This window comes from Colwellia psychrerythraea (assembly GCF_000764185.1).
Classification (GTDB): domain Bacteria; phylum Pseudomonadota; class Gammaproteobacteria; order Enterobacterales; family Alteromonadaceae; genus Colwellia; species Colwellia psychrerythraea_B.
This window is the reverse complement of the sequence record NZ_JQEC01000014.1, coordinates 1-57,671: the sequence shown is the minus strand read 5'-3', so window position 1 is coordinate 57,671 and position 57,671 is coordinate 1. Positions and strand designations below refer to the sequence as shown.

Here is a 57,671-nt window from a genome sequence, read left to right as displayed (position 1 = left end):
TTCATACCCACACTGGCTCTCAAGGCTGTGAATTAACTTTAATGGCACATGGCATCAATATTATCACCGAACTAGCTGAAGAAATAAACGCTGTGATTGGTAATCAACAAATAACCCGCTTAGATATTGGTGGCGGTTTGCCGGTTAACTTTAGCTCGGAAGTAATTAAACCAAGCTTTAAAGATTATGCAGACTTATTAAAAGCTGAAGTACCGTTATTGTTCACTGGCAAGTATCAAGTAAAAACTGAATTTGGTCGTGCTATTGTTGCTAAAAATGGTGTTATTATTACCCGTGTTGAATATACTAAAAATTCGGGTGGTCGACATATTGCCACCACCCATGCCGGTGCACAAATCCTTACCCGTACAGCATTTTTACCTAAATCATGGCCAATTAGAGTTACAGGTTTTACCTCTGAAGGCGTAGAAAAAAATGCACAAACATCAGAAATAGTTACTACAGATGTTGCTGGCCCCTGCTGCTTTGCCGGTGATTTGATTTGTAGTAATCAACAGTTACCGAAATTAGAAAGTAACGATTATGTCATGGTACATGATACTGGTGGTTACTACTTCACTAATCACTTTGATTACAATAGCTTACCTCGTGTAGCTATTTATACAGTGAGCGGCGCTGATGATGTCTTATCAATGAAGTGCATACGTGAACCAGAATCCCTAGAAGATGTATTAAACAAGATGTAAGTGCTTCTAACTTTAGCAAAACACATCGTCAGCAAAAATCCTCATACTAAATCAGCCTAATGCAAGTCACTCGTTAACGATAAGTTATTGAGCGGACTTAGCGTAGGCACATAACTATAAAGTGAGTTTAATCATGGACATAAATATAGGCATTTTAGAAACGTTAGTGGTTGCGCTAATTATTCTTTTTTCAGGTTATTTTTGTAATAGCAAGGTAGCTTTCTTACGAAACAATAACATTCCAGAGCCCGTTGTTGGCGGTATACTCTTTTCAATATTAGCCGCCATCGCCCATAGCTTTTTTGATATTCACTTTAACTTTGAAATGAGTTTTAAAAACCCGTTAATGACGGTGTTTTTTACTACCGTTGGTTTAGGGGCAAGTTACTCTTTATTACTTAAAGGTGGCCCAAAAGTTATCTTGTTTCTAGGGGTTGCAACCTTATATTTACTCGTACAAAACGCGGTAGGTGTTTCATTAGCCATTGGTGCAGGTATGGACCCATTAATGGGCCTGATTGGTGGTTCAGTTACGCTTTCTGGCGGCCATGGTAATGGCGCTACTTATGCAGATTTATTCATTAGTGAATACAACATGCCTTCCAGCGTATTCGAACTGGCAATGGCAGCAGCGACATTGGGTTTGGTGTTAGGTGGCTTAGTTGGCGGTCCAGTCAGTAAAAGACTCATTACTCGTTATAATCTTAAAGCAGATGAATTTCATGAAGAGCTTGATGATACCATAACCTTTAACCCTGAAGATCATGATTTGGTTACCCCGAAAAAAATGATGGAAACCTTGTTCATTATTTTACTATGTATGACGGTTGGCCATGTAGTGTACTTAGAGTTAAAAAGTAATGATGTCATTTTACCTGCTTTTTTGATGCCACTTTTATTTGGTGTCTTAGCAACCAATTTAACCGAGTTATCTAAACGCTACACCATTAGTAGAGCTTGCATTGATTTATGGGGCACCATGGCGTTGTCGATATTTTTGGCTTTGGCGCTGATGTCATTAAAAGTATGGGAATTAGCAAACCTTGCCCTGCCGATGATCCTCATTATTTTAGTGCAAACCATTATGTTAATGATGTTTGCGTACTTTATTACCTTTAGAGTTATGGGTAAAAATTATAATGCCGCCATTATCGCCGGTGGTCATTGTGGCTTTGGTTTAGGTGCAACACCTACCGCAGTTGCCAATATGGAATCATTGGTAGCAAGGCACGGACCCTCTCCACAAGCTTTCTTAGTGGTGCCGCTAGTTGGCGCTTTCTTTATAGATATTACCAATGCGCTTGTTATTCAACTGTATTTGAGCCTACCTTTTGTAACACCTTAATTTTACTGATGTTAATTCTGCTCGTTGAAAAATATAAAATAATATCCTTATCAGCTTTATCTAGATAAGTTTATCCTATAACCTTAGGTTATACCTTAGAACAAAGAGTCCATTATAGGTGTACATAAAGCGTGTACCTAAGACAACTTATTAAAATATTGTCGACTCTTGGTTTCTATTTTACTTTTATTATTTTCACCGAGTCTGCCAAGGGCATTGCTAATGATTAAACACCGACAGAACTTTACAAAAAGAACCTTAAAGCTATGCTTGACTAAAAAGGGAGCTATTAATGAGCAAAAATAATTTCCTAGCGTTGGTTGTTATTAGCTTAGGGTTGTTTTTTGCTATTTATGTCGATAGTTCGGTTAAAAAAACCTGGCTAGAGCAATCTTATACTTTTGATACCTACCAAACAGACTCTGGTATCGCCGCGTATAAATATAAAGGTAAAGAGGTTGTTATTACGGATGTGGTGCCCTACCAACAATCATCACTGAGACAAGAAAATTTAAATAATTCGAGCAATGACCCACAGTTATCTCAGCAATGGATCGAAAATAGCGACCAGCAATTAAAACTACTAAAACCTGCCTTTCACTTTGGTCTTTGGTCCTTATTACCAGCTTTTATTACTATCGCTTTATGTTTACTTACCCGAGAGCCACTTACCTCACTTTTAGCTGGCATAGTTGTTGGATCAATTATGCTAGGGCAATATAATTTAACCGATGCTGTTATCATTCCTAACCTTGCTAAAGAAGGTACTGCCGGCCTGTTGCTGCTTTATCTGTGGTTATTAGGTGGTTTGTTAGGTGTTTGGTCTAAAACCGGTGCTGCCCAAGCCTTTGCCACCTATATGACGGAGCACTATGTTAAAGGTCCGCGCTCAGCAAAAACTATTTCATGGCTGTTAGGAATATTGTTCTTTCAAGGTGGCACTATGAGTACTGTTTTAGTGGGCACCACCGTTAGGCCCCTCGCCGATAAGGCTAACGTAAGCCACGAAGAAATGAGTTATATAGTCGACTCAACAGCCTCACCAATCGCCTTAGTCATAGCTTTTAATGCCTGGCCAGCGTATGTACAAGCATTAATATTTGTACCTGGTGTATCCTTTTTGGCTACCGAAGCAGATCGACTAAGCTTCTTTTTTAGCAGTATCCCTTTTAGTTTTTATGGCATTATTGCCGTAACAGGCACCTTATTATTATGTTTAAACATCACTCGATTTTCAGGTAAAAGAATTCGTGATGCGCGTCAAAGAGCCATATCAACAGGTCAATTAGACGCGAAAGGCGCAAGACCATTAAGTGCTAAGGAACTACAAAGCTGTGATGTTCCTTCGGGATATAATCCCCACGTATTAGAGTTTATCCTGCCCTTATTCACCTTGATTTTCATTGCCGTTATTACCTTTATCTATTTAGGCTCACCTAAAATCAACTGGGCATTTGGCGCAGCATTAATACTCTCCGCTGTCATTGCACTAATAAAAGGCATGTCCTTGACTAACGTTGTTGACGGCTTTGGTAATGGCTTGAAAGGTGTGGTACTCGCTTCGGTGATATTAATGTTAGCGGTAATCATTGGTAGTATCAGCAAAGAAATAGGTGGCGGTTTGTACTTAGTGTCATTACTTGGTGAGCAGCTACCCTTTTGGCTGTTACCGCTAATATTACAGTTAATTACTATGGTGATCGCCTTTTCTACCGGTACTAGTTGGGGCACTTATGCAATCGCCTTTCCATTAGCTATGCCTTTGGCGTGGGCTGTTTGTCAATCTCAAGGCCTTGTTAATCCAGAATTATTTATGATGGTATGTTTTGCTACCGTACTTAACGGTAGCGTCTTTGGTGACCAATGTTCACCTATATCTGATACCACGATACTTAGCGCCATGACCACAGGTTGTGATTTAATGGATCATGTTAAATCTCAATTAGTTCCGGCAACATTTGCAGCAGCTATCGCTGCATGTTTATGGACATTAACGGTTTACTTTTTTGCTTAGAATTTAAGATTATGCAACTCACTTAGGAGATAAAAATGCGCTTAAGACATATTGAGATTTTTCACGCCATTTACACCACGGGCTCAATAACTAATGCTGCAAAAATTTTGCATGTTTCACAGCCATCAGTCAGTAAGGTATTGTCTCATGCAGAGATGCAACTTGGTTTTGACTTGTTTAAACGAGTTAAAGGTCGTTTGATACCTACCGATGAAGCTGAAATGCTTTTTGATGAGGTTGATAAAATATATCAACAGATGCGTTCGATAAAAAATACTGCAGAGAATATAAAAAAATCAGAGTACGGCCAAATCAGCATCGCCGGTAGTCCCGCGTTAGGTTTTGATGTTATTCCAAGCGCTATTGCTAAATACCACCAAATACATCATCAAGTTAACTTTAATGTACAAACTGTGCATAACGATGCGGTAATGCAAACATTGTTAGAGCATAAATGCGACTTAGCCATATTATTTGCGCCAAATATTATGCCTGGCGTAACCTCTATTGAGTTGGCACAATCAGAAATGGTCATTGTTTATCCCAAAGAAAGCTTTCCTGATTGCCCTAAAGAGTTAACCTTGAGCCAACTCAAAGAGTTTGAATATATCGATATAAGTGATAGCGGTCCATTAGCCGATTTGTTATGGAAAAGAATGAGGCAAGAGAACATCACGCTAGAAGCGTTAATAAAAGTACAAACCTATTTTATTGCCGCTAGACTTGTTGCTCAAGGTACTGGGATTTGCGTGGTAGACCGCTTTACCGCTGAAGGTAACTTATCAGATAATACCGCCATCGCTTCTTTCAACCCGCCGCTGACCTTTTCGGTCAACGCTTTGTATCTTGAAAATAAAAGTCTGTCTAAAGTATCAGAAGAATTCCTACCCTTTTTAACCGCTGAGTTCTAGGCTGTAAATTTTAGACCGATACTGAGCGTGTATCTATTAATAGCCTCTCGTTGTTATAAATTAATAAACGAGAGGATTTATGCATTTGAACAAATAAACTTAACCTAATAGGCTTCTTCGACGGCCTCTTCAACTAAATTAACCAGCTGGTCATAACCAAAAACTAGCAAAGGTTTACCATTAACAAAAAATTGTGGCGTCGCTCGTACTTTTAAGGTTTGTCCGTCTTGGATATCTTGTGCGATTATTTTTGCTACTTTTTCGCTGTGCCAATCTCTATCAAGTTTTTCATGGTCAAGGGTTAGCGTTTTAATACCCGCTAAAGCACTTGTCGGATTAGATACGTGATGTTCAACCCAACGTGCTTGATTAGCAAACAAAACCTCCACCGCTGGCCAAAACTTACCTTGTAAATGGGCAGCTTCAAGCATTTTAACCACATCTTCAGAGCCTTGGTGTAATGGCGCATAACGCATAACAACTTTTACTTTACCTTGATACTTTTTAACTAAGTTATTAAGTAATGGGTAAAACTGGCTACAAGTACCACAAGCGGGATCGAAAAATTCAACTATAGTTACCTTGGCTTGTTTACCGCCTTTTTCTGGCGCACCAATACGCTCCAAGGCTGGTAATAGGCCATTAGCTATGGTTGATGACTGTTGGCTTTTATACATGGAAACCGCAGCAATAAATATAATGCCGATAAACGCCGCAACGCTAATAAAAAGAGTTTTATTGTTCATGGTTATTCCTAATAAGTGTCCGAGTAAATTGTTTTTTAGAGATAAAAAGTAAAAGGCCAATAAGGCTAAATGTTAATAAAGACATTACCGGAATATTGATAAAACCGAGCAAATTAAAGTGTGTTTCTGAGCAAGGTATTCCAAGCACACAAGGTTGCGCCGCTTCTGGAATTATTTTAGCAACAACTAACACATGAAATAGTGCTACAAACCAACCAAAGATAACTAACGGCTGCGCATAACGTATAACATTAATGTCCAAGGGAAATAATGCGAAAGGCATCATAATCACTAAAGGGTATAACGCTATACGTTGATACCAACACAATACACATACGGGTAACTGTACAATCTCGCTGAAAAACAAGCTGATTAACGTACCACTTGTAGCCAATATCCAGGCCAGAAAAAGTAAATTCCAGCTTTGACTACTCGCAACTGTTACTGCTTTTATATTTATCATGCGCCTTTATTATTCCAATATAGAGATAAACTAATTATTATCACCGCGCAATAATAACAATTTTATTAACAGTTATCTGTAGGTTTCATTCCAGTTTGTTGATTATTAGCATTTAATTTGATTTAGGAGAGGGTAAATCTAAATGTTAATCGCTATCAAGTTACTATTAAAGCTAATAGCAATGCCGTTTATCCGTAGGGGCTATCAAAGGATTATATTAATGGGAATATTGTGAGGTATTATCAGAAATAACACCATCCAAAAAGCTTAGTTGTTGAAAAATCACATCTACTGCAGATAAATAGAAATCATGGTTTATGTTGGCGTAATCATCACGCTCACTGTGATAGTTTTTATGCACACCAACGCCAAAATATATAAATGGTATGCCCGCTTTATTAAACACGCCATGATCGCTCGCCATAAGCCAATTAGTTCTATTTATACTTGACCCCACCCCCCTAGAGCGTTTAAAACCAGCGGTCAAATTTACGTTAGAATTTTCTTTCAAGTAACTCTGAAAATTAATAAATTGAGCCAAGTTATGACTAGGTAAGATTTTATCCATATTCTTGCTAATGAAGCGTAACCTCTTAGTGCGTTTACTACCCGCTATCATATCTAGGTTTATATTGAGCTTGAAATTAGTCAGTAAACTTTCTTGATCATTAATAAAAGCTTTAGCGCCTAATAAATTAACTTCCTCACCATCGGTAAATAATAAAATAATACTGTGTTTTAACGGCGCCTGTTTTAGCAATTTTGCGTAATGCAACAATGCTGCAGTACCCGAAGCATTGTCATCGGCACCATTATAAATTTTATTTCGTTTGATACCTAAGTGATCGTAATGGGCACTAAGCACAATATATCGATCCCGATATAGAGTACCTGGCACATAGCCAATAATATTAGTGCCCTGTTTATTTTGAAACAATCCAGATTGTTGGAAGCTATGACGGTAATTGTTTTTAAAAGCAGAGACCCCCAGTTCTTCAAGGGTAGCTACCAAATAAGATTGACTATGAATAATAGTCTTACTCGAAAATTTTCGACCTGAAAATTCATCTGAAGATAAAGTTTTTAAATGTTCGAGTACCGATTGATTAGCTTCATCATTAAATACCGTAGCATAGGCGGTATCTGCGCCCCACGCCGATGAGAGGTAAAGGCAGCTTGTCAATATAAGTATCGCGTTACCAACTAGAGGGCTCAATTATTTGCTGTCTGTTCGAATTTAAGAAAATTAAGTTTAGCAATATATTGTCTTTGTGTATCTTTTGCTTTGGTTAAAGCAATCGCTTTTGTCATAGCTCTTTTCGCTAAATTCAGTTCATTTTGCATGTAATATGTTTTAGCTAGGCCAAAATAAAATTCATGTTGCTCATCATTAAGCTGAATGGCTTTTTTGAAATGTATTAATGCTTGTGTATATGACTTGTTAAAATAAGCTTCACTAGCCAATAATGCATGGTAATAAGGGTTTTTCACCCTAGCCTTATGGATTAACTCCTCTATTGGCTCAGCTTCATCAAAACGTCCTTGTTTGTTGAGTAGTAAAGCGAGATTACCCAATGAAGTCAAATTATTACTATCTAAACGAAAAGCATGACGATAAGCACTTTCGGCCATACCATATTCACCGGTGAGTTTATATAAAATACCTAAGTTGCCCCAACTTGAAGAAAATTGATTATCTGTTAATGTCGCTTGTTTGAGATATTGATAAGCCAGCACATAGCTATCATTTACCATTGCCTCCGCACCTTTATTATTATAAAACATGGCTAATAAAGTGTGTTTTTCGATCTTATGAGAGGGGAAGTGCTTTTTAGCAACAAAGGGGTCAAAGTCTATTCGTGTGGCACTTTCTCCCCAAACGGTTCGATGAGTCACATTTTCACTTGCTTTTACCAATAAGTTAACGTGTCCAGTTACCAAGCTGTACTGTCCATTACGTACCCAGTATTCTGGTACTTCGACCTGTTGAAAGCTGATATTCATGCCTGCTTCATCGGCCAATGCATAGGCTAAAATAGTGAGCGACATGCAATTTGCTACTTTGCTGTGATAGGCCTGACTGGCGGTAACGTTAGCATTACCGGCATAACTTAATGCTATATTTTCTTCATTAAATAAATGCTTAAGTAAGATACGGGCCTTTTGGTTGGCTGGAAAATTATTAACTAGTTTAGTTTGCACCATGGCGCGCATTTCATCATCGAGTTGAAACACTTCTTGCTCTGTTTCAATGATGATAGGGGTATTGGATTGAAACTGACTATCTAAATATAAATTTACTGGCGAAGTGTATTGATTAGCTTGGGGTATTTCATTGCTTTGACAAGCAAGCAACAGCGGTAAACATAAGAATAAACCATAACATGAGCTTTTCATAAACACTCCACTACACATAATGTCAGGAATGTATTCAGCCTATTACAAATGGTATAAAGTTGCTACTTGAGCAACCAACTATTCATATTTGATTACAATTTACATAGTAATCCGCTCCGGTTTTCAGCGGCTATCGCTCACCATTACCAAGTAAATATATTAGACGTAAACTGGTATTATGATCAGAGGTATTGGCATTAGTGCTGTGATAAAAGCGCCAATCTAACTGCAAAGCAAAGTTGTTATTAATTTTGTAATGGGCACCAACACCAGCATTTACTTGGAACCTTTTAGTGTCAATTTCTCTTCTCCATAAAGTTTCACCAAAACCAGCGGTTAAGTAGGGTCTGATATCATTTTCGGCATTAAAGTAGAACTGGCTATCTAAGCTATAATTTTCATAATTATCGTCCGCAGCACTGACGTTATTCGTTAATTTACCTTTAGAATAGGTTAATCTGCTTGAGAATTGACGAGTAAAATATAAACCTAAACTGTATTCAGTGGTAGTGCCACCGTCAACACCCCATAAATCATCCAATGTGACATTGCCAACACCATAACTAACGCCAATGATACCCGTATCAATAGGATCTCTTTTATGTGATGACCTTTTATACGACTTTTGAGAATAACTTCCTCCGTCACCCAGTTGCAAAGAAACATTAAAGTTTATTTGCGTATCTGTTTGGCCTGTATCACCGTAAGGGATCTCGTTAAAGCTGACAAAACCTGTGCCCGCTTTTATAATTTCTTTACCAAAAAGGTTATTAATACCAACACTCATACTATCAACGGGGTCTAGGAAAAATAAGGCTGTGCTTCCTAACATGTCTGAGCCCCACACTGCTCCGCCCTCTTCTCTGATATCCATTTCAGTATTATATGCCCATTCACCATATGCCCAACCAAGCACAGGGGTAATAACTAAATCTTGAATAGATGGAACTTCAGCAAAAGCCTCAATACCGTATTCCCAATAGAAGGTCGACATAATAGTCGCGTACATAAAGGCATCCCATTGACGGTAACCTGATTTACGCGCGACTTGATAATACACACCACCAAAATATGGATGTCCTATCAGGTTTAACATGCCTGTGTCTCTGTCCCAGACAGGGCCGCCTTTTACATTGTCAGACCACTTACTGAAAATACCTTCTTCTTTATCCCAATTAGATATGTCTTCGGGTAATAATGCGATTAAACCGATAACACCAAAACCATAAGCGAAAATTGAGTTGGTTTGTGACCAAAGCCTATCGCTGTCTTCACCATTTGCATCGGAAAATATTGACACTTGAAAAGGGGAATTATAAAAGTCAGCGGGCTGTGGTGTATTTTCCCAAATCGTATTGGTTGCCATTTCTCGATAAATTTCATCAAGGTTTTCAACGGTAATATCAGGGTTGAGTTTAATATCACTTTCAGTGTTTTTGACTATTTCAGAAGCTTGAGGTTTTTCATCATCGGATACTTCAGCTTGCGCTAAAGCTTGACTCGAGAATAAAGCCGCGCTGGCCAGTGATACGGCTAAAGCAATACGCTTAATAGTGTATGATTTTGCTTTATTTGAATTTCTATCCGTAATGGTCACACGCGGTTCCTTAATTATTTACAATACTCAATCACTTTATAAGCAGTGATAAATACTATTTTTTTATAGCAAAAAAGCCGCTAACTTTTCAGTTAGCGGCTTTTTCTAAATGTGGCGGTGAGATAGAGATTTGAACTCTAGAAGGGCTACAAACCCTTGCCGGTTTTCAAGACCGGTGCTTTCGACCACTCAGCCATCTCACCAAGTTACTTTTAAGAAACGTTTTACTATTCCTCTAAAGTGCGCGCATTTTAAGTATTGCGGCTCTACTTGTAAAGCGTTAAATGAAAAAATTGTTAAATAAACTCATACATGTATATTTATAAAGCAGCAACTGTTGCTGATTGTATTAAAAAGCATCAACTTATGCTTTTTATTATTCCCTAGCCATTATTTACGCCAACTAAAGTTTGCTCAAGTTATAAATTACCAAGCTTCGGTAAGGGTATTAACCCAATACCCTTTTGTAAAGCTTCACTACTCTAATTTACTAATGCAACTCATTGGTTAAATTTTACTGCTCGTCAGGTCTTAAATAAGCGATATCATCTTCATCGTCGGCATGAAAATCATAACCTCCTTCAAAGTCACCATGTAATTCGGCAGCTAGGGTAATAGGAATTTCTAAGATTTCTTGAATAAGAGTAGCGGTATCAGATTGTTGATTAATGATGCTTTTAAATTCAGTAAAATCTAATAACTTTATTTCTTGTAGATAACTTCTAGTCGGTATCGACAGTTGCTCAGTAAGCTTTTTAATACAAGCGGCCAACTTATCAAGTAGTACCTCTTTGCTTGTGCTAATAAGGTAAGTATTAAATTCTTGGTATAAAGAGCTGGTAAACATCTTCTTATCCGAATCTATAAGTAATAATGCAATGGCGCTATTAAGAAACCTTTGCAATTCAAACATTAATATATCTTCATCATCTTCAATCAGTAATGTGTTAGCGCAATAACTTGCTGCTACACTTTTATAAACATCTAATAACTTGGCACTTTGGTAGCTTTCCTTCAATAAACTAGCATGCATTACTCTGATATCAGAGGTATCATTAATCCCAAGCGCATAGCTGCTGATCGAAACACCTTCAAAGTACGAGGCAGATACTTTTTTCAGTTGTGCATATTTAGCCCAACCGGCTCGAAAACAATAAACAATACCTTGGGTTTTAATCAGCTCTTTTGCTTTATCAGCATCGTTATCACACAACTCTAATAAACCTAAGTTGGTAATGCCTAGAACAATTTCACAGCCCTTTCTAATTTGATCCGCATAAATTATCGATAAATTATCAGAAGCTATTCGCAAAGACATATCGACTAATTGGTGTTTGATTTTATGGACTAACTCGGGAGAAAAATAACCTTCGTTTTCTCCATCCTTTAATGCCAAAAGTAGAAACGGATGGTTTCTTAACTCTGCAATTTTCATTAATGAATCCTATCTATATAAAACAATCAATAAACTATTGATAAAGCTGTATTATTTTCTTTGAAACGTTAAAGTGGCGCAAACATGTCATCGGTATCAATCTCGACCGAAGTAACTCTTTGCTTATTGGCATTATCTTTTAATGCTTTTTCAACATTTTCTAGGCTTCCATTAGTACTAACCACCATGACTTCACGGTAGGCCTCTTCATCGAGTGTTTTAATTTTCATTAACAGCTCTTCAATACTGCCAGATGTTTGCTCTTCGTCTTCTTCCATTTCAGAAAAATCATGACCAACAAATGGTAGCGATAAATACAATAGGCCAAAGTCATCTTCAACAATAGCTTTTAATACTTCGAGTTGCTTTTCTTCATCATCAGAGGAAAGAAAAATTTGTGACAATAAACTGTGTGCTTCTGTTTGTGCACAAAACACATGGTCTTCATCTATATTCTGCCAGTAAGACGGTTCAACATTTAATAACTGCTTAATAGACTCTGCATCCATTAACCAGGTAGCGATAGAAGGAATAGTGGCATCATGTTCTCTAACAATTTTAGCAACGGTTAATATATCCATCTCGGTTAACACAGCCAACATTGCTTCATCACCTTGCTCAGAAGCAATAGCCTCTAGAGAAGTACCTGCGCGTCTACCACTTTGTTGTGCTATTTCGATAATGTCGGTTGCCAAAATTAATGCATTTGTTGTCACGGTTATTCCTTAAAAGGTATTTATACTGTTCATTAGATGAACTAATTTAATCCATTAGGGCATCTAAATCGTTCAAGCCTGGTTTACAAGCAAGCGTACTTTAAAAAGTTATTGTTCAAAGGTGATACTTATAAACTAACGTTTATAGACTAGTAATTCTCATCGTAGTCTTCTGAAGCATAATCATCGACTTGTTCAAAGTCATCAACTTCGGCTTTTAATGGGGTTGCATCATAACCATTATAGAAATGAATGAGTAAAACAGCCGTTTTTAAATCCTGCTCCCCATGGTTCATCAATTCAGTTATGCAAGCTCTGGCATCCGCATGAACGCCAACAAATGTTTTGACTTCAGCCCAAGTAGGTTCGATGCTCAAGTCGAGCAAGGCTAAATTTTTACTATCTATTCTAATTTTTGTGGTTATTGCCATGGCTAATTGGTCAACCATGCCCGCAAATAACAACGGGGTAGCATTTAACGGGGCAAATAAATTATCTAAATACGTTGATAGTAAGTCAGGATTTTCGGGATCAGCTAACGAGGTCATATTCTCTAAATACATAGAAAAGTCATCGGTTAAGTAATCGGGTATTTTTTTATCAATTTGCAAGAATATTTCCCTAATAGCGTGTTTTCGAATTCAGTGTTTTTGTCTTATTTCGATATTAAAATATTAAGTGACACCTAAGTTTTGGTATCACTCATTACTTAGCCCAATGCTTGGTGCCAAAAAGAATCAGCTACTTCTCGAGGATCAGTGATCACTGTATAGTTACTTTTCAAATACAAAGCACGCTTTTTAGGATCTGAAATGGCATCGTAAGCCGTCTTAATTAATTGAAATTTTTCTTCAACTTCACTACCACTATTTTTATCGGGGTGATATTTATTAGCGAGTTTACGGTAGGCTTTTTTAATTTCTATGGTCGTTGCATTTCGGCTTAAACCTAACTGTTCAAAATAATCCATAGTTTTACTATTACCTCTTGTTGAAGTGTTAACAACATATTGAAATTTAGAAGTTTGCCCTTTAGATACTGCAGAGCTTCATCAACAATGCTCATTAAAGAGCTTGATGTCAGCTGTTAAATAAATAATTGTAACCATTTTTAATGGTGAAGATAAGTCAATTAACAGAAAGTAAACTTAGCGGGTAAACGTTAACAGTATTTTAATCTAATCAATACCTTCTTGCTAACATTATTTCAATTAGGAAAATATATAAAACGGGGCAAACTCTTAGCCCTACTCTATATTGTTAATCAAATTACAAACAAGTATTCAATCCCTTTGATTGGGACTGTAATGTTATTTACCCTGAACTCTGGATAATGAGTACTTGATGTTTAGATAAAACTTACCGGAATAAATAGCGATTACGCTATCAATGTTTCAATTTATTCGATTATCAAGGTAAAACGTTTATAAATAACGGGTTATTTATAAACGTTTTAACGCTGAGAATTGGATAAGGGGAATGTTGAGCAAATGCTACTTATCCAGAGTCCAGGTTATTTAACTTACTTCTTTTATTGCTCGCCCTATACCATCGACGGTTAATGGAAACATTTTACTGTCAATCAATTCATTGATCAGCCCTATAGAGTGATAATAAGACCATTGGGTTTCAGGCTGTGGGTTTAACCAAGCTATTTTACTAAAGTGATTGGTTAATCTAGTCATATAGTCAGCTCCTGGTTTTTCATTCCAGTGTTCAACACTACCGCCAGGGTATGTGATTTCATAGGGTCCCATAGTGGCATCACCGACAAAAATCACTTTATAATCTGCGCCAAAAGTTCTGATGATTTCTTCTATATCGATGGTTTCGGTGCGACGTCTTTGGTTGTCTCGCCAAACCTTTTCGTAAACGCAGTTATGAAAATAAAAGAATTCTAAATGTTTAAATTCACTGTGCGCAGCTGAAAACAACTCTTCGCAGGTATGAATGTATTCATCCATAGAGCCACCAATATCAAAGAACATCAATACTTTTACCGCGTTATGGCGTTCTGGCTCCATATGTACATCGAGCATTCCGCCATTTTTCGCCGTTGCGCTTATCGTGGTATTAATATCAAGTTTTTCACTAGCACCAGTACGCGCAAATTTACGTAATTTCTTAAGTGCTAATTTAATATTTCTAGAGCCCAGATCTTGGTCTTGGTCGAAGTTTTTAAACTCTCGTTTATCCCAAACTTTTACTGCGCTATTGTTACGGTTTTTATCCTGCCCTACTCTAATACCTTCGGGGTTGTAACCATAAGCGCCAAATGGCGATGTGCCGCCGGTACCAACCCATTTACTGCCGCCAGCGTGACGTTTTTTCTGTTCTTCAAGTCGCTCTTTTAACGCCTTCATTAATTCGTCAAGGCCACCTAAAGATTTAAGCTTTTCTTTTTCTTCAATGCTGAGCTGCTTTTCAAATTCTTTTCTTAACCAATCTTCTGGTAAAAGCTTGTCAAATACATCTATTTGCTCAATACCTTTAAAATATTCAGCAAAGGCACGATCATACTTATCATAATGTATTTCATCTTTAACCATGACAATTTTGGCGAGATTATAAAACTCATCTACATCAGCAAAAACAACTCCCTTTTTTAATACTGCGATTAAATCTAACAGTTCACGTAAACTACAGGGAACTTTGTGCTTTTGTAGTGCGAGAAAAAAATCAATAAACACGGCTATATTACCTGTTTCTTCTGCTCATAAAGGCGAGACGATCTATTAACGAAACGTCTTGTTCATTTTTTAACAAGGCGCCAAATAACGGAATAATATCAGATTTATTATCCATCAAGACTTCTTGCGAAATATCGTCAGCCATGAGCAGTTTTAGCCAATCGATTAATTCAGAAGTAGAAGGTTTTTTCTTAATGCCTTTTAATTCTCTTAATTCAAAAAAAACTTCTAAGGTTTGTTTTAACAGATCTTGCTTAACATGAGGATGATGCACATCGATAATTTGCTGCATTTCAGCTTTTGTTGGGAATTTGATGTAATGGAAAAAGCAGCGTCTTAAAAAGGCATCGGGTAATTCTTTTTCATTGTTTGAGGTGATAATGATGATCGGTCTTTGTTTTGCTTTAATAACCTGTTGGGTTTCATAGACAAAAAACTCCATTTTATCGAGTTCTTGTAATAAATCATTGGGAAATTCAATATCCGCTTTATCAATTTCATCGATAAGCAATATAGGTCTTTGTTCTTCTTCAAACGCCTGCCATAACTTACCTTTAACAATATAGTTACCTATATCGTTTACCTTCTCATCACCTAACTGACTGTCACGTAAACGTGATACCGCATCGTATTCGTATAAACCTTGCTGCGCTTTGGTGGTCGATTTAATGTGCCATTGAAACAGTTTGCAATTAAGGGATTTAGCCAACTCTTCAGCTAATTGTGTTTTACCTGTGCCGGGCTCACCTTTAATCAATAAAGGTTTTTCTAAGGTGATTGCAGCGTTTACGGCTAAACGTAGATCGTCTGATGCGATATAATTTTCGGTACTATTAAACATATGATTTACCTATAAATAATCCATGAAGAGCCTGTAAATAACCGGTTAGTACCTATTTGACTGCAACTTATCCCAAGATTTAATGTTTTGGAATAAGTTCATCGAAAGGTCATTGAAAGTTTAACAGGCAATTTAGTATGGCTTTAAAAACAACACATCATACCAGTTTAATTAACTAAGCTGAACTGTGGATAATGAGTGCTTGGTATTTAGATAAAAACAATGAGTTAGATTATTAAGAACAAAATTAACAAACTTAACTAGATAAACAATCGCCCCTTTATAAGCTCGACATCCGCTTTTTCAATCTTGCTAAGTCAATCGCATTTGAGCGAACAGTAAGCTTGATATGCTCACTTTCATACTCTTCCTTGGTGACACTCATTTTTGAGCGAATTTCACCTATGATGCCGTTAGCCGTGTAAGGGACAATAATCTCTTCTTCGATCATCTCGTCTTGCGCAATACTAACGATATATTTATGTAATTTACTGACGTCAGCCTTATTCCGAGCAGATGTCATCATTGCCTCTGGAAATTCTTCCATCAGGGCTTGTTGTTGTTCAGCACTCAGTAGATCTGATTTATTCAGTATCAATAGTTTTTTGCTATTCTCAACACCAACTTCTTCCAGTACGCCATGCACCACATCAAGTTGTGCACGAAAAGAAGGATCGGAAGCATCCACTACATATAACAATAATGATGCATCATGTGCTTCAGCTAAAGTGGAATGGAATGAGGCGACTAAATCGTGCGGTAATTTTTTAATAAAACCTACAGTATCAGACACTAGTATTCTAGGCTGAGTGATTGGAAACAAGGCGCGTACCGTGGTATCAAGGGTGGCAAAAAGTTTGTTTTCACCTTCAACATCACTACCGGTAATCGAGCGCATTAATGATGACTTGCCCGCATTGGTATAACCAACCAAAGCGACACAAAAAAGCTCAGAACGTTGGCTACGTCGGCCTTTCATTTCATTTTGAACACTGACCAATTCGCGTTTAAGCTCTGCTAATTGGTCGCGAACAGCACGGCGATTTAGCTCAAGGGTAGTTTCGCCAGCACCTTTACCCATTTGACGTTCTTTATCACCACATGATGATTCACGAAGTCGCGGCGCTACATAATTAAGACGCGCAATTTCAACTTGTAATTTCGCTGTTTTGGTACGAGCATGGCGACTAAATATTTCAATAATAATGCCGGTGCGGTCAAACACTTCTACACCTAACTGATTCTCGACATTACGTAGTTGTGATGGGCTTAAATCACAATCAAATACCACCACATCAGCACAAGCAAACGGTAAGTTGTCTGACGGAATCTCAGCAAATGCTGTTTCATCCATGAGTTCTTCAGCTGTTTCTTCAAATATGTCCTCACCATCGTCTACACTAACTTCACCTTTATTACCGGTGAGGTGCGCTATTTCAGCCAATTTCCCTAAACCGAGTACATTAACTTTTTTAGTCGAACTCTGTTTTTGTGACTGGGTGCCAACCACTTTAAAGCCTAGTGTAGTCACTAAACGCCCCAGCTCTGCCAGTGATTCTGTTGCCTCATCACCTTTAAAGTCCGGTGTGCAAATAGAAATAAGTAAAGCGTGATTAAGTGATGGTTTTGCAGTTAGTTGCATATTTTTATGTATACCATTTTGATTAAGTTGGTATTAGTGCACCTAAACCCTATTGGTAAAAGTGCAAAGCTAATTATTATCTGAAGTATGTTGATCCTACGCTGTTATAGCTGAGCTTGACAGCGCAATAACAGACAAATACCGATATTAATTTAATCACCGATAATAAAGCAGAATTATTGGCATGTTAGCAAATTGATTTTGAAGGTGCATTTAGCGGGTAATCGCACCATAAACAACAAAATCTATTGTTCATCAAGGCAACATTCATCTTGAAAAAATGCAATTACCGATAGCAATTTTTCATATTCAACAACGCAATACAGCACTCGCCCTTCACGACGCTGTTTAATCAGCCCAGCAGAAGCCAAGCTGGAGATGTGGTGCGATAATGTTGAACCCGGTATCTTTAATTCTTCTTGAACAACACCGACTGCAATGCCCTGCTCTCCTGACTTTACTAAACGTTTAAATATGGTTAACCGAGTTGGGTGGCCTAATTCTTTTAGGGCTTTGGCAATAACTTCTATGTCCATAACTGACTCTCTAGATTGGTTGATAATACCTATAATTCGATATTACTAGAAATAAATTGACACCGATACTTTTATCTTTATAATTCGACAAATCCAGTAATACAGAATCAATCGAGTAATATAATGAATATTAGCCAACAAATGGTATTTGATACCTTAAACATGTTTGCCTTTTTAGCAGTAGAGTTAACGATACTTTTTTTAGTTATCAGTTATATGGTTGGTGTGCTTCAGGAATACATTCCACCCAATAAAATCCAAAGTATATTAAGTAGTAAAAATGGCAAAGGTTATATCATTGCTGGTTTTCTTGGCGCCATTACCCCCTTTTGCTCTTGTTCAACTATTCCATTTTTAAAAGGCTTACTTAGAGCTAAAGCAGGTTTTGGTACCATGATGGTTTTCTTATTTGCTAGCCCATTGCTTAACCCTATTATCATTGGCTTATTTGCCGTTACCTTTGGTTTAAAAGTTACCGCCTTCTATTTTGCTATTGCCATGGGTGTTTCCATTGCAGCAGGTTATTTATTAGAGAAGTTAGGCTTTGAAAAATATATAAAAGCTGAAGCCTACATTACCCCTGACAATAAAGGCTGTGCAAAAAACTGCGATAAAAATGCTAAGCCGGTGAGTAAATGGATGAGAATTTGGCGCACTACCTGGTCAGACTTTAAAAAAGTATTACCTTATTTAGTAGGCGGTATCGCATTAGGCTCTATGATTTATGGATTTATGCCAACAGAGTTCGTTGCTAGTGTCGCGAGTGAGAGCAATCCATTTGCGATTCCTATTGCAGCAGTGATTGGAGTTCCACTATATATTCGAGCTGAAGCGGTAATACCATTAAGCGCGGCATTAGCTGCAAAAGGTATGGGATTAGGCGCTGTGATGGCCTTAATTATTGGCAGTGCTGGCGCTAGTTTAACAGAGGTTGTATTGCTTAAATCTATATTCAAAAACCAAATGATAATTGCATTTTTAACCGTAATTTTATCAATGGCGATAGGCGCAGGTTACTTATATTCATATATTTTCTAAACATTTTACCGTCACACAAAAAAGTTTCTGATTTATGTTGATAGTCAGAAACTTTTTAAAATCAATATGGCTAATATAACTAAACCCATTAATAATGCTTTGTAGTACAAAACCTAACAGTAATGTGATGTACTAATTATACGGCTGATGAGGTCGCTTTTTTCATATTCGCTTTAATTTCCTTGATATCACAATTATCATGTAATAATAGAACATCAGCTAAAGCGCTACGAAGTTCGGTACTTTCTTTAAGCGTTTTTTTGTTTTGAATGTGTGATATTGACTCTCGGTTCATCACTGTATTAAGTAGTTTTTTTAACTCCTCTTCATCATCAACATTTAATGGTTTAAGCGGACTTTCTGCTACATCATTATAAGCATTATAAATAAGAGTTAACGCTTCTTGAGATTCTTTTAATCTTTGCATTTTTTCTTCTTATTACATTGAGTTGTTATTTTAGACTACATCAATAAAACACTTTGTCTACAAGATATTACGCTAAATTGCTACTTTTAAAATTTATACTCACTACTTTAAGGTTTAGCAAACACAAGTATGTTACGTTTAGTAACTCAGTAAGTGGGTTATTAAATGGAAATATATTCCTTCAATAAACAAGCAAGGTTCACAAACAGTTTGAAAAGATGACATGCCTGTGACTTCTACTATGATTATAAAAGGCATAACCGTTGTTTGTAGTCGATTATTTTTCTTAACTAAAGTTTGTCAGTAGCAATTTATGTTCAATATATTATGAGTATTATTTTATGACCCAAAAACCTGAATGCTCTACACAGAAAATAACAGTCAATCAGCTTGAGCCAGGCATGTATGTATTGTCTGTGCGTACGAAGGGGAAAGCTGTCAGCGTAAAATCTGAAGGTTACATAAGTTCTAAAGAAAATGTCCAAAAACTAATTAAAGCTGGTATTACCCATTTAACCGTTGATCCCAGCAGACAAAAACAAGCAGATACAATTGATAGAATCCTACCTGAAATAAAAGACAAAGTTGTACCAACAACTTCGAAAAATACTATTGGGAGTATTTCATTAGATCAAGAGATGGCAAAAGCCAGTAAACTCTATAACGATGCAAAAATTTTACAACATAAAATACTTAGAAGCCTTACGGTGCACAAGACCATCAATGTCTTAGAAACTAAGGAGTCTACAGATGCTATTGTTGAGTCCATCTTTCGAAATCAAGATGCGTTAGCTTGTATGACACGACTACGGATTAAAGATGAGTATTTAGTTGAACATTCCCTCAATGTCTCCATCTTGATGAGCATATTTGCTAAACACTTGGCCTTTGACCGTGAAATTATTGAACAACTGGCACTCGGTGCATTTTTACATGATATTGGTAAGGTATTAGTCTCGCCAGTAATACTACACAAACCGGGTAAACTCACTAGCCAAGAGTTTGAAGTGATGAAAACTCATGTTGATTTAGGTGTTGAAGTGTTGAAAGAAAGTCCTGATTTACCTAAGATCGTGATTGAATTAGTACAACAACATCATGAACGCCTTGATGGTAACGGCTACCCAAAACAGCTGAACGAACAACAAATTAGTCAATTTGGTCGTATGATAGCTATCGTTGATAGTTATGATGCGATGACTGCAGAGCGAGTTTATAAAGCAGGTATGCACCCAATCAAAGCCTTTAAAATTCTAATTAAAGATGCTCCGGGTAGCTTTGACAGTGATTTGGTTGAACAGTTTGTAAACTGCCTTGGTATTTATCCAGTAGGTACATTAATCAAACTTACTAGCGGCAAGCTTGGCCTGATTAGCCGCTTAAATAAAAGCCAGCCGTTATTGCCTTTTGTGCGAGTGTTTTACAATACTCGGCTTAATCAAGCTATTGCAATGGAAGAGCTTGATCTTAGTCAGGCTAAACATAAAGATCAGATTGAATGCTGTATCAAACCCCAAGATTTCAATATTAATTTACTTCGATTTTTCAAGGCTGCTTTTCATAGTTAATACACTCAATACTGGTAGCTCCCCGCTATTTGTTTAAAAGGTTCTAGGGTAGTCAAACCACAAGCCCCTCCTCACATAAAAGTGTTGAGAAAACTAAAAATTGCGACTAGTTTAAGTTACGATTTATTAAAGTATGGCGGGCCTAATGGGATAAACACATGTAAAAGTAAATGCAATTAAATGATCATTAGCTCATATGCTGTTGTTGGCGTTTTAATGCTTTATTTTTACTTACCGTTTCCACCTGAGCAACGCCATAGAGATTGAGTCCACTGAAGAGGCTTTTCAATTTTGCTGCTTTATAGTCAATTTCAATTTTTTCAATAACAAGTTGATGTTTTTCAGGAAATAGCGCTTCTACAGCTTGCGAGATTAGTTCAAAAAGCTTTTTCAGGTTAATTTTATGTATTTGACCTGTTTTGTTAAAAATCCACTCGGTGATTGCCATAAAATCATCAAACGGTTCATCAGACAACATATGGGGTAATGAGTATTTAAAACGGCCTGAATTACCAATCATATCCCAGTAACGTGCAAAGCGGTTAATACGTTGCATGGTGGTAAAGCTAACCCTGTCGGTACTTAAAATATCAAATGGTGGTAATGGATTAAACCGTAAGTCGAATGCTTCGGTATGGCGAATAATTGGACTACCTTTTAGCCGTTTCAAAATACCCATTTGAATCTCATGAGGACGACAATGATATAGTTGATTGAAGCTATCTTTAAAGGTGTCAAAAGTTTCACCGGGTAAACCAAAAATAAGATCAGCATGAATATGGGCGGAAGTATTATCTCTTAACCACAGTAAATTTTCTTTTGATTTTTCGTTATTTTGTTTGCGGCTAATATTCTTTTGCACTTCGACATTAAAGGTTTGAATACCTATCTCAAACTGTAAACTTCCCTCAGGAAACTGAGCCAACAACTCTTTTAATTTTCTCGGTAAATGGTCAGGTACCACTTCAAAATGCAAATAGAGGTCGTCAGTCATTTTGTCTAAGAAAAACTGCATAATTTGCATGGTGGTTTTAATATTTAAATTAAAGGTTCTATCGATAAACTTAAAGTTTCTCGCACCACGCTGATAGAGAATTTCCATTTCGTCAAGAAAAGCTGTTAACTCAAACGGCATAGATGACTTGTCTAAAGAAGATAAACAAAATTCACACTTAAAGGGACAACCACGCGACGCTTCAACATAAAGCAGACGGTGCTTTAAATCTTCATCAGTATAATACTCATAAGGTAATGCTAAATCTTCTAACGCAACGGGTTTAGAGTTTAGAATTTTTTTATTGGGTGGCGTTTTATTGAGTATGTCTTTACACAGTTGATAAAAACTTAACTCTGCTGCACCCGTTAATACATAATCGGCACAGTCAACAATCGGTTGCTGTTCTGTTTCATAACTGACTTCTGGCCCGCCTAGAACAATCTTTATGTCTGGTGCGATCACTTTTAATAAATTAACAACATTGGTTGTTTCAACGATATTCCAGATATAAACACCAAAACCAATAATATCGGGATTTGACGCTAATATTTGCTCTGCTATATCCAGGGCACGCGTTTGGATAATAAACTCTTGAATTTCACAATATTGCTGTAATTCTTTTAAATTTGCATAAAGATAACGTAGACCAAAGCTGGTGTGAAAAAAACGAGCGTTAAGCGTAGCAAGTACAATTTTAGGCGAGGTTTTATCTATTTCATCTCTGCTTTTATGACTCTCTGCTTGAGTAACCAGTGATCCCTTGTTATTTGAAACAGGCGAAGTTGAAACAGGAATATTGTCTTCCATGAGGGGAACTTGCATGATGGTTAGTTCGGGGGTATTTTTTTGCTCTGCCATGCTCGATTTTACTACCTTTGAATAAATGCCGTTAATTGATACCTTTGAAAATATCGCTGCAATTATACTGTGATTGCAGAGGTTATTCAGGAATAAGTTTTTAGCCATTAAATTGGGCGAATTTTAATGATAATTCTGCTGCCATTTTTTCTTGCCCTTTCAGTCTTAACACTTCGATTATACATTCGATGGTACATAGACCTCCTTTAGGTTGGTTGGCCCTAAGTTTGTATAAAGAATCATTTGTCGTTTTCAGGGTAAATTGCGGAGCATTTTTTAAATAAGGGCTGTGATTGAAAATCTTTTGGGCTTCCTGCCACGTGCTATCAATAATAATGATGTTTTCATATTCTTCAATGCTAGTCGGTGACAGTAGCTTTAATACGGCCGATAAAGTTTCCGTTGTCGGTATTATTTCCGATGACAGTGCCGGTGACGAATCACCCTTCGAATATAACAAAACCGCCTCATTATTTTCTATTATTCTAACAAGGTCTTTATTAGGATTTACTCTTTCCCAAAGTATACGTTCAACAATCTCATTAGCATCTTCTAAAGCAAGAGCGCCCGTATTGGTTGCTCTATGCAATTCACGTTCATGGGTCAGTAAAAATATTTTCATTTATAGAGTTTGTTCCGCTTTAAATAATTGTTGTAGCGCTTATTCAAAACTTGAAGGGATTTAGCCAAAATCCGCCAATCTCTCGGTTAGCGGATTTTATTCACATATTTTACCTATGTAGTTTTGATTATGAAGTTGTCTCACTGATAAACACTCAATTGGATATCCCAGTTTACAGACCTACCGTAAGCAACACTTCTTATATTTCTTGCCACTGCCACACGGACAAGGATCATTGCGGCCAGCCGTAGGCAATGAACTAACGGGCACACTGTTTTCTAAAATTGTATTTTCGTCGTAGAGGATATTAGCCAATAAACCGCCTTCCCCCATTAACGATTCAAAGTCATCAAAGCCTTCATTTGATATATTGTCGAGTTCTTCATCTTCTGAGTCATCATCAGCCCAAGCACTTAAGGTATCAACAACATTAAAGTCTGTTTGAATCATGCCCGACTCAATCAACTTAGGCGTACCTGCCCTCTGCCATGCTTTTACTTCGTCATATTTAAAGCGGTCTTCATCAAATAAGCCTTTGTCACCTAAGTCTTTCTTACATAGTTCAATAAACTGATCTTTAAAATTATCAAGTTGATATTCAATGCAAGAATCGGCTAATGCACTAATTAAAAAGCTATTGGTTGAACTCGGTAAAGCCAAAAATACAGTTATCCAACGAGTTACATGTGCACTTAATACAAATTCATCAATAATACCCGCTTCGTACTGAGCAAATACAGCTTCAATAGCAGATGCTTTGCAATACATAGCTTGATGACCATCAACAATATAATTACACAATGCTTGTGTATTACCATCGACCACATTATAAAATAAGGTCGGCGTTAATTCAGTGAGTGCATCACCAAACACCGCTTCAATAGGGGTTAAAAACGTATCGCTACGTGCAAATAACTGCAAACACTTTTCTAACGCTGGAGAATATTTTAATTCCGCTAATAATAAAGTACCAAAATATAAAATGACCTGTTGATCGTCGGTTAACGAGGTATCATTTGCGATAAATTGATCTATCAGCCGTTCTAATTCAGGATAAAATTCCGACCAATTTGCTTTAACAAATTCGAGACCTGCAATAGGTAATTCGCTGTCTTGTACATTACCTATTTCCAATAAAGCTTGTTGTAAATTCATGTGAAGTCCGCGTTAAATAATCAATGATGAGTGCATATGCCGAATATTATATAACACTTCTTATTCCCGTAACCATTGAAAGCATCAAATTCAAAACGAAAAAAACACTAATCTTTCGATTAGCGGTTTTTTAGAATGTGGTGGGAATATGGAACGAGTATAGGCACTGGTTTTATTTAATAAAATCATCAATGTAATGTGAACGTCTCGCCAAGCGCACATATCCTTATATGTGCATTCCTTCTAGACTTGCTCCAACATAATAAAGGAGCAACCTATGAGTCGTAAAACTTCCGATGAGTGGAGAAACCTAGTAGAGCAGCAAGTCAGCTGTGGTCTTTCAGTGTCAAAGTTCTGTGAGCAACAACAATTAAACGTTAAGTATTTTTATGCGCGTAAAGCTATTATTGTTTTTAATGAATTTATGCTTAGCAGCTAGTTTATTATAATAATAAACTAGCTGTAACAAACTTACTTATTTGTTCGCTTCAACAAAACTTTCAATCAGCTTGGGAACACGATTATAAAAGCTTTTTTTACTCAAAGCTGTATTACTTAATCCCATGTCATTCATAAGGATTTTATTGGACTCTAAGACTAGATCATCGGCGGTAGTTAATGCAAACAATGATTTATCTTTAGATATAAAGTAGGTTGTAGGATAACCTACGCTTCGTACTCCGGATATCAATGCTCCGTAACGTTCTTCACTATAGTTACGACTTTCTTTATTAAAGTATAATGTTTTGATGTTACTGTTAAATGATGGGTATTCAAGTTCTTCTGTCCATTTCTTCGTCGACATTTTACTTCCAATTAAACTATGTTCTGGGAGCATTTCAACTAAAATAATAAATTGCACTACGTCCTTATATTGTTCTACAACTTTATTTAAATACTTTAATTCTCTTCTGCATTGGTCATCTAGCGGTGAGAAAACTTGTAAAAATATAGGTTTTTCACTCGAATTGGCTAAAAAAGCTTTTAGCTCCTTAGTTTTAAACAAGGTGTCACTAATATCTTTACCTACTAATTGTTTATCTATGCATGTTTTAAAGTGATTTTCAGTGAATTGAATGCCTGTACCAGTAGTTAAGTTTTTCTTTCTTGCGCTTTCTATACAGCTAGTTATAGTTTTAGAGTACTCTGGTTCTGATCGTTGTTTACAGCCGGATAGAGCTGTAATAGTACAAAATATGAAAAACATGCATACACTAACGCTCTTAAAATTATTATTCATTTTACCCTTATATTTTTAAATCATTTGTTAAGATTTATTGGCCAACAATGTAATGAAATACATTTCCATGACTTCCCAAATAACGGCTTTAGAAGTTGCGGTAAATCTGTATTCTGAAAATGAATGTATATTGACATGGTTTAATGGATTCGACTACCCCAGCTAAGTGGCGATGTCGATGAAAATACGATAAAGCTATGTACCTTGGCATGTAAAACTGGGTTAGGTGTGTTTAGCGAGTCGCTCACGAATGTGGCAGGCAAAATGGGACGAATATGGCCACAGGTGTTATTCAATAAAACCACCTTCAAAGTGATTTTTAAAGAACACTATCTAAGTTTATTAAAAAGTACAAATAAAATAAAACATTAACCATTGGCTTTATTTAACTAAATTCAGTTGTTGAAACCAACAGGCATCATTAGAGAAAAGCTTTTTATCATTTGATACTATATCAAGCTAGGTTTGCTATCATAACGGTTTTTCAAACCCATAAGGCAACAGCACTGCGTGGCAGCTTTTCAACTTAGAGATTATCAACAAGATGCCGTTTCTGCGGTGCTCAAACACTTTCGAAAAACCAACGAATCTGCGGTGATTGTTTTACCTACAGGCTCAGGTAAAAGCCTGGTAATTGCCGAACTTGCTCGCTTAGCAAAACGAAAGATACTTGTGCTAACTCACGTGAAAGAGTTGGTTGAGCAAAATCATCAAAAATATGAAAGCTATGGTGTTACTGCCGGTATTTATTCTGCGGGATTAAAACTTAGAGAAACTCAACACCAAGTCACGTTCGCCAGCATACAATCGGCAGCCCGCAATCTAGATGACTTTAATGAGCCCTACTCCTTAATTATTATCGATGAATGTCATCGAGTTAATTTGGCCAACGCTGGTTTTTCTAAAGAAATGTCTAAAGATAAAGCTGAATCTGTAGCCAAAAACGAAGCTAAAGACGCGTCAAATGGCGAAGTAAAAGAGCAGGCACAAGAAAGCGCAAACAAGCCGTCCAATAGTAATCAGTATCAACAAATCATTGAAAAATTGATGCAAGTTAATCCCGAGGTAAAATTATTGGGTTTAACCGCAACCCCTTATCGTTTAGGTATGGGCTGGATTTATAAAAAGCATTATCGTGGTTTCATGCGAAGTGAAGAAAAGCGGCCTTTTGAGCACTGTATTTATGAACTACCGCTAGGCTATTTAATTAAACGCAAATACTTAACCGAGCCCAATTTAGTCGATGCCACCATAGAACATTATGATTTTAGTAGCCTGCGGACAAACGCTTCTGGCGAATATAGTCCTACGGATATTAATCATCTATTAAATAAAAACCCAAGGGTGACTCAAAGCATTATTGAACAGGTCATTGAGTTAGGCCATAAACGACAAGGTATTATGGTTTTTGCCGCTACAGTTGAGCATGCAAAGGAAGTCTTTAGTTATTTACCCGCCAGTATGAGTGCGTTAATTACCGGCGCTACCGACAACACTGAGCGCGATAAGTTAATTAAGGCATTCAAACGTAAAGACATAAAATACCTGGTTAATGTTTCAGTATTAACCACTGGCTTTGATGCGCCCCATGTCGATATGATTGCGATATTACGTCCAACACAATCGGTTAGTCTCTATCAGCAAATCATCGGGCGTGGTCTGCGTTTAAGTGATAACAAAAAAGATTGCTTGGTGATTGACTATACGGGTAATAATTTTGATCTTTACCATCCCGAAGTCGGTGAGAAAAAGCCGAATAGTAAAAGTCAGCCGGTGCAAGTTGTTTGCCCAAGTTGTGAATTTCCCAATATATTTTGGGGTATATGTGATGATGACGGTTATTTAGTTGAGCACTACGGCAGACGATGCCAAGGCCTCGTCGATACTCCAAATGAAGAGCAAGCTACAGAGAGTCAATGTGACTATCGTTTTGTTTTCAAAGAGTGCCCTCACTGTGGTGGTGAAAATGATATTGCGGCTCGAACGTGTTTACAGTGCTTTGAGGTCTTAGTTGATCCCGATGATATGTTAAAAAAAGCACTACAACTTAAAGATTCAAAAATTATTCGCTGTGCAGGTCTTAATTTAACCAGAGTTAATGGCAAGCTCAGTGATAAGGGAGCTGATAAGTTAAAAATCACTTACCATGATGAGGAAGGCACTGAGCTTAATGAGTCTTTTGATTTTGCTAGGCCTAATCAGGTTAAAGCGTTCAACGATATATTTTCTAAACGTCTTAGCGCTAAAATCAGTGTTCAACTGGGTTCAACTGAGTCGTTTGAAGTGACTAACCTAGAACAAGCATTAAAGCTAGCTGACCTATTACCGTGCCCAGATTTTGTCATCGCCAGAAAACAAAAATACTACTGGCGTATTAAAGACAGACTGTTTGACTATCAAGGTAAATACCGAAAAGCCAATGAGCTTAAATAAGCTCAAACAGAAGATTAAAAAACCCGCTAACTCTGTCGAATTAGCGGGTTATTCTAATATGGCGAGCAGAATGGGGCGAGTATCGGCACAGGCTTTATTCAATAAAATGCTATGAAGGATATATTATAAAAGGTATTTACTCTTATTACCCGATTCACTAAGCTATTCTCTTAACTGTGCTTTACCTGAAATTTACACCTAACATTCAACATCAACAATTTATGACAAAAAAATGAAAACAATAACCTATATTTTTTTAACCTCTATTAGTTTCATAAGCAATTGCTACTCAGCAGATAATATTATTGAAAATATTGCTGAAATGATTATTGAAAAAAATTTACCATACCTATTACACGAGCAAACTGACAAAAAATGGGAAATGGGGACATACAGTATAAAAATAAATCGGTTAGGTAGGCCTATTCTTACAAGTAACACTAGCTATTTTAACCTCTCACTCCCTATCAATGCGGATATTAAAGGTAAGATAAAGAAAGACATTTTGGGTACAAAAATAACGATTAGTTGTAATAGTACATTTACTACAAAAGCAGTTATAAAAGTAACACCTAAAGTAACGTCTGATAAATATGAAACTAATGTTAATATTTCGATCGATATCCCACCAACTTATTTAGTATGCGATGGGCTAAGACTTCAAATAAAACCAGTGCTAGAGTCCCTAATTAAAGATGAAAAACATAAGTGGGAGTTAGATTTAGAATCGAATATAAATAAAGTTTTCAAACAAGCAGGTATATGATGGATACAAACGATGATCCAATAGTAAAAGCTAATAAAGCGTGGAAAATAATAGGCATAACTACACTGACAATTGCTGTAGGTTTTTATTTGTATGTGCAGGGTTCACATTATGGAACGCTCACAAGCCTAAGTAAAAAAACGAGTCCTTATGCTGCTTCAGTATACGGGCAGCTCGTATTGATTCCCTTATGTGCATTTTTTTACGCTTACACCTTTCACATTCTAAATTTAAATTATCATAAAAAGCGGTTATTACGAATTCCTTCATTGTATGAATTGCATCTCCCATCGGATAACTCATTAATGAAAAAAGCAAGAATAATGACTGCACTGTTAATTTTTATCGTTCCCCTCTTCTCACTCGGACATTGTTACCAAAAATCATTAAAAGGAACTATTTATCTTAAAGAGTCATGCACGGACAACAAATGTACAACTAGGTGGTCTGCAGGTACTACTGAATCCCTCACAAAATTTTCTAAGTTTTCAGAAATTTTTAATGATGGAAATAAATATAGGTTTGATGGACAAATTACATACTTTCCAGGATGGCAACCTTGGACTGCCTTAATTTTTATTATGGCCGTTGTACGCTTGTGGTACAGAGCACTGTCTGTATTACTGAAAAAGGCAAATAAAATACAATATTAGCTTGGCTATATTTCAAATTTATTAGATATCTAGTAAAGCCCGTTAAATAAAAGTATTTGCTTTAAAGAAAGTAGAAAATTATTTCTACTGTTAAAAATTAATTTATTTCAATTTTTAACAGTAGAGCTGTGAATTTGGTAATAACAAAGTCACATCAATTTTGTGATATACAATTAAAACAAACCAAATTTTAACAAAATCAAATTTATAATCTAGTTCGTTATTGAAGTTTAGCTTCTAGCAATAATTTCAGAAAAAGCGGATTTTGCATAGTTGACTAACCTAGGATTTTTGTCAGTTCTATCAAGGTATTCATCTAACTTTTCTAATCTATTAAGTAAAGGTTTTCCAATCAATCGCCTTTCTAAATCCTTAAATATTCCACCATTAGTTACCGAGAAATATCGAAGTGCCACCAAAGAATGCGCTATACATTCTATTTCAGCATCAACAGTAGTTGAAACTTCAGAGACTTTGGACTTATTTTCTACCTCCGCTAAAAATATTTTTAGTATACTAAGTTCATTGGTTCTTAGAGTGCCCAATAAATAAAGCTGTTCCGATCTATCACTTAACCCCCGATCACCATCCTTAATGCTCTGAGTAATAAGTGCACTTAATTGGCGTCGGCCAATTTCACTCAATTCTTTAATCTTTTCTCTTGAATTTTTACGTATCATGTTATCGCTAGAAATTATCTCCAAGGAAAGATCGTTAATCCAAGTCCCAGCTACAGAATACAACCCCTTAATAATGTCTTCTGATTCGTTATGTGTTTCTGTTGGAAGGATCTTTAAACCATATCTAGATTCTAGTACTGCATAATTAGAAATATTGACCTGTCGCTCTTTCTCTTTATTAGGATTATCAGACTTACAATCTTTTTTCATAATAGCGATGTGGCTTTGCACACTCGAACCAAACTCTTGCTCTATTGTAGACAGCATTTGATCGAAGTCCCTATCGCGTAGTGAAAAACCTAAAATTAAAATGGTGAATCTTGACAATATATGTTGAATTGTTGCCCTATATACTCTGGAGTCATTTAAAAGCCTATTGTAAGAACTACTAGTCAAAACGATAGATTTGCTTTCAGATATGCACCCATGAGCTTTTAAGATAATAGTACGATCTTTAAAGCCGCTATTTAAATGTTTTACAAGTTTAATATCTTCATTATATAAAACAGGCTCATAAGGGGTATTTACAGCGTCATAAGCATTTTCATGACATTGATCATAATTGAAAGTAGCAATACCTCTAGGCTTAAGCTTTTCTATGAATTTGTGGTAGTCTCCAAAATATCCCTGTTTCCCTGTTGTTTCTTCCCGTATCCACTCAGAAAATCTTTCTTTTTGACTAATTTTACTTTCAATTATTTGGGATGCTTCTATGTATGCATCCCCATGTACTTCATCTAAAAATTCACTTGGTATAAGTCGATCGAGTAATTCTATTTCACTATCTGTAAATACTATTTTCTCATTTTCAGCCCGCTCTCTAATACTTTGAATTAGCTGCCCCCATGTCGGTAACTTAGAACCATCTTCCTTTGTAACTCCTGTCGAAATACCAGCACCTGTGATTATAAAGAGCTTATTATGAGCAATAGCATTTCTTAACTCGTCAATTAATTCGCTTTTAATACTCATTCTTCTATCTTACCTAATAATTCGCTCAATGGTTCATTGATACATTTTTGTGGAGACGCGGCAACTCTAGGTTTTTTGTCCATAGAAATATCAATTAGGTTTTTTGGTGTAAAATCAAGAGATTCTGCTAATGATTGTGCTTCCTCTGACAAAAGTGAATAATAATCGCTATTATCTTTGATAGACAACAAAGTGGCCAACTCTTCACATATTGTTAATGAGCTAGATAAGATACTTCTATTTTCGATATTTATTTTCAAATGCGGGGCATGATCTAATATTGCCAAACCAATCTCTGGATGAATATTTTCTTCAACTAACTTGGTTGTCAAAGGTACTGGATGAAAATCACCTTTTTTACCTCTGTCGTGAGGAAAACTCAAATAATCAATATCATGAATGTAGCCAACCTTTCCATAGAGTTCAGCGTCCTCTCCAAGCCATAAAGCTAGTTCCTCCATCAAACTCTTAGTAATAAGACCATGCTCATTCCAGTAATGATAGCCACATCTAGATTGGCAGTTTAGAGTTTGACAAAAATCTTTTCTACAGTTTTTCAAGCCTTCCGGCATAAATTCATCTTCTAAATTGAAAATCAATTCATCTGAGATAAAGGGGGGTATATCACTCATCAGAATACTTTTTTCTTTCAACCTGCTATAGATTTCCTTTGCAGTCGTCTTAAACACTTCCATTAATTTAATTCCAATTCATATTTAGTGTACATTTTCATACGTCAATAAAATTGACGTATGAAAATAACAAAGAACGGACAAAAGCCAACTGTTTTATGTCCGTTGAAGAACTTAATAGTTTTCAATATCATAACGAAATAAATATTTTATTTCTCTACTTATTAAATGAAAAACGGAGAGCGTGTATCCCCTTGTAACAAAAACGAGTTAACTCTTTCGAATTAGCGGGTTCATCTTAATGTGGCGGTGAACCCAGATTTGAACTCTATGTTGTGGGTGTTTCGCTACAAACCCTATTCAGTTTGAAATACGCCAAAACGAAAAAAAACGCTAATTCTTTCGAATTAGCGGGTTATTCTTAATATGGCAGTGAGATAAAGGTTTGAACTCTATGACGTGGGTATTGCGCTACAAACCCTTTTTACCGATTATGAAAAGCAAAAAGGCGCTAATCTTTCGATTAGCGCATTTTCTAAATGTGCCGGGCAGAATGGGACGAATATGGGCACTGGTTTTATTCAATAAAACTGCCATTAAAGTAAATTTATTAAGAAATAGAGAACAATAATATACTAATCTAATGGCATGACCAAAAAACCAATATCCTGAAGCTGGATCGTTTCTTTCGGTTTTAGTTTTTTAACAGCCCATATTAAAAGTTCTTTTGGTCTTGAAGAAGCGACATATGCTAATCTTGCAGACTCAGTAGTTGGATCATCTAGCCATTCTTTCCAGTTTCCTCCGACACCACCTTGTTTTCCTGCACTAGAAACAAACATACTTACATCATGCGTCTCACCTTTTACTTGGTGTATAGTTTCTTTTCTCAAAGAGCAAGTTGTCGTGTTTACAATCTTTAAAGATAACCCAAGCCCCTCTTGCCCTAATCCATTTGGCGATCGAATATTACAGTCTGATAATGAGTTTAAAACTACTGCTATATCATCATCTACAAATGATTGTTTCAAAATTTCCTTTATCCTTAGCTTTGTTTTCCCTGTCCATACTTTCCAAGAAACAGTCGAATCATTAAGATCATCTTCAACTAGAAAAATTAATGCATTGAATAAGAAGTTTCTCCACCTTAAAGGTGAATCAATTGAGTCAGGACAATTAAAACTCAATGGCTTTACACTTTCTTTTATCAATGTTCGTAAGTATTGAGAAAACAATGTTATTGATTTTTCTAATCGTTCGAAATCATCTATATCAAATAAATTTATAGCTAGAGCCAACTTCTGAACTTCATTTAATTTAGTAGCCGAGGTATTAAATTTATTAAGCATTGAATGCCCTCTGGCAATAATTACACTATTATTATATGGCTTTGAAAGCCGAGTAAAAGTAGGTAGAACTTCTGTTGGGCATTCTAAATACTCTAAAACAACACAATGATTAATTTCACTTGTAGTGCGCCCTATCACGTTTTCTCCTGCAACTAATGTATTACATAGATTAACAATTGGCTGAACACTTCTATGATTTTTTGTTAGAGGATAGAATTCAAACCCTAGCTCTTTGGTAAATTCTAAAACATTATCTGGTTCACAGTTTCTAAACCCGTAAATTGATTGATTAAGATCTCCAATAAAATGAAGCTTTACCCCAAATTTGTCGAGTTTATGTAAAATTGAAAGCTGAATTTCACCTAAATCTTGGCACTCATCAATAATTATTACAGGGAAACGTAGTGTTAAATTTTTAGAAAAGCCAGTCAAGTCTACGTCATTTAATATTTCTACGGCTAGTAATTCAATATCGTTGTATGTAGAAAACCCAGCTTTTAGAAACCTTTTTTTGGTATCTAACAAATCCTTTTTTTCCCAATGTTTAAATTTAATTACGTCCAATGATTGATCATATCTTTTTTCGCCAGTATGAAAACTAAAAGTATCACTGTCCGAATTGTAACTATAATGATTTGCCCTGAGTTTACCTCTACCCGCATATTGATATTTAGTTTGAATAAATATACTTGACGTACTTTCTACAATCCTTATTGCATAATCATCATGTGTACCAGCATATTTTGTGATTTTGTGAGCAACAGGACTCACGATATATTTATAAATAAAGCTATCAAATGTCCCTATAAAATGAGGATAAAACTTTAAATTAGAAGTGCTAAATTTACCTATTCGATCTTTTAATTCATCAGTCGCACTATTAGAGAAAGATAATACACCTATACCACTAGGATCTTTTTTCCAATTAGATATTTCCTTAGCAACTTTTGCAGCTACAACTTCTGTTTTTCCACTACCTGGGCATGCTTCTAGATAGACATGACCATCAATCGTTGATTTAATATAGTCCTTTTGCTCTAAGGTAAAATTAGTCATCATTAGCTACCGTAGAGCAAGCCCAGTGAATTGCTTCAGCGATATATTCTGGAACATCTATAATCACTTTTGAACATGCGATTTTATCAGCTAACACCTGAGCAAATTGGCCTTTCCCAATTTCATCGTCATCAACTCTTTTTAATATAAGATGTGCCGCTTCAGATTTTTCTTTAGGGGACTTACATGTCCAATCCCCCTTAATCAATGGCTTCAGGCTTCTTTTTACTTTACCTTCTTTTGGCCAGAGGTCGTATAAAACTTGAGCCATTACAGGTATGTTATTCCCTTGCATTGCTAAATCATATTCAAGAGTTTTATACTCACACACAAAAAGTCTAGAAAAATCTGATTTACTGATTGTATCAACCAGTTTTAATGCATGATTTGTCCCGTCATGCATGTCTCCATCATGAGGTTTAATAGTGGTTGTTATTTCTTCACCTTTTGCATCTTTTTCCGTTTTTCTTTTCGCAGGATCAAGATCTGTTAGCCCAGCACACCGAATTGGAATATTTACTCCTGCTTGATCCTCCTCTTTATCCTGATCAGTTAGGTTACAATACAATCTCATGAAATGTTTAAAATATATCCCGTTAAGGTTTATGACCGAAACACCTACATCCTCAAGACTACAACGTCCTTTAATTTGGTCTTTAAGTATCGACTTTGCCAACAGAGGAATTAGCATTTGCTCTGCAATGCCTTCAACTAAAATTAAGCCACTTGCAAACAGTAAGTTTGATTTAGTTACATCTAACCAACGGTTAATGAACTGTTTACTGTTATCAGGTAAGTCACAATTTCTTAATGGAGTGGCTATTGGGGGCTGACTATTTGATAAATGAATTATTGAGTCAATATCAACAGAAGATGCCAATACAGTAGAATGAGTCGTAACGATAACTTGAACGCTTTTTCTCGTTGCTACATCTGAAATATACTTAAGTAGTCTTACTTGCAGTTGAGGGTGAAGATGCGCTTCTGGCTCTTCAATTAAGAGTAATTTAAAATAACTTTCTTTTATCTCTCCTGCAACATCATCAATAGTTAATTCAGCCAATATAGAGGCTATATACAAAAGGTTATTATAGCCTAGGCTGTTTTCTTGCAAAGATCTGAATGTACTATTTTCTTGTTCCGTAAGGTCTGGAAAAAATAACAGCCTTAAACCTTCTACAATTCTTGTGTAATCAGATTCTGCAAATTGTATAAGCGTATTTTGCCCAAAGCTTTCTCCAATTGATTTTTTTAAGCTATCTACAATTAATTTATTGGCCTCTTTAATTCCAAAATCATCACTATCAGCTAACTCTTGATTAAACTCAATTATCTTTTTTTCTAAAGGGTGCTGTTTTTTACTTTTTCGTAGTTTATCAATTTCTCTTTTACTTAATGCCTTTAAAAGTTTTGATAAACGTGATTGTCTTCCATTAATTAGTTTGGACTCAGCATCTCTAAGAGGAGGTAGATAAATACAATGGATAAGATCTATCGTTTCAGGTTCAAAAGCTGTTGTTCTTGATTTACCGCCCCATAAAGCACGCTTATAACGCCCTCTAATTTCTTTATTCTCAACCTGTAAGTTTAAGGACGCCTTACCCTTTTCATCACACCAATGCAGGAATGCAACTTTCTCATCACCGTCTAGTTCATCAAAATGAGCCTTTATAGTAAACTCATCTGAAGCAACTGATTCTTTTTTAAATGCACGATGAAAATCGATCTCACTGACGGCATAACGACCAGATTCAGAATCAATAAACAACTGTCTAATAGCACTAATAATAGCGGTTTTTCCTGCGCCATTCTCACCTACAATTACATTCAATCCAGCATTAAACTCAACAGTAAAAGCATCATCAAAACATCGAAAACCCTTTGTTACTAGCTTATTTAGGTGCATATATCCCTCTAATTTTCAATTACATTCCGACACATAGGAAACGTACTGCATCCCCAAAATTCATTACCTGCATTTTTGCCTTTGGTGGCTTTGCGCAATACCATGTTTGAACCGCACTGAGTGCATAATTTTCCGTCAGTTTTCTCTTTCACAATTTCTTTAACGTGCTTTACGTGTCCACGATTAGTTTTAAAGCCGCGCGCTAACCTGCCGCTTTCAATTTTTTCAATAATGTTTGTTACTTCTTCAGCATTGAAAATAACATCAGTTTTACTTTTTATAAAATTAATGCCACCACGAGCAAACCTAACATTCTCAGGCATTTTCGTTTTAAAGGTACTATCACCAATAAAGATAATGACTGAAAATATGGCATCACTCTTTATTCTCAAACAAACTTCTAACGTTTTGATGTGTTTATAGTTTTGATGAAGTGGATTTTGAAATTTTGATTTGTGCTTGAAGATTTGTTGTGTCCATTGCTTTTGATTGGCACTACCAAAGATCCAACCTTTCATATTTTTGGTTTCAAGAACAAAAATTCCATATTTGGATACGATTATGTGATCTATTTGAGTTGTCCCCTGCTCCTTACCATCCGTAAATGTCGGCAGCGTGACATTTTTTATTAGGTGGTAATCTTTCTTGTCTAAGAAAAACTTAATGAGCAAGTTAACTTGCCATTCTCCCAATACGCCTTTGAACCATGCTGATCTTATGATGACAGAAAATATGAAAATCGGTATTAAATACCAAGCGGCACTGAACATCATGTTGAGGTAAATTGATAAATCCATTTTATTACAATCCGTTATTAGGTGTTAATAGTAACTTCTCTGATGCCGACTACTGTAAATATCAATAAGGTAGTGCATATTATTTAAGGAAAATATTCATTATCACTAACTTTTTGAGCTGCACATAAATTATTGATTTCTTCTGGTGTTGCCTGCATTGAAGAGGCACCTTTTCGTACATATACGATCTTATCGGCAATTATTTGATTGCAACCGTTTGCAGTCGAGACTTCAACAACTACTACTTGCTCTCCGCAAATAGTTTGAAACGACACGTTAAAGCAATTATTGATACTCAACCTTTCTTTTAAATAGTTAGCAATCCTTTCTACATACTCTTCAATATTGTTTTTAAATTGTTTTCCAAACTCTCTACTTTCCAAACCAGTAATGACTCCACCATCATTAACTCCAATAAATAGAAAACCACCCGCATTGTTAGAAAAGGCACATACGGTTTTATCAATTTCCCTCTTTTTACTATTATCAAAACCAATAAACTGTTTAAATTCTACAGTATCGTTTTCACCAGTTTGGATGAGCTTAACCAACGCAGATTCAGACTCTTTATTTATTAATGGGAAAACAAATTCATAATGTGAAGTGGTAATAAAATCCAGTACTTCACTTTGTTGATTTAAAAGAAAAATATCGATACTTTTTAATTCATTTAAATCAACATCAATACTATTTTCATCATCAGAGGAGATTAATACACTTCTCTCTAGATACTGTAATTCACCTGTCATATAGGCTGGCACAGACGATGTAAACTGGAGACGGTTGTCATCAAGAAGAAGGCTACCTCTCTTATCAAGCACTTCAATAACAAGTTTCCCAATCCGACTATCACTGGAACTTTGAAAAGATTCCATACCAATGAAGTCTCTAACTGATTCTATTGAGGAGCTGCTATAAGGTTGTTGGTATGCGAATAACTTCTTGTCTTGAAAACAATTAGAATTTTCAACTATTCTTGTTTCAAAGCTTCTAATTGGTTGCTTAATTGAATGCGTTTTAGGTATTAATCGCTCTTTCCAACTTAAATTCTCTGGTTTTATAACTGGGTATTTATCACTATATGAAATACCTTCTGATTGAAGTGTGGTAATAAACTCTTCAAAACTAGGTACTTCAACAGTCATGGTGAGAAGAACTAAGTCTGTATAAATTAAATCATTTGATACAGGTAGATCGTCAATATAGGCTTTGCCAATTAAAAATTGCCAATCATTATTGAAGAAATTGAAAACGAGTTTGAGAGTGATTTTTTTTGGCAGCTTGATATCAATATATTTTTCAAAGACCGAATGGATATCGTTTTCGTTGTTATAATTTTTTTCAATCCTATCGTACATATTACTTTTAAATATCCTTTTACTGTAACGTTATTTTGGTAATAAAATAGTAACTATTCCTGTCCGCTTAATATATATCATTTAAGAAATAATCAACGATGAACATAATAATTAAATATAGTTAAATTAATATGTTACAACATAATAAAATCGCTACAGTGACAATATCACACCTACTTATTAAAGACTATTAATGAGCAAAGACTGACCTAGTTTGAACCAAATATTATTAGATGAAATTACATAAAGGTTTTCAACTGATTTAAATAGCCCTGGATTGCGAGGCTAGTAATTTTAAAAGTCTCTTCCGTTGATACCGTGATAAGAACTTTCTTTATATAAATAATGGTGGAGAAGTCAAAAATCAAACCAACGCCTAATACTAAATCCCAGTTTTTGCCATTTACTCAGTGGTTTTATTGATTTTGAAATAATTAATACTTCTGAAGGGGTATTGGTTGTGCTCTGTGATTCTTTTTTAATATTCACAGCTTTGGGTGGTTCTTCGTTATCGATACTTTCACTTGTTTGAGCTTCATCTTTAGGTTTATTTATTAAATTGATGAGTCTTTTTAAAATATCATCGCCAAGCTGAGATTCACTTTTTAGTTTTTCAGACGTATTGGTTAACCCTTGAGTACTGAAATAGGTATCATTATTTGGTAATTTCAAAGCATGACACCAAAAATCTGAGTCAGATGTAATGATTGTATGCCCTTGAAGTTTGGATAGTTTACCAAGAACAAAAAACAAACCTCCTTTCTCTACACCCTTTATTACGTTTAATGCACTATCGCTCTTTGTGAGCCTAATAAATAAAGCGATTCCATTTGCAGTGTTTTTTAGTATAACAACGTAGCAGTCTTTACATTCAATCCAGTAATCTGGCGAGCCGAAGTAAATCCCAGTTTTTTGTCCGCTGTTCTTATCTGGATTACGAAGATCTACAAACAAGTAGTTGTAACTCAAGTCTATTTCATCTGATATGAAAGGAATAGATATGAATTTATTCCTTAGCAGATCATTTATACAGTAGTTGTAAAATTGCTCACAGATTGGTGCAATGGACGTCGAAGTTTTCTTTTCTTTTCGATTTTTTTTATTTAATTTTGTATTTTTTGATTTTTCGGATTTTGGCATTGATTGCCTAGTTTCTTTTTCCTTAGCAGGAGGAAACCTCAATTCTGTTACAGGAATCTCAGTTTTATCTGTTATTACATTAAACTCTTCAGTTGCAGCTGCCGCTTTACCACCGCCATAGCAGTTATTTACCGAGCACTTAAAATGAGAGGTACGTTTAAATGTTACAGACTCTCCATTTTCATTTCTGTCACTTTTTGGAATGATGGCTGCGCTAACGGGCTTTTGACATTGAAAGCAACGAAATATAAATAAATCCCTCACAATTTTTTCAGTGGTTTCCTTACCATAGTTTTTTCTATGCCAATTCCAATATTTTAAGCACCATTTTCTAGCCTCTTCACTTTCATAAGTCTCATCTTTGGTCAGCAGTTCATACTCTGTTCCATCAAACTCAACTTTTACCGTGTTATCCGCATATGCCCACATAAGATCCCTTGTTGAGTTTACTTTTGCATTAAACTAGAATTGTATATTTACGTCTATTTTCTTAAACTATATTTCTGTACTTGGGAACGTACTACAACCCCCAAAGTTATTACCTTGATTTTTGCCTTTGGTGACTTTACGTAACACCATCTCAGCACAGTACTTTGTGCAAGATTTAATGTCAGGCTTTTCTTCAACTATTTCTCGCATATGCTTAGTGTGTTGACGGTCTGTTTTAAAACTACGTTCCAACCTACTACTTTCAATTGGTTCAATAATGTCTATTAATTCTTCACTGGTTCAGTTACTATTTTTATTACAAGCTTTGCATTAATTCACTTTCACGCTATTTAATTAACCAATTTGGCAAGGAAAAACTTGCCTTTTGTTACTCTACACCTACATCACGAAGCTCACTCATCCATACATCATACAAGGTTACCTTGGAGGCATTGCTTTTCCACCAATTAACCAGCGGCGTAAGAGTGTCGCTATGGGAGGAATTATATTCTAATACGCTACTTGAATATGACGGCGGTTTCCGAACGCCAGACATAGCTGCTGAATTTGATAACAAAACCTGCATTCGATTGAACATATTGGATAAAAAGAAGCGCATATGCCCATTAGCCAAACGATCAAAACTATTAGCATATGAAAACATTATTGTCTCGAAAAAATCATCTACAGCACCCTTATGACCATGTCTTGCTAAATTAAAAGAGAGCCAAAGTTTCATATCAGATGACAGTTGCTCAACATCCTTCAAATTAAACAGGTTCTCTAGCTCAGCAACCCCTACTAAAGGGTTGTTAAGCGCTAAATATACTAATGATGCTACTCGAACTTGGTCGGACTTAGCTCCTCTCAACGATTTAATTAGATTAGTTGAAAGAGGATTACCTTTGATCAGTAAGCGAGATGCCAATAAATATCCGTCATCACGATTCTGCCATTCTTTACCTGTAGCTGAATATTGTAATAAGTAATCAACAATAATTTTTGGCTTCTTCAATGCCAATACATCGAAAGCGTCATACCACAAATCTGCTTCTTGCCATTTTGATGACTTTAAATATTTTTGAAAGTTTTGTTCTTCTTGTTGAATATCTAAATTTGTAATTACAACGGGATTAACAACTTTATTTTTTTCATTATTAATCGTTTCCTTAGGATTTCTGAAGTTATAATACTCAAGCTGATATTCCTCTTCATCAAGTAAGGAAATCAAATCATAAACCACTTGTGCTGTTTCGTCTGAATAAGGTCCTTGCTCAAGAATATTCAACCTCTCAGATATATTCCAGATATAGTTTACAAGTTTAGTGGCATCTTGGTGACCCTCTACTTGTTCTAGCCATTGATACTTATTGAATATAGCAGGTTCGTCAACATAGCTTTTGTATCCATCAATTTCATATTTTTTATATAGCTCTTTTAGAATAAATAGATCCTGTTGCTCTGGTGTTGATGCCAATAAATCTTGAATATTTTTTACAAGTAACTCAGCTCCACTCCCCTCATTCATTCCCCAATCAAATTGAAGGTGATGTTCGCTAAAAGAAAAAATCTCTCCCTTTCGTTCCTGTGACAAAGCCATAATTCCTGAGCTTAGTGGTAGCCTATAATCATAAGGCAACTGCCTAGCCCAAAGAGGAACACTTCCTCCTGATGACGTACTGATAAGGCCAATAGGTGCATTACCTTTAAAGCCAGTAATCAAATATTTTTCACCAATTAAAGCCGTCGGAAAATGCGTGCCCCAATAATCTGTAGCCATTCGAACTCTGATTGAATCTCCAGTACTTTCAATACCTTTTATAGTTTGGATTACCCGATATTCAGCAACAATACCACCCGCTTTTGTACATTCAATTATTCCAATATAATCAGCAGATAATGAAAGTTGTGCCCATGTTCTTGGATCAACTTTTGTTGCTATCGATTGAAACGATAGAGAGATAAGAAGTGTTAAAAATAAACGACTCATAATTTTCATCCCATTGACTCTATAACTACATTCGTCATTAATTTAATTCCTTACATGGAATAGCAAAGTCCACATGATAATGTTCGTCATGTCTTACCCATGAGCGCTTTTTTGAAAACTGAATGTGCTTTTTAAGGTATGGCCCATAAGAGGTTTTAAATAACTCTGGTTGCAACTTAGGATCAAATATAACTCGCCATAAATCTACACCTTGAGTAACAGCCTCTTTATGAAGAGCGACAATATGAGCAGCTAAAGCAATATAATCAATAGTGTATTCTTCGTATTGCCCTTTACCATCAAATTCAATATCGTAACCAAATTTGTTAAGTGGATGAGTAGGCAAGTGAACAGATTGACCTGACTCATCGATAACTGGTGTCATAAAATCTACGGAAAGACCATTACGGTGAGTTTTATGTGGTTTGAATTGGCCGCCTTCTTTGAAACCCGTTTCAGCATACTTAAATATTTTATCGGGCTGCTCTTTTTCTAAAGACTTGTAGGCGTTTAATATGATTCTTTCTACTTGAGAATGTACGTATGTTCTGCCTGCTAGCCTTGCGATAGTGCTGTAAGCGACAAAGTTATCACCAGACCTTGGTAACTCGATACCGTTTTCTAAGCGCCCTTTTGAAGTTGTTCCATAGCAGGTGCTATCTTTAGCCAAAACAGGCACGGATAGCATGAAGATCACTAAAACAATCAACTTCATGTTTTACGTCCTACTGATGATTTACTCTTAGTTAAGCCTAGTTTTTTCGCTATCTTTGCAATACAAACTTCTTTATCAACTACCCACAAACCATAGCTAATCGGTAATACTTCAACACCTGCACGTTTAAATAATTTATAAGTGTTTAATTCAAAGTAGTCCGCCCATGGGCCGGGAAATCCAATTAGGTCTATTGCTAAATACTGATTATTATAGCGACACAGAATATCAACTTCGGTGCCTGCTATTGTATAACCAGGCCATGTTTCTATTGTTAGTTTATCTAACTCACTTACTACGCTTTGCTGAAATTCATCAAGTTCAGAAGTTACTGCGTGAGTTGCTTCAAATTCACTAATAGACCCCAAATATCGACGTAACAAGTTATGCTCGGGTAATTGAGCTTCATCTATCGATAGGAATAATATTTGCTTCTGTCGTGCCCTAGTAATGATAACGTTAAAAACATCAGCTTTGTTCAGATATACCGCAGCACGTTTAGAATCGTTATCTACTGCAAAAGAGATAAGCATAATGTCTCTTTCTTCACCCTGAAAACCATAAGGGGTTGCTACGCGGATTTTATGACTAATAATTTCAGATTCACTGAAACTGGCTTCAATTTCTTTAGCTATGTGCTCTGCTTGATGCCTAAAAGGAGAGATAACACCTATGCTATGGTTAATTCCAGCTTGAGTATCTTCATTAATTTGGTCTCTAATAGATTCTATTACATGTTTAGCTTCAAGATGGTTAATACCTGATTTATCCCTCGTTCCCTCTACCCTCTGTAAATGAAGATGGCCACTACTTGTACATGGCCTATGCTGCATTACCTTCAACTTACTTTGATAAAAGTGTTCATTACTAAAATTAATAAGCTCAGGTTTACTTCTGAAATGCTCATCCAAAAAGGCCAACTGTTGATGACTAGTTAGCGCATTTAATGTCAAATCCAAAATTGAATTGTCACGATAACTGACTACCCCTTCACTATCTGGTGTGAGATCATTTTTAGTCGTTAACTGTGCTTCTTTGCTTTTGGCCAAGAAAGAGTAATGTCTTAGTTGCTTAGTATCTCCAACTACCATTGCTCTTTTAGCTCGATAAAGTGCTGGCAAACAGCTACTGATGTTACATTGCGTTGCTTCATCAATGATGACTAAATCGAACATTTCTGCTTTTAAGGGTAATACTCGGTACAGTGTATTGAGGCTAACCAACCAAACAGGAAATGCTGAAAGAAGTGCCGAATACTCAATATCATCAAATAGCTCAAATTGCCTTTTCGAAGTACGGCTACGTATAGCTTTATTAAAAGCTTGTAACGATTTTCTTTCCTTTTCTACTAAGGTTTTTAAATTTCTATTTTTTAATGCGCTTAAATAGGCACCAGCAAGTTCTTCTCGCCTAATATGCTTACTATTAATTTCATCCAAAGAAGTCCACTGTTTAGCTAGTTGTTCAATTCCATTGCGAGCCAAAGATAAATATATGCGCGTCATCCATTGAGAGTCTTTTTGCTCTAACCCCTTTAATCTTTGCCCTCTTACAATGGCTTTATGGCAGAATTTAACAAAGCGTTTTTCTAATTTGTTTAATGAGTTATTGATCGCTTTTAACTCTGTTTCACATGCGGCTGGTTCTTTATTTAATTCTTCAGAAAAATATCCCGCTAAAAGATCAGCAATATAACCCTTTAATTTTTTAAGAAACTCTTTCTGACTCGCTCTAATAGATACATCACTTAGACCAAAATCATCATCTAACTTGTCGGCAATTACATCTAAAGCTGCGTCATTATTGGCAACGATGAGAACTGATTCGCCTCGTGCCATATGCTCTGCTGCGATTGCAGCTATTGTATAGCTTTTACCAGTCCCTGGAGGACCAGAGGCACAACCTAAATTAGCATTAGCTGCAATTGAAATGATCTTCTTTTGTGGAGTAGACAGTAAACCAGGTAAATAGTCATACTTAAGAGGCTGTCTAAATTGAGCGCTTGATATAGTGCTTTCTGTCGGTAACAGCAGTTCAGATAGAGGAGCAGATAGTTTATTCGACTCGATAATCTCTTCTAATTCATGAAGTACACCACGGCTACTTGTTGATCTCTCAATAAAAACTAACATAGAAGCAGGAAGAAGCGTTGGTGTTTTTCTTCTTAGTGCTTTTTTAATTTCATCTGAATTAGCGAGGTTGGGGAAGTTTAGCAACTCAAGACAATTTAATTCTAACGGACTATCTTTAAGCCATGAAATCCATAGCGAAGCGGATTGAATATTTACATTACCTTCAAGATCTGGCGTGCCATTCCCTTCAGGCATTAATAACTGAGTTAACGATTCATTTATTTCTGGCGTTTGTTCATTTACGGAAAAGTAGTAGTTGCTGTTTTCTTTTTCTTGCTCTTTTTCAATAAAAGCTTCATTAAACAATAAGGGGGTAACAACCTGCTTCATTTCACCTTTTACTTCCAACTTCCCTACTAAAATAAAGCTCGCATAAAGCAAAACACGTTCACGCTGATATACTTCAACACGCTTCATCATTTGCTCTGCAAACTCTGTTGGAATTGGCATACGAGGAAGAAAGCCAGAGCCTAAGTCATCTTGCCCCTCTAATATTAAGCAGTCATCTTTTTTGAGTTTGCTTAAGTTCCATAAATTGAGGTCTGCACTATCTTCTTTGTAACAATCTCGGTAGTAGGAAAGTATGTTTGGAATCGACACTGTTATATCTTCCCTGATTGAATGAGTTTATTTACCAGTAAGGCAACTTCTCTTGGCTTTGCTTGCAATATGAAATGAGGCCCTTCTATTTCTAGAAACTCAATATTATTGAAAACATTGGAAACTTCATGACTTTTCATTGGTGATATAAGCCTATCAGAGAGTGCTCGAATATATATTGAGGGAATATCAAAAGTTATCTCTGGAAGCCTTTGCTTACTCATAACTTCTAATCTATTTTTTAGTACCTGTTCAGAAATAGAATGAATCACTTTTACAAATTTAGATAAAAGCTCCTTTGATGATCCATGACCAAAAAATAGTAACTTATGAGCAATGACCGATAATGGCGCAGAAGCCAGTGCTTTAATTGGTAATAACTTAGCTAACTTTATTAAAAATTTACGGGGAGAGCTTAAAAAACTGGCGATAAAGATCACGCCTTTCATATGTGTAGGATTTAACTTAAGTAGCTCTGGAACAATGCCGCCAGCAAAAGACTCAGCTAATAATACATAGTTTTCAGTTGGTAATTGTTTATTTATAACGTTAGCTAAAGTTGCGTGGTCTTGAGGGCCAGATTTAGGCAAAGTAATAACTAAATGGTCACCGTCGTAGTACGACAGAAACTCTGTAAATAGCTCCCCTGTCCCATCCGCTCCTGGCAACAAAACTAATGTTGAAATAATTACTATCCTTGTTCTTAAAAACTCGTCATTTCATTAGCATTAAATTGAACTCAATTATTACATTAAATACAGTTAAATTAATGCGTTACACCGAAAATAATTCTCTACCATGACAATATCACACTTAAATGAGAAAGACCATTTACGCCCTAAAAACAACCTAGTTTGAACTAAACATTATTGGATGAAAACTTCTTAATATTTTTAAAGCACCTTATGGTTTATATGGTTAAGGTCGAGCTAATGAATGCTGTAGTCAAAGTTTGTGTTTAGTTGATGTAAATGATGGTGATATACATATCGGCTCTATCATTTGGGGAAAAGTAGTGGATAACTCAAGTGTGAGATTTTTAGTTAACGACTATATCTGTACATCACAAATAACAAGGGTATATCATCAGTTTATTAGCACTAGAAGTAATAGTATTTATCAAGTGTAGGCAAAGGTTCTCATGCACGAATTGAGTATGGAGACTTTGAACGGCTAAGGAGTGGTTTTAATCCTCAATAGATCAATGAATTAAGAAAGTAATGATATTTTAATATCAAAGGGGAAGCTTCTGTTTTTTAACTCTTTTGAAAAACAGATACGGGTAAATGTGTGTAATTAGTGCCGCGAAATAAGTACATTGTCTCAGTCAATCCTGTTGGACTGATTTAAAAACCTTAAAAAAAACAAAAACCGTTTAATATCAAGCGCTTGCTTTATTTTTTAATATGACGGTGAGATAATGATTTGAACTCTACTGTAGGTATTATGCTACAAACCCACTATTGATGCTCATCACTAAACTAAAAACGAAAAAAAACCGCTTATCTTTCGATTAGCGGTTTCTTAGAATGTAGCGGTGAGTTAGATATTTGGACTCTACACATTGGTCCTGCGCTACAAACCCTTTTTACCGATTATGAAAAGCAAAAAGGCGCTAATCTTTCGATTAGCGCCTTTTCTAAATGTGGCGGTGAGATAGAGATTTGAACTCTAGAAGGGCTACAAACCCTTGCCGGTTTTCAAGACCGGTGCTTTCGACCACTCAGCCATCTCACCTGAAGTTAACAAATAAGCAGGTAAAAACAATGCTTGCTTGAGAACGAGGCGAATACTAAAGTCTCTCTAATAAGTTGTAAAGCACTATTTTGATATTTGGGTTTGTTTGCTAAAAAAATAGCCATATTTCGTTTTTAATTACATTTTGTTGCCTCATTATTAATCACATTTTGCAACCATTCGAAATTGCTGGCACTGTCACCTAACTGACTGCTTTTACCTGTCACGATATTCAGATTTTTAATATGAAATAACTAATATACATCATTGACCAATCGCCAAAAATATCAAGACCATAATCGAACTAGCTATAACTATGCCATCGACACCGAGCAAACAGTTTTTCAGGAAAGAGCACTTCTATTGGTTAAAAAGTCAGCTCAAAACGTCCTCCCCCAGCTCTTCAATTACAGTTTGTGGCATGATATTCTTTTAACTAGAACAAGCAGCGAAGAGAAAAAGCAAACTAAAACCTTAACGACATATAGAAATGCACAAAATTAAAGCAATGTTCTATAAATTAACTCTATAGCTATGCATGCAATTTATTGTTACAGCACGACCAGTTGCTTATTATTAACCTCTAAATCAATGCATTATCCTAACCATATAAAAAAAATGGAGTTTTTTTGTAAACAAGCTAAACTAGCTTATAAACGTCGATAATATTCGTCATGGCTTTTGTAAATGTAATCACTTAATTTCAACAGAAATTATATTGCTTTCATTAACTTTCAAATACCCTAGTCTATTATTTACTTAACTAAAAATAAGACATCTTAAGGGTGCCGGAAAATATTAATGGATCTAATTGCAAGTAAAATTCTCATTGTTGATGATCATCACGCTAATAGAGTAGTTTTAGAGAAGCTGCTTCAACCATTAACTAATATCGATATCTATCATGCCGCTAGCGGCGAAGAAACTTTAGCACTTCTCATTTATCATAAGTTTGCTTTAATTTTACTCGACGTTAATATGCCTAATATGGATGGCTATGAAGTCGCTGAGTTAATATCTTCAACGGAAGCTCATAAACATACACCTATTGTTATGTTAACAGCCCACCATTCAAATACCCAAAACATCATTAAAGCCTATCAATCTGGCGCAGTTGACTATCTGACTAAACCCATAGAGCCCACTATTTTAATTAATAAGGTGAAGCAATTTGTTAAATTAAATCAACTACATGTTAAAACAGAACAATTAAAAGCTGAAAGTGAACTCATTTTAGAATGTGCAGGACAAGGCGTTTTAAAATTAGACGATCGCGGTTTTATTCAGTTTGCTAACTCTAAAAGTGCTCAATTACTAAATACCACTCCTGAAAAACTATGCCAGAGTCATTTTAACCGTTGTTTTAAAAATACCGCCAACGTTGAAGAGAACCTATTTAAGAGTATTCAAGATAGGTTAGATAAACACAATGCGGTTCAACTACAAAATATTTATTTAACGTCGAATGATGCATGTCCCTGCCCGGTTGAATTAACATGTTCAACTGAGGTAAATACACCAAATGCCTCGACCATCGTATTATTTCAAGATATAACACTCCGACTTAACATGGAGAAGAAGTTAACAACATTAGCTAACTATGATCCTCTTACCAAACTTGCTAATCGGAGTTATTTTCATGATCAGTTAGAACGAGCCATTAATCGTTCTAAGCGCAATAATGGCAGCGTCATATTGTTGATGCTTGACCTAGATCACTTTAAACAAATCAACGACACTTTAGGACACGATATTGGTGATGAGTTATTACAAGATGTCGCCAAGAGAATCACCGATATGTTGCGAGAGACAGATATTTCCGCAAGACTTGGTGGCGATGAGTTTGCCATTCTTTTAGAAGATACCAGTGAACTCGCGGCTGAGCAGGTTGCCAATAAAATAGTTACTATTATGTCCAGTCCATTTGTCATTCAAGATAAAGAAATTTTTATTGAAACAAGTATTGGTATTTCTCATAGTAAAGGCGGCCAAATAGATAAAATGACATTATTAAAATGGGCTGATATAGCGCTTTATGAAGCTAAATCAGCAGGCCGTAACCGTTATCAACGATTTGTTGAATCAATGTCTATACAGCGTGAAAAACAAGCATTTATTCAGAATAAATTACGCCATATAATTGAAGACAATGCACTCGATTTACATTTTCAACCACAATATTCAATTAAGCAAAAGATGTTTATTGGCGTTGAATCACTAGTTAGATGGCCTGAATCAGGCTATGGTGATGAGATTATTTCACCTGCTGTGTTCATACCTATTTCTGAACAATCACACTTAATTCACGAAATAGGTGCATTTGTACTGATTGAAAGTTGTAAATTACTCGCTTCATGGAATCTACAAGCCGATAAAGCGCATTTAACTGTCTCGGTTAACCTTTCAGCGAAGCAACTTAACTCACCCAATTTTTTAGATGTTCTAGAAGAAATAATTTCTGAATATCAATTCCCCTTTAATCGTTTAATTTTAGAAATAACTGAAACAGCCATACTCACACATACAGAATCGGTAATGCGAACCATTGATGCGTTAAAGTCTATGGGTATTAAACTTGCCTTAGATGATTTTGGTACTGGCTATTCTTCATTAAATTACCTACAAAACATACCATTTGACGTAATAAAGATTGATCAATGTTTTACTCAACGTGTGACTAAATGTAAAAAAACTAGTGCTTTAATACAGGCGGTAATGACCATAGCGCGCGTTTGTGAAATGGAAGTCGTTGCTGAAGGCGTTGAAGAACTAACGCAGCTTGAGCATATTTTAGCTTTAGGCGTAGATAAGGTACAAGGGTATTATTACAGTAAACCTTTATCGAAATACCAGGTTAATCTATTACTTACCACTACAGTAAATGCACAACAAAATCACGAAAGTAGTTTACTGTTAAAGTAGAGTTAACCTATTTTTTACCTACTTGCTTAAGTAACCTGAGCTCTGGATAAGCAGCACTTGCCCAATATTCCCCTTTATCCGATTCTCAGCGTTAAAACGTCGATAAATAACCCGTTATTCATAAACGTTTTGCCTTGATAATTGAATAAATTGAAACATTGATAGAGCATATATCTACTTAATCTTGAAAGTTCTTCTCTTAACAGCCGTAAGTTGCTGTTTTTACTTAAACATCATGTACTCATTATCCAGAGTTCAGGTTAAGTAAGCAGCTTCTTGCGATATATTCGTTGTTTGTTAAAAGGTTTATCAAATAGCTGAGCGACAGAAGAAAAGTCCAAAGACTCCTTGTCGCCCAGCATTAAAAACCCCCTATGTACCAAGCTATCAGCTAATGTGGTTAACACTTGGTTTTGTAACGTTTGGTCAAAATATATCAGTACATTACGACATAAAATCAAATGCATTTCAGCAAACACCCCATCTTTCATTAGGTTATGGTGCGCAAACGTTATTTTATTGCGTAATTTATTTGAGAATACGACAGAATCAGCGCCGGCATGATAATAGTCAGCAAATGAAGATAAACCACCTGAGTCTTGATAGTTCTTTGAAAACTGACGTATCCCAGCAATTGGATACGTTGCAGATTCAGCAACTGTTAACGAATTGTTATTATAATCTGTCGCATATATGCGACTTCGGTTTAACAAGCCAGCTTCATCCAATATTATTGCGGTTGAATAGACTTCTTCCCCTGTTGCACAACCTACATGCCAAATATTTATCGAGGGGTAGGTTGATAATTTAGGGATGATTTTTTCCCGTAACATCTTAAACATATGTGGGTCACGAAACATGGAGGTTACCGTAATTGACATATCCTGTAAAAAACGATCAAAGAAGAACCTATCATGAATGACACAGGGAATTAGCTCGCTGATATAGCGTTTTTTTTCTCTTTCCAAGCAATGATCAATTCGTCTTAACAGTGATGATCTTGCGTAATGACGAAAGTCATAGCCATACTGCTTATATATGGCGTCCAAAAACATGTCAACTTCTAACGCTGTTGTGTTTTCTTGAGATAACAGCTTCAGCTCTGATAATATAGCTTTTGATGGCTCTTTCACTGTCATTGTTAGTATTTTCTCTGATAAAGCCAAACACGTAAAATAGACAGTAATTTATCCATATCTAATGGTTTGGTTAAATACTCTGATGCTCCTGCCTCTATACATTTACTCCTATCACTTGGCATCGCCTTAGCAGTCAAGGCAATAATTGGTGTTGACTGATATAGTGCCATTTCACGTATCTTTTGTGTTGCTTCGATACCATCCATTATCGGCATCATCATATCCATTAAAATCAATTCAAATGGTTGCTTTGCTCTGCCAATTGCATCAAGTGCCGCTTGGCCATTTTCAGCTTGAGTAATCTTTAACCCGGTGGTTTCCAATACGCGAGTGATAGCAAAAACATTACGTAAATCATCATCAACTACTAATACTCGTCTACCTTTTAACATTTCATTTTCATCATGGAGCATTTTCAACGTTTCTTGTTGCTCTATCGACAGTCCATGTTCAACTTGATGTAAAAACATAGCAACGTCATCTAAAAGTCGTTCTGGAGATTCTGCGCCCTTGATAACAATTGAAAGTGAAAATTTCTCCAACACTTGCTGCTGTTCTTTGGTGATTTCTTGACCCGTATAAATAATGATAGGTGTGTTTATCGAGTTTTCCTGACTTCTGATTGTTTGCACCAATTCTGTGCCGCTGATATCAGGTAAGCCTAAATCTAAGATAATACAATCATATTGTTGGTGGCTAAGTAACTGACATGCTTCTGTTGCCGTATCGGCAAAGGTGACATTAATGTCAGGTGTTTCAAGTAAATGTTTTACGGCTATTTGCGCATTATTGTCATCTTCAACGAGAAGAATTTTTTTAACATCCTTGGTTAACTTACCAAATGAGTCTTGTAAAACAGAAGTTATCGTGGCAGTTTCTGTCGGTTTATCTAAATAATTTAATGCACCTAGGTTTAAAGACTCTACTTTTTTATCTTTCGCAGATAAAACATGTACAGGTATATGCCTTGTTTTTAAGTTGTTTTTTAGCTGTTCTAATACCTGTAAGCCATCTATATCAGGCAAACCTAAATCTAGAAGGATACCACTCGGGCAAAAGTCTTTTGCTAAAAAGATACCTTCCCTGCCCATGTTAGTCGCAATGGCTTTAAAGCCCATGCTTCTAACTAATTCAACAAGTATTTTTGCAAATACTTTATCATCTTCAATGATTAATAATGTTCTATCAGCCAGTGAAAAAATATGCCTATCATCTGATAACCAAAGAGGTACACCTTTTATTGCCCCACTTTCTTGGGCATCATTATTAGTAATTTCCTTTACTGGCGTTACAATAGGTAAACTAGAATTTAACACTGGCTGAGTTATTGACAAGTTTTGCGGTAAATACAAGGTGAAACAGCTACCCTTACCTTGCTGGCTGGTTAATTTAATTTCACCACCTAACAAACGAGTTAATTCTCGAGATATAGATAACCCAAGCCCTGTACCACCGTATTCACGATTTGTTGCACCATCTGCTTGTTGAAAGGATTCAAATATCGCCTTTTGTTTATCTAATGCGATGCCGATGCCTGTATCTGTTACTGAGAACGCAATAACAGAACAGCCATCTAAAATAGATGAAAGCCCCTTTGTACCAATTGAAAACTGCTCTATAGATAAACAAACTTCACCGTCTTTGGTAAACTTGAAAGCATTGGATAAAAAGTTTTTTAATATTTGCTCTAACCTTTGATGATCTGTTTGGATAAATTCAGGCAATTTTTCATCGATGGTAATAGTAAAATCAATACCTTTATTTGTAGCCACTGGGTTAAATAAATTTGTTAAGTGTTGACTGATATTGTTAAGCGATACCGCATCAATATTAATGTCTAGCATCCCCGCTTCAACTTTTGACAAGTCCATAATGTCATTTATTAACGTTAACAGTGATTGACCACCTTGGTGAATAATATCTACTTCTTCTACTTGTTTTAGGGTTAAGTTTTCATCTTTATTTTCAGTTAATATTTTTGATAAAATTAATATGCTATTTAAAGGTGTTCTCAATTCATGAGACATATTTGCCAGAAACTCAGATTTGTATTTACTCGCTTGGCTTAAGTTCTCGGCACTTTTTTCTAATTCTTTTTTAGATGTTATTAACTGTGTTGTTTGTCGCTGTAAAGATTCTTGTTTTTCTTCTAGCTCTTCATTACTAGCTCTTAATTGATCACTTTGTAATTTCAGCTCTTCTTCTGAAGCTTTTAATTCATTTTCAGATTGGCGTAATTGTAAAGTTTGCTCTTCTAATATCTGATTAGCTGACGTTAATTCTTCTTGTTGAGTTTTTAATTCTGAGACTTGCTCTTGGTTAACTTTCAGTAAGTTATCAATACTGCTTCTAGATTGCGATGTTTGTAACGCTGTCGCAATAATATCGAGCAAAGGTAATAATATTTCGTGGGTTGCTTCTTCAAAATGAGCCAAGCTTGAAAATTCTAAAACAGCAATAACGTTGCTTTTATATTTAATCGGAATTAAGCCAATGACCTTGGGTAAAGCTTCGCCCAACCCCGATGATACTTTCATATAATCAGTAGGAATAGCATCAACAGTCAATGCAACACCTTCTTGGGCGCACTGTCCAACAAGTCCTTGCCCCAATTTAAAGCTTGTTTGTTTTAATTGATTCAATTCAACGGCATAACTGCCAATCAGGTGATATTCATCTTTTGAATCGGACAGAAACAAAGCGGCTTGGTTAGCACGAATCTCCGGAGCTAAAAAACTTAATATTTTATTTGCCAAGCCATCTAGGGTTTGTTCTCCGGTAAAAAGGTTGTTTAATGAATTTTGTCTCTCTTTTGTTAAAGAGTTTTCAGCAAGGCGCTGTGTTGCTCTGCGTACTCTTACAGAGAAAAAACTAATAGTTGCAATACCAACCGAAGAAATCGCGACTAACAACCAAAATAAATTTAATAAACTTTCGTTCGAATAAGCAGTACTACTACTTAGCGGTAAGGTAACCTCCAAAATGCCACGAACATCCCCTACCTTCCAATCATTTTTGGGGGTAAACTCATGTGAGTTATGACAATTAACACAGCTCTCACGCATTAGATCCGCTTTCGCAAATCGTAAAAACTGGCCTTGCTCATTTTCTTCAAATTTTGAATAACTTTGCTGAGGCGAATTTTTCAAAAAAGCCCATGCTTCATGAGAAAAAGTATCTTTAAGACCTCCTTCTGCTTCTCGCCATGGAAACGGAAACGGACTATAGAGTCTTGTTTTAGTACCATTAATACCATCACCCATTCTTTCCCCAAGTAACATACTTAATGTTGCTGGTAAGGGTATAGCATTGCTTTTATTATGGTAATCGTGAGTGATCTCCAACCCTTGAAGCTTCGCTGTATTAACAACTTCTGAAGTATAAACAGTTCTAAACTCTTCAAGTGCTTTGATATAAATTTCTGCACTGTTAATAGCTGCTTTCTCTGTGAGCTTAGTATTAACATTATCGGTAAAGCTATATAAACTAAAACAAGTAATCGCAAAGATAACAAATAGAGTAGTGAAGAGCTTTATTAAATAAGCTTTCTCGCTCCTGTAATGGCTCTCAGCTAGTTTTCCGTTGCCTTTACTCATTTATAGGTCCTTTATTATTATGTTAAAATTATCAGACAATGACATGTTAATTAGTCTGTTTTAGGCAGTCATGTAAACATAATAATCAAATAAATTAATATGTTATTAACTCACGACAACACCTAAAGTGTAACAGTATGTTATTCTAACAAAGTAACCAACAACTTCAATTTTATTCTTCGCTTAATCCTAAACTTCCAATTTAGAATAGATATTTCGATATACCTTGACGACTATTCACATGATAAAGACAAAACATATAATATAATGCGCTGCAATTATCCCCTTTTGCTCTAAGCGTTTAGAAAAACTGCGACTCGTTAAAGTTGCGATTTGATTTCTTAGAGTGTGACGTTGAATCCAAGTTTGAATTCTAATAACAAGTTTGGCGTTATAAACCCATCGTTTAACTATTTTTAATTACAGAAAACAAAAAACCGCGAATCTTTCAATTAGCGGTTTTTTTTAATGCGCCCCGTAAATTGGGACGAATAGGTTACTGGTTTTATTCAATAAAATACCTTTGGTATAATTGTTAGTGGTATGAGCTTACATGGCTAACAATTTTTCTTGTATGGCACGTCTCTCACTATATCTGTCGAGCAAGAATTCATTTTGATCTCTAGTTAAATAGGTAAAGCGCATTAGCTCTTCCATAACATCAACAATACGGTCTCTATAAGATGACGGTATCATTATGCCATTTTCATAGAACTCAGAATAAGCTTTTGCCACAGATGATTGATTAGGGATAGTTAACATTCTCATCCAGCGACCTAATATCCTCATGTTATTGATTGCGTTAAAGCTTTGTGAACCACCTGTTACTTGCATGACAGCTAAAGCCTTTCCTTGTGTTGGCCTAACTGCGCCAAGTGACAAAGGGATCCAATCGATTTGAGTTTTCATTACACCTGACATGTTGCCGTGAATCTCAGGAGATGACCATACTTGTGCTTCAGACCACTGCACTAATTCTCTCAGCTCTATTACCTTAGGATGGGCAGCTGAGTCATTGTTATCAAATAACGGTAGTCCTTTGGGATTAAAAAACTTAACTTCAGCTCCCATGGTATTCAAGATACGACCTGCTTCTTCAGCAGTTAAGCGACTATATGAAGTGCCACGCAAAGAGCCATATAGCATTAATACTCTTGGCTTATGGATACTGACTTTGTTAACTGTAGGGTATAGGTTAAATTGTTCGTTTTTTAAGTAACTCATGAATAATTCCAATGTGTTTATTTACCCATAAGACGACTAACATTACAAAAAGACGAAAATTTAATGAAAAAATGGTTAAATATATTAACTTTACTATTTTTCATCTTTTCAGCTTGTCGCTCGTCTAATACGGAGGCAAAATCACCTTAAAGAGTTAATGAAGAAAGCTTGGAGATTGAAAAGCCTCGTCCAAGTAATGGAGATTGTCAGTAAAATGAATATTGAAGATATATGGTTAGAATACAGAGAAGCGCTAAAGCGATTTTTACATGCGAAGATCTCAAATGAAGCTGATGTTGAAGATTTATTACAAGACATTTTGATAAAAACCTTTAACAACCTCAATGCAGTAAAAACACAAAAAAGTGTTAAGTCTTGGTTATTTCAAATAGCCAATAACACCATCATTGACTACTATCGAAAAAAAGGTCGTGCTCAAGTAATCAAAATTGAGGGTTTGTTGCCCTTTGAAGGATCTCAAGAGAGGAAGGTTGACTTATCAAACTGTATATCACCTTTTATTAATGCGCTCCCAGATAAGCACGCTAGTTTATTAACTGCTATTGATATAAATAATCAATCACAAAAGCAATATGCTGAGCAATTAGGGATCAGTTACTCTACACTCAAGTCACGAGTGCAAAAAAGTAGAGGTTTGCTTAAACAGGTATTTGACGAATGTTGTCATTTTAAAATTGATAAATTAGGTAATGTTTATGATTGGGATGCAAAAACAAAAAATAATAATTGTAAGTAACCTGTAATGTATTGCACCTGTGGTGGTACTTTACAAAATTGGAAAAGCAAAAAGCCCGTTAACCTTTCGATTAGCGCCTTTTCTAAATGTGGCGGTGAGATAGAGACTTGAACCCTACGGTAGGTAATGCGCTACAAACCTTTTATCTGTTTCACAACTAAACTCAAGACGAAAAAAAACCACGACTTGGTATAGTTGCGATTTCTTAGAATGTGGCGGTGAATCCAGATTTGAACTCTACACATAGATGCTACGCTACAAACCTTATGCCGGTTGTAAAAATTTCAAATGCAAAAAGGCGCTAACCTTTCGATTAGCGCCTTTTCTAAATGTGGCAGTGAGATTGAGACTTGAACTCTACTGTAGGTATTGTTCTACAAACCCACTCTTGATGCTCATCACTAAACCAAAGGCGAAAAAAAACCGCTTATCTTGCGATTAGCGGTTTCTTAGAATGTGGCGGTGAGTTAGATATTTGGACTCTACACATAGGTGCTGCGCTACAAACCCTTTTTACCGATTATGAAAAGCAAAAAGGCGCTAATCTTTCGATTAGCGCCTTTTCTAAATGTGGCGGTGAGATAGAGATTTGAACTCTAGAAGGGCTACAAACCCTTGCCGGTTTTCAAGACCGGTGCTTTCGACCACTCAGCCATCTCACCTGAAGTTAACAAATAAGCAGGTAAAAACAATGCTTGCTTGAGAACGAGGCGAATACTAAAGTCTCTCTAATAAGTTGTAAAG

The 57,671-nt window shown here is 36.0% G+C and carries 45 protein-coding genes and 3 tRNA genes (1 of these 48 running past the window's edge); 12 read left to right on the top strand and 36 right to left on the bottom strand.

All coding sequences use genetic code 11. From position 1 onward, the window contains the following. From GAB14E_RS15770 to GAB14E_RS15785, 4 genes are all read left to right on the top strand, one after another. Positions 1–707 carry the 3' portion of a type III PLP-dependent enzyme domain-containing protein gene (locus GAB14E_RS15770; RefSeq protein ID WP_081967744.1) on the top strand. 571 nt of this gene lie to the left of the window's left edge, so the window shows 707 of its 1,278 coding nt (coding positions 572–1,278); its start codon lies off the left edge, out of view; it ends in the stop codon at positions 705–707. 133 nt (positions 708–840) lie between these two features. Beyond that, positions 841–2,052 (top strand): sodium/glutamate symporter, encoded by a 1,212-nt coding sequence (gltS, locus tag GAB14E_RS15775; protein WP_033081513.1) that lies wholly within the window; start codon positions 841–843, stop codon positions 2,050–2,052. Positions 2,053–2,344: 292 nt separating this feature from the next. Then, a complete protein-coding gene (locus GAB14E_RS15780) occupies positions 2,345–4,066 on the top strand; it encodes a Na+/H+ antiporter NhaC family protein (RefSeq protein ID WP_033081512.1) in 1,722 nt (573 codons plus the stop codon). Between the two features lie 35 nt (positions 4,067–4,101). Then, on the top strand, positions 4,102–4,977 hold the full coding sequence (locus tag GAB14E_RS15785) for a LysR family transcriptional regulator (RefSeq protein ID WP_033081511.1): 876 nt from the start codon (positions 4,102–4,104) through the stop codon (positions 4,975–4,977). Positions 4,978–5,081: 104 nt separating this feature from the next. Here GAB14E_RS15785 and GAB14E_RS15790 read toward each other — a convergent pair whose 3' ends face one another. From GAB14E_RS15790 to GAB14E_RS15855, 14 genes are all read right to left on the bottom strand, one after another. Beyond that, positions 5,082–5,723: a DsbA family protein gene (locus GAB14E_RS15790; protein ID WP_033081510.1), complete on the bottom strand. Its 642-nt coding sequence runs from the start codon at positions 5,721–5,723 to the stop codon at positions 5,082–5,084. Next, a complete protein-coding gene (locus GAB14E_RS15795) occupies positions 5,713–6,186 on the bottom strand; it encodes a disulfide bond formation protein B (protein ID WP_033081509.1) in 474 nt (157 codons plus the stop codon). Before GAB14E_RS15795 ends, GAB14E_RS15790 begins: the two co-directional genes overlap by 11 nt. Positions 6,187–6,403: 217 nt before the next feature. Continuing rightward, entirely contained in the window at positions 6,404–7,402 is a 999-nt protein-coding gene (locus tag GAB14E_RS15800; protein ID WP_231562004.1) for a M20/M25/M40 family metallo-hydrolase, read from the bottom strand. After that, on the bottom strand, positions 7,399–8,583 hold the full coding sequence (locus GAB14E_RS15805) for a tetratricopeptide repeat protein (protein WP_033081508.1): 1,185 nt from the start codon (positions 8,581–8,583) through the stop codon (positions 7,399–7,401). Before GAB14E_RS15805 ends, GAB14E_RS15800 begins: the two co-directional genes overlap by 4 nt. A gap of 130 nt (positions 8,584–8,713) precedes the next feature. Continuing rightward, positions 8,714–10,180: an acyloxyacyl hydrolase gene (locus tag GAB14E_RS15810; protein ID WP_033081507.1), complete on the bottom strand. Its 1,467-nt coding sequence runs from the start codon at positions 10,178–10,180 to the stop codon at positions 8,714–8,716. A gap of 112 nt (positions 10,181–10,292) precedes the next feature. Beyond that, positions 10,293–10,383: transfer RNA gene (locus GAB14E_RS15815), tRNA-Ser, on the bottom strand. A gap of 311 nt (positions 10,384–10,694) precedes the next feature. Next, positions 10,695–11,615, bottom strand: a complete 921-nt coding sequence (locus GAB14E_RS15820; protein ID WP_033081506.1) for a DUF6178 family protein — start codon at positions 11,613–11,615, stop codon at positions 10,695–10,697. Between the two features lie 68 nt (positions 11,616–11,683). Then, entirely contained in the window at positions 11,684–12,331 is a 648-nt protein-coding gene (locus GAB14E_RS15825) for a hypothetical protein (protein ID WP_033081505.1), read from the bottom strand. A 149-nt stretch (positions 12,332–12,480) separates the two neighbouring features. Beyond that, entirely contained in the window at positions 12,481–12,942 is a 462-nt protein-coding gene (locus tag GAB14E_RS15830; protein ID WP_033081504.1) for a hypothetical protein, read from the bottom strand. Positions 12,943–13,040: 98 nt separating this feature from the next. Further along, on the bottom strand, positions 13,041–13,301 hold the full coding sequence (locus GAB14E_RS15835) for a DnaJ domain-containing protein (protein WP_033081503.1): 261 nt from the start codon (positions 13,299–13,301) through the stop codon (positions 13,041–13,043). A gap of 546 nt (positions 13,302–13,847) precedes the next feature. Continuing rightward, the gene (locus GAB14E_RS15840) at positions 13,848–15,020 is read right to left on the bottom strand and encodes a vWA domain-containing protein (RefSeq protein WP_033081502.1); all 1,173 of its coding nucleotides are present in this window, start codon (positions 15,018–15,020) and stop codon (positions 13,848–13,850) included. Between the two features lie 7 nt (positions 15,021–15,027). After that, positions 15,028–15,861 carry an AAA family ATPase gene (locus GAB14E_RS15845; RefSeq protein WP_033081501.1) on the bottom strand — a complete coding sequence of 278 codons (834 nt, stop codon included), beginning with the start codon at positions 15,859–15,861 and terminating at the stop codon, positions 15,028–15,030. Between the two features lie 280 nt (positions 15,862–16,141). Further along, positions 16,142–17,503: a GTPase HflX gene (gene hflX, locus GAB14E_RS15850; RefSeq protein ID WP_033081500.1), complete on the bottom strand. Its 1,362-nt coding sequence runs from the start codon at positions 17,501–17,503 to the stop codon at positions 16,142–16,144. A 245-nt stretch (positions 17,504–17,748) separates the two neighbouring features. Further along, positions 17,749–18,039, bottom strand: coding sequence for an ArsR/SmtB family transcription factor (locus tag GAB14E_RS15855; protein WP_033081499.1), 291 nt, complete (start codon positions 18,037–18,039; stop codon positions 17,749–17,751). Between the two features lie 123 nt (positions 18,040–18,162). Between GAB14E_RS15855 and GAB14E_RS15860 the strand changes: the two genes are divergently transcribed. Next, the gene (locus GAB14E_RS15860; protein ID WP_033081498.1) at positions 18,163–19,077 is read left to right on the top strand and encodes a permease; all 915 of its coding nucleotides are present in this window, start codon (positions 18,163–18,165) and stop codon (positions 19,075–19,077) included. Positions 19,078–19,213: 136 nt separating this feature from the next. Here the strand turns inward: GAB14E_RS15860 and GAB14E_RS15865 are convergent, their stop codons facing one another. Beyond that, positions 19,214–19,504 (bottom strand): hypothetical protein, encoded by a 291-nt coding sequence (locus tag GAB14E_RS15865; RefSeq protein ID WP_033081497.1) that lies wholly within the window; start codon positions 19,502–19,504, stop codon positions 19,214–19,216. Between the two features lie 341 nt (positions 19,505–19,845). Between GAB14E_RS15865 and GAB14E_RS15870 the strand changes: the two genes are divergently transcribed. Further along, positions 19,846–21,072 carry an HD-GYP domain-containing protein gene (locus GAB14E_RS15870; RefSeq protein ID WP_033081496.1) on the top strand — a complete coding sequence of 409 codons (1,227 nt, stop codon included), beginning with the start codon at positions 19,846–19,848 and terminating at the stop codon, positions 21,070–21,072. Between the two features lie 187 nt (positions 21,073–21,259). Here GAB14E_RS15870 and GAB14E_RS15875 read toward each other — a convergent pair whose 3' ends face one another. The 3 genes from GAB14E_RS15875 to GAB14E_RS15885 all read right to left on the bottom strand — a co-directional run bounded on the left by GAB14E_RS15875 (position 21,260) and on the right by GAB14E_RS15885 (position 24,704). Beyond that, complete coding sequence (locus GAB14E_RS15875) at positions 21,260–22,927, bottom strand: B12-binding domain-containing radical SAM protein (protein ID WP_033081495.1); 1,668 nt, start codon at positions 22,925–22,927, stop codon at positions 21,260–21,262. A 100-nt stretch (positions 22,928–23,027) separates the two neighbouring features. Continuing rightward, positions 23,028–23,549, bottom strand: a complete 522-nt coding sequence (locus tag GAB14E_RS15880) for a tRNA-uridine aminocarboxypropyltransferase (RefSeq protein ID WP_033081494.1) — start codon at positions 23,547–23,549, stop codon at positions 23,028–23,030. A 180-nt stretch (positions 23,550–23,729) separates the two neighbouring features. After that, positions 23,730–24,704 (bottom strand): DUF1186 domain-containing protein, encoded by a 975-nt coding sequence (locus GAB14E_RS15885; RefSeq protein ID WP_033081493.1) that lies wholly within the window; start codon positions 24,702–24,704, stop codon positions 23,730–23,732. A gap of 277 nt (positions 24,705–24,981) precedes the next feature. Between GAB14E_RS15885 and tnpA the strand changes: the two genes are divergently transcribed. Further along, positions 24,982–25,143, top strand: a complete 162-nt coding sequence (tnpA, locus tag GAB14E_RS24735) for an IS66 family insertion sequence element accessory protein TnpA (RefSeq protein WP_156115681.1) — start codon at positions 24,982–24,984, stop codon at positions 25,141–25,143. Positions 25,144–25,179: 36 nt separating this feature from the next. Here the strand turns inward: tnpA and GAB14E_RS15890 are convergent, their stop codons facing one another. Continuing rightward, positions 25,180–25,944 (bottom strand): TlpA family protein disulfide reductase, encoded by a 765-nt coding sequence (locus GAB14E_RS15890; protein ID WP_156115680.1) that lies wholly within the window; start codon positions 25,942–25,944, stop codon positions 25,180–25,182. A gap of 510 nt (positions 25,945–26,454) precedes the next feature. Here GAB14E_RS15890 and GAB14E_RS15895 point away from each other — a divergent pair. From GAB14E_RS15895 to GAB14E_RS15905, 3 genes are all read left to right on the top strand, one after another. Beyond that, positions 26,455–28,377, top strand: a complete 1,923-nt coding sequence (locus GAB14E_RS15895; protein WP_033081491.1) for a DEAD/DEAH box helicase — start codon at positions 26,455–26,457, stop codon at positions 28,375–28,377. Between the two features lie 232 nt (positions 28,378–28,609). Continuing rightward, positions 28,610–29,143 carry a DUF4403 family protein gene (locus tag GAB14E_RS15900; RefSeq protein ID WP_033081490.1) on the top strand — a complete coding sequence of 178 codons (534 nt, stop codon included), beginning with the start codon at positions 28,610–28,612 and terminating at the stop codon, positions 29,141–29,143. Next, complete coding sequence (locus GAB14E_RS15905; protein WP_033081489.1) at positions 29,140–29,796, top strand: hypothetical protein; 657 nt, start codon at positions 29,140–29,142, stop codon at positions 29,794–29,796. The genes GAB14E_RS15900 and GAB14E_RS15905 overlap by 4 nt, the downstream gene beginning before the upstream one ends. 230 nt (positions 29,797–30,026) lie before the next feature. Here the strand turns inward: GAB14E_RS15905 and GAB14E_RS15910 are convergent, their stop codons facing one another. The 13 genes from GAB14E_RS15910 to GAB14E_RS15965 all read right to left on the bottom strand — a co-directional run bounded on the left by GAB14E_RS15910 (position 30,027) and on the right by GAB14E_RS15965 (position 47,289). Further along, a complete protein-coding gene (locus GAB14E_RS15910; protein ID WP_033081488.1) occupies positions 30,027–31,448 on the bottom strand; it encodes an SIR2 family NAD-dependent protein deacylase in 1,422 nt (473 codons plus the stop codon). Beyond that, complete coding sequence (locus tag GAB14E_RS15915) at positions 31,445–32,143, bottom strand: hypothetical protein (protein ID WP_033081487.1); 699 nt, start codon at positions 32,141–32,143, stop codon at positions 31,445–31,447. The genes GAB14E_RS15910 and GAB14E_RS15915 overlap by 4 nt, the downstream gene beginning before the upstream one ends. Before the next feature lie 572 nt (positions 32,144–32,715). Then, positions 32,716–34,488: a UvrD-helicase domain-containing protein gene (locus tag GAB14E_RS15920; protein WP_081967743.1), complete on the bottom strand. Its 1,773-nt coding sequence runs from the start codon at positions 34,486–34,488 to the stop codon at positions 32,716–32,718. Further along, positions 34,478–36,391, bottom strand: coding sequence for an ATP-dependent nuclease (locus GAB14E_RS15925; protein ID WP_033081485.1), 1,914 nt, complete (start codon positions 36,389–36,391; stop codon positions 34,478–34,480). The genes GAB14E_RS15920 and GAB14E_RS15925 overlap by 11 nt, the downstream gene beginning before the upstream one ends. Positions 36,392–36,399: 8 nt before the next feature. Further along, positions 36,400–37,188 carry a nuclease-related domain-containing protein gene (locus GAB14E_RS15930; RefSeq protein WP_033081484.1) on the bottom strand — a complete coding sequence of 263 codons (789 nt, stop codon included), beginning with the start codon at positions 37,186–37,188 and terminating at the stop codon, positions 36,400–36,402. An 83-nt stretch (positions 37,189–37,271) separates the two neighbouring features. Then, complete coding sequence (locus tag GAB14E_RS15935) at positions 37,272–38,546, bottom strand: AlbA family DNA-binding domain-containing protein (protein WP_033081483.1); 1,275 nt, start codon at positions 38,544–38,546, stop codon at positions 37,272–37,274. Positions 38,547–38,903: 357 nt separating this feature from the next. Then, positions 38,904–40,115, bottom strand: a complete 1,212-nt coding sequence (locus tag GAB14E_RS15940; protein ID WP_033081482.1) for a hypothetical protein — start codon at positions 40,113–40,115, stop codon at positions 38,904–38,906. A 66-nt stretch (positions 40,116–40,181) separates the two neighbouring features. Next, positions 40,182–40,367, bottom strand: coding sequence for a hypothetical protein (locus tag GAB14E_RS0122655; protein WP_033081481.1), 186 nt, complete (start codon positions 40,365–40,367; stop codon positions 40,182–40,184). A gap of 136 nt (positions 40,368–40,503) precedes the next feature. Further along, on the bottom strand, positions 40,504–42,105 hold the full coding sequence (locus GAB14E_RS15945; protein ID WP_156115678.1) for a hypothetical protein: 1,602 nt from the start codon (positions 42,103–42,105) through the stop codon (positions 40,504–40,506). 37 nt (positions 42,106–42,142) lie between these two features. After that, positions 42,143–42,820, bottom strand: coding sequence for a penicillin-insensitive murein endopeptidase (locus GAB14E_RS15950; protein WP_033081479.1), 678 nt, complete (start codon positions 42,818–42,820; stop codon positions 42,143–42,145). After that, positions 42,817–45,552, bottom strand: a complete 2,736-nt coding sequence (locus GAB14E_RS15955; RefSeq protein WP_156115677.1) for a DEAD/DEAH box helicase — start codon at positions 45,550–45,552, stop codon at positions 42,817–42,819. The genes GAB14E_RS15950 and GAB14E_RS15955 overlap by 4 nt, the downstream gene beginning before the upstream one ends. Positions 45,553–45,554: 2 nt before the next feature. Next, positions 45,555–46,142 (bottom strand): alpha/beta fold hydrolase domain-containing protein, encoded by a 588-nt coding sequence (locus GAB14E_RS15960; protein ID WP_156115676.1) that lies wholly within the window; start codon positions 46,140–46,142, stop codon positions 45,555–45,557. Positions 46,143–47,198: 1,056 nt separating this feature from the next. After that, a tRNA-Ser gene (locus tag GAB14E_RS15965) sits at positions 47,199–47,289 on the bottom strand. A gap of 801 nt (positions 47,290–48,090) precedes the next feature. On the opposite strand from GAB14E_RS15965, the gene GAB14E_RS15970 reads away from it, so the two are divergent. Continuing rightward, positions 48,091–50,211, top strand: a complete 2,121-nt coding sequence (locus GAB14E_RS15970; protein WP_033081477.1) for an EAL domain-containing protein — start codon at positions 48,091–48,093, stop codon at positions 50,209–50,211. A gap of 260 nt (positions 50,212–50,471) precedes the next feature. On the opposite strand, the gene GAB14E_RS15975 is transcribed toward GAB14E_RS15970, so the two are convergent. The 3 genes from GAB14E_RS15975 to arsH all read right to left on the bottom strand — a co-directional run bounded on the left by GAB14E_RS15975 (position 50,472) and on the right by arsH (position 56,170). Then, entirely contained in the window at positions 50,472–51,350 is an 879-nt protein-coding gene (locus tag GAB14E_RS15975) for a CheR family methyltransferase (protein WP_081967742.1), read from the bottom strand. Between the two features lie 2 nt (positions 51,351–51,352). Continuing rightward, complete coding sequence (locus GAB14E_RS15980; RefSeq protein ID WP_052093535.1) at positions 51,353–54,946, bottom strand: response regulator; 3,594 nt, start codon at positions 54,944–54,946, stop codon at positions 51,353–51,355. 549 nt (positions 54,947–55,495) lie between these two features. After that, positions 55,496–56,170, bottom strand: coding sequence for an arsenical resistance protein ArsH (arsH, locus tag GAB14E_RS15985; protein ID WP_052093534.1), 675 nt, complete (start codon positions 56,168–56,170; stop codon positions 55,496–55,498). Between the two features lie 214 nt (positions 56,171–56,384). Here arsH and sigZ point away from each other — a divergent pair, with 214 nt between their 5' ends. Next, complete coding sequence (gene sigZ / locus GAB14E_RS15990; RefSeq protein WP_033081476.1) at positions 56,385–56,927, top strand: RNA polymerase sigma factor SigZ; 543 nt, start codon at positions 56,385–56,387, stop codon at positions 56,925–56,927. 571 nt (positions 56,928–57,498) lie between these two features. Here sigZ and GAB14E_RS15995 read toward each other — a convergent pair. Continuing rightward, a tRNA-Ser gene (locus GAB14E_RS15995) sits at positions 57,499–57,589 on the bottom strand. Positions 57,590–57,671: the final 82 nt, after the last annotated feature.

Bases quoted from the DNA above. Each gene is read 5' to 3' on its own strand.
- GAB14E_RS15885 (WP_033081493.1), bottom strand. From the start codon at position 24,704: ATGAATTTACAACAAGCTTTATTGGAAATAGGTAATGTACAAGACAGC.
- GAB14E_RS15875 (WP_033081495.1), bottom strand. From the start codon at position 22,927: ATGGCAGAGCAAAAAAATACCCCCGAACTAACCATCATGCAAGTTCCC.
- GAB14E_RS15935 (WP_033081483.1), bottom strand. From the start codon at position 38,546: ATGTACGATAGGATTGAAAAAAATTATAACAACGAAAACGATATCCAT.
- sigZ (WP_033081476.1), top strand. From the start codon at position 56,385: ATGAATATTGAAGATATATGGTTAGAATACAGAGAAGCGCTAAAGCGA.
- GAB14E_RS15900 (WP_033081490.1), top strand. From the start codon at position 28,610: ATGAAAACAATAACCTATATTTTTTTAACCTCTATTAGTTTCATAAGC.
- GAB14E_RS15890 (WP_156115680.1), bottom strand. From the start codon at position 25,944: ATGAATAATAATTTTAAGAGCGTTAGTGTATGCATGTTTTTCATATTT.
- GAB14E_RS15905 (WP_033081489.1), top strand. From the start codon at position 29,140: ATGATGGATACAAACGATGATCCAATAGTAAAAGCTAATAAAGCGTGG.
- GAB14E_RS15945 (WP_156115678.1), bottom strand. From the start codon at position 42,105: ATGAGTCGTTTATTTTTAACACTTCTTATCTCTCTATCGTTTCAATCG.
- GAB14E_RS15865 (WP_033081497.1), bottom strand. From the start codon at position 19,504: ATGCAAAGATTAAAAGAATCTCAAGAAGCGTTAACTCTTATTTATAAT.
- GAB14E_RS15835 (WP_033081503.1), bottom strand. From the start codon at position 13,301: ATGGATTATTTTGAACAGTTAGGTTTAAGCCGAAATGCAACGACCATA.
- gltS (WP_033081513.1), top strand. From the start codon at position 841: ATGGACATAAATATAGGCATTTTAGAAACGTTAGTGGTTGCGCTAATT.
- arsH (WP_052093534.1), bottom strand. From the start codon at position 56,170: ATGAGTTACTTAAAAAACGAACAATTTAACCTATACCCTACAGTTAAC.
- GAB14E_RS15915 (WP_033081487.1), bottom strand. From the start codon at position 32,143: ATGGAAGTGTTTAAGACGACTGCAAAGGAAATCTATAGCAGGTTGAAA.
- GAB14E_RS15910 (WP_033081488.1), bottom strand. From the start codon at position 31,448: ATGAGTATTAAAAGCGAATTAATTGACGAGTTAAGAAATGCTATTGCT.
- GAB14E_RS15805 (WP_033081508.1), bottom strand. From the start codon at position 8,583: ATGAAAAGCTCATGTTATGGTTTATTCTTATGTTTACCGCTGTTGCTT.
- GAB14E_RS15790 (WP_033081510.1), bottom strand. From the start codon at position 5,723: ATGAACAATAAAACTCTTTTTATTAGCGTTGCGGCGTTTATCGGCATT.
- GAB14E_RS15880 (WP_033081494.1), bottom strand. From the start codon at position 23,549: ATGAAAATATTTTTACTGACCCATGAACGTGAATTGCATAGAGCAACC.
- hflX (WP_033081500.1), bottom strand. From the start codon at position 17,503: ATGCAACTAACTGCAAAACCATCACTTAATCACGCTTTACTTATTTCT.
- GAB14E_RS15950 (WP_033081479.1), bottom strand. From the start codon at position 42,820: ATGAAGTTGATTGTTTTAGTGATCTTCATGCTATCCGTGCCTGTTTTG.
- tnpA (WP_156115681.1), top strand. From the start codon at position 24,982: ATGAGTCGTAAAACTTCCGATGAGTGGAGAAACCTAGTAGAGCAGCAA.
- GAB14E_RS15940 (WP_033081482.1), bottom strand. From the start codon at position 40,115: ATGTGGGCATATGCGGATAACACGGTAAAAGTTGAGTTTGATGGAACA.
- GAB14E_RS15930 (WP_033081484.1), bottom strand. From the start codon at position 37,188: ATGGATTTATCAATTTACCTCAACATGATGTTCAGTGCCGCTTGGTAT.
- GAB14E_RS15920 (WP_081967743.1), bottom strand. From the start codon at position 34,488: ATGATGACTAATTTTACCTTAGAGCAAAAGGACTATATTAAATCAACG.
- GAB14E_RS15925 (WP_033081485.1), bottom strand. From the start codon at position 36,391: ATGCACCTAAATAAGCTAGTAACAAAGGGTTTTCGATGTTTTGATGAT.
- GAB14E_RS15845 (WP_033081501.1), bottom strand. From the start codon at position 15,861: ATGTTTAATAGTACCGAAAATTATATCGCATCAGACGATCTACGTTTA.
- GAB14E_RS15785 (WP_033081511.1), top strand. From the start codon at position 4,102: ATGCGCTTAAGACATATTGAGATTTTTCACGCCATTTACACCACGGGC.
- GAB14E_RS15860 (WP_033081498.1), top strand. From the start codon at position 18,163: ATGAATATTAGCCAACAAATGGTATTTGATACCTTAAACATGTTTGCC.
- GAB14E_RS15780 (WP_033081512.1), top strand. From the start codon at position 2,345: ATGAGCAAAAATAATTTCCTAGCGTTGGTTGTTATTAGCTTAGGGTTG.
- GAB14E_RS15820 (WP_033081506.1), bottom strand. From the start codon at position 11,615: ATGAAAATTGCAGAGTTAAGAAACCATCCGTTTCTACTTTTGGCATTA.
- GAB14E_RS15855 (WP_033081499.1), bottom strand. From the start codon at position 18,039: ATGGACATAGAAGTTATTGCCAAAGCCCTAAAAGAATTAGGCCACCCA.
- GAB14E_RS15870 (WP_033081496.1), top strand. From the start codon at position 19,846: ATGACCCAAAAACCTGAATGCTCTACACAGAAAATAACAGTCAATCAG.
- GAB14E_RS15975 (WP_081967742.1), bottom strand. From the start codon at position 51,350: ATGACAGTGAAAGAGCCATCAAAAGCTATATTATCAGAGCTGAAGCTG.
- GAB14E_RS15795 (WP_033081509.1), bottom strand. From the start codon at position 6,186: ATGATAAATATAAAAGCAGTAACAGTTGCGAGTAGTCAAAGCTGGAAT.
- GAB14E_RS15970 (WP_033081477.1), top strand. From the start codon at position 48,091: ATGGATCTAATTGCAAGTAAAATTCTCATTGTTGATGATCATCACGCT.
- GAB14E_RS15980 (WP_052093535.1), bottom strand. From the start codon at position 54,946: ATGAGTAAAGGCAACGGAAAACTAGCTGAGAGCCATTACAGGAGCGAG.